A 57,340-nucleotide genomic window follows, 5' to 3' on the forward strand; every position below is an offset into this window, starting at 1 on the left:
CAACGCGGCTTTCAGCTCACCGTTGCGAGGTCCCGTATATTACGTTTTCCTCATTCAGAGTCAAGCAATTATTTTTACTTTTCTCTGTTGGCGTTCATCTCTGAACCCCGCTGTCCCGGCGGCCTGTAAGCCGTTGTTCCGTGTCAGTGGAGGCGCATTATAGGGAGTTCTCAGACGTTGACAACCCCTCTTTGAAAAAAAACGTTCAACCGTCTCTTTTTTGCTCAAAACCGTGCTACAGCGCCAGTTTTTCGAGCGTTTCGAAGCCGTAACGCTGTAAAACGGGTAAAAGTTGTTCAGTTTCTTTTGTTATCGCCATACAGAAAGCGATGTTCGCTTCCGCTGATTTCGCATCCGGCGCCTCGTGTTCCAGCAGCCAGGCCGTCCGACGCGCAATCGCCGCACCGGAATCCACCAGCCGGGTTCCTTCAGGCAGGACCTTTAATAGCTCTTCCTGTAACAACGGGAAATGGGTACATCCAAGAACAACCGTATCCGGGGGTTCCTGCATCCGCAGCCATGGACGCAGAATGCGGCGCAGCTCTTCAAGCGAGACCGTCTCGCCGTGCAGCTTCGCTTCCGCCATTTCCACCAGCTCCGCGGAGCCGAGCATGGCGATCTGGCATTCATTAGCAAAGCGCTCAATAAGCTCGCGCGTATAAGGACGTTTTACCGTACCGCGCGTCGCCAGCAAACCCACGATGCCGTTCGCCGTCAGGCGCGCAGCAGGTTTAATTGCCGGCACAACGCCCACAACCGGGAACGGGAATTTTTCGCGCAGGGCAGGAAGAGAGACCGTGCTTGCCGTATTGCAGGCAATCACCGCCAGCGCCAGGGGGTAGCGCTTTTGTACCGCGGTAACGATTTCAACCACGCGCTCAACGATAAAGTCTTCACTCTTTTCCCCATACGGGAACGCGACGTTATCGAAGGCGTAGATGTAATGGAGATCCGGCAGGAGCTGCCGAATCTCATCATAGACTGAAAGCCCACCGACGCCGGAATCAAACACCAGCACGGTGGGACGCGGATCAGAAGGTGTAGCTGCCAGACAAGGTGTATTCCCGTCCTGCAGTTTCGTAGCCATAAACTGTCTCGTAATCTTTATCGAACAGGTTGGCTATTTTACCACGAACTGTGAGATGAGAGGTGACAGGATATGAAACCGCGACATCCCACAGGCTGACGCCGCCCATTTTTACGCGTTCTGTTGCATAAGTATTGGGATCAACGGCGACGTCATAGCGGGTGCCCAGATAACGGTACGCCAGATTCCAGTCGAGGTCCCACACCTGCCAGTCAAGCTGATACTTAACCTGCTGCTTTGAGCGACGCGCCAGGACTTCGTTGGTTTTCGCATTGCGCGGGTCAACGTAGTCATAGGAAATTTGGTGCCCTACCGGTCCGGTATCGAACTGCGCCGTCGCCTCGATCCCTTTGATGCGAGCCTCATCCACGTTGTAATAACGGTAGGTCCGCGGGTCGCTGTTAATCAGGTTATCAATATCATTACGATAGCCCGTCACGCGCCAGTTTACCGGCCCCGTCAGGCCTTCAAAACCACCTTCCCACTGCTTACTCTCTTCTGGCTTCAGGTCCGGATTGCCGTAATCCTTACTGTGGATCTGGCTCATGGTCGGCGCTTTATACGCTGTGCCGTAAGAACCGATGATGCGATACCCGTCGATGAATTCCCACGCGGCACTGGTCTGCCAGGTGGCATGATTGCCAAAGTTAGAGTTATCGTCATTACGCGCCGCCGCTTCCAGCGTCACGCTGTTGAACTGCTGCATCGCTGAAAGGAACACGCCGGTGTTACGCTGTTCGTAACCTTTTTCCAGATAGCCCGTTCCCGCCTGGGTTTTCTGCTTCTGCCAGTCCAGACCCGCGCCGATATTGCCGTGTCCCACTTCAACCGTATTCAGCCACTGGGTGGTGTACTGCTTCACGTCATCCATGGTTGCGGAGTCAGCGTAGCGGCCTTTTTTCGGATCATAGTTCTGGTCTTTGCTGCGGCCATAGCCTGCCACCAGCTGTGACTGGAAGATACCCTGGTTGTAACGCAACCCGGTGTCCCAGTTCTGGCTATAGACCTGACGCGTGTCCGGACGCCCGTCAATGCCGGTCGCGCCATAGTGATCGTAACCGTCGTACGCGGAGCGGTTATCGTAGCCAAAGCCACGGAAGAACCCGCTGACGCTGTCGGTAAACTGCTGTTCCACCGAGCCAAACAGAGATTTACTCATAAAACCATCGCGGTCTGGCTGGCGCGGGGCATCTTTTGCGGCAATATCAAAACCACGGGTATAGGTGTAATCCCCGGCCATGGTGATTTTCGTTTTATCGAACACCTGCTGGAAGGCACCGTTATAGTTTTGATACCCCTTTGAACCAACGCCCGCCGAAATTTCCGCGCCCGGCTTATCGCGCCCGGTGATGATGTTAATCACGCCGCCAATCGCGTCGGAGCCGTACAGCGCCGAACGCGGGCCGCGAATATACTCAATACGCTGAATCAGCGAGGTCGGGATCTGACTTAAGTCGGGAACGTTGCTGATCCCGGCATTGTTCAGGGGGATGCCATCAATCAGCACCAGAACATGACGGGATTCCGTACCGCGAATAAACGTAGAAGAGGTCGACCCCATCCCACCGCTTTGTGCGATGTCCACGCCCGGCAGGCGTGACATGATTTCCACAACGCTCGTTGCCTGCCAGCGTTCAATATCCTCACGCGTCACGACGGATGTCGGAGCCAGAACAGTTTTTGCCGGTTGTTCGAAACGGTTTGCTGTCACCACCAACGAGTCAGCGCTTTCCTGCGCCCAGCCCGAAAATGCCGTGACGGAAAACGCCGTCAACAGCGATACTTTTTTAATCATTGTTAAAGCATCCAAAATATAAGAAGGATGCCGCAGGCCTCATCGATAGCACGCGATGATGAAACCAAATGCGACGTGGTTCCGGCAGGTCTTCGGGCTGGGTGGCGTTTATGGATGAAGACTTCCCGTTTTCACAGTGTCTGTAACTCTCATCCCGCCAGTCTTTACCGCTGCGCGTCAGCTCCAGATTTGCACTGGATTCCCTTTTCACTCTCAGGAGACCGGAAACAGAATGCTACAATTAGACACGTATAGATGTCCAGATAGCTATTAGCCATTAAATCTGGACATCCCCTGCACAATCCCTACAATCCCCGCGTAATTCTTTCTCACTCAGGATGCATCATGACCCCAGAACACCTCCCGACAGAACAGTACGACGCACAGCTGGCAGAAAAAGTTGTCCGCCTGCAAAGTATGATGACGCCATTCAACGCGCCCGTTCCTGAGGTGTTTCGTTCTCCGGTCAGCCACTACCGTATGCGCGCCGAGTTTCGCATCTGGCACGATGGCGATGACCTGTACCACATCATTTTCGATCAGCAGACGAAATCCCGCATTCGCGTAGACAGTTTTCCGGCGGCAAGTGAACTGATAAACCAGCTGATGACGCTGATGATTGACGGCGTGCGCAACAATCCAGTGCTGCGCAACAAGCTGTTCCAGATAGACTACCTGACCACCCAAAGCAATCAGGCCATTGTCTCTCTGCTCTATCATAAAGCGCTGACCGACGAGTGGCGCGAGCAGGCCGAAGCCCTGCGCGATGCGCTGCGCGCGCAGAACATCAACGTGCACCTGATTGGCCGCGCGACCAAAACCAAAATCATGCTGGACCAGGATTACGTCGATGAGCGTCTGCCGGTAGCGGGTAAAGAGATGGTTTACCGTCAGGTGGAGAACAGCTTCACCCAGCCGAACGCCGCCATGAACGTGCAGATGCTGGAGTGGGCGCTGAACGCGACGGAAGGGTCGACGGGCGATCTGCTGGAACTGTACTGCGGTAACGGTAACTTCTCGCTGGCGCTGGCGCGTAACTTCGATCGCGTGCTGGCGACGGAAATTGCCAAACCGTCGGTGGCGGCCGCGCAGTACAACATCGCCGCTAACCACATCGATAACGTACAAATCATTCGTATGGCGGCAGAAGAGTTCACCCAGGCGATGAATGGCGTACGTGAGTTTAACCGCCTGCAAGGCATTGATTTGAAGAGCTACCAGTGCGAGACGATTTTTGTCGATCCGCCACGCAGCGGGCTGGATAGCGAAACCGAGAAGATGGTGCAGGCGTACCCGCGTATTTTGTACATCTCCTGTAACCCGGAGACGCTGTGCAAGAATCTGGAAACATTGAGCCAGACGCACAAGGTTGAACGTCTGGCGCTGTTCGATCAGTTCCCGTATACGCACCATATGGAGTGCGGCGTACTGCTTACTGCAAAGTAATGTGAATCTTGTAGGGCAGGTAAGCGAAGCGCCACCTGCCAAAAAAGCCGGATGGCGCTTCGCTTATCCGGCCTACAATGACAAAACCCTTTATTCTGGCAACTGGCTCTTGCGGCTACGCATACGAGAGCCAATCCAGAACACCAGCGCCACGGACAGTACCGCAGGCAGGAAGTTAGAGCCAATATCCGGGTATTCCGCACGCACCACGGTGCTGTACAGCAGCACACCCAGGATAAAACTGGCTGCGGCCAGCCCCGGTAACCCGACAGGCATGGTGCGGTTCAGATAACGTTGATGCAGGCAGTACACCGTCAGCACCAGCGCGATAATCGGGAAAATCGAGAACGGTACAATTGAGCTGAAAACCGCCGCAAACGTACCATTAATGGATAAGCCAGCGATCAATGCCAGCAACAGCGTTCCTTTATCCTGACCTGACTGTTTCATTACTCACCTTCACTCATCGTTTTGATGTGCCAACTTCTCTTGTTCACGGCGATACCAGTAGTACGCACCTTTAGAAATCATCCGCAGCTGCAATACCAGTCGCTCTTCGAGTTGCTTACGTTGTTCAATGCTGACGTCCAGCGCTTCGGCACCCGCGCTGAACACAATCGTCACCATCGCCTCAGCCTGTGCTTCGGTAAACGCACGCGGCATATGGTTTTCGAGTTCCAGATAGTCGGCAAGTTCCGCGATGAAATGCTGAATTTCACGCGCGACGGCGGCACGAAACGCGGCTGATGTCCCGGAACGCTCACGCAACAGCAGGCGAAACGCGTTAGGGTTATTGCCGATAAATTCCATAAACGTCGATACGGAGGTGCGGATCACGCTGCCGCCTTTGGCGATACGTTGACGCGCCTGACGCATAAGCTGGCGCAGCATTAAACCGCTCTCGTCGACCATGGTCAGGCCCAGTTCATCCACATCACGGAAATGACGATAGAAGGACGTTGGCGCAATCCCGGCCTCGCGCGCCACTTCACGCAGGCTCAAACTGGCAAAACTCCGCTCAGCACTCAGTTGACTGAATGCGGCTTCCACCAGCGAACGCCGGGTTTTCTCTTTTTGTTGTGCTCTTACGCCCATCACGATAGTTGAATCCTTCCAAAGGCCCGTTGGCACTATACCAGAGAATAAAATTAATCTGTTTACCTGGCTTTGTGAATGATTGTTTACGCGCGGTTTGTGCCCCACTGCCCGAAAAAAGCACAACGATAATTGGGTTACCCAGGCAATGATGTTATGATTCTGTTGCTTTTATGTATAAGAACAGGTAAGCCTTGCCATGCCACATTCCTACGATTACGACGCAATAGTTATTGGTTCCGGCCCCGGCGGCGAAGGTGCTGCTATGGGTCTGGTAAAACAGGGAGCCAGAGTAGCGGTAATTGAGCGCTACCATAATGTTGGCGGCGGTTGCACCCACTGGGGCACCATCCCTTCGAAAGCCCTCCGCCACGCCGTTAGCCGCATTATCGAATTTAACCAGAATCCTCTTTACAGCGACCACTCCCGACTTCTTCGTTCCTCCTTTGCCGATATCCTGAATCACGCAGACACGGTCATTAACCAGCAGACGCGCATGCGTCAGGGTTTTTATGAGCGCAACCACTGTGAAATTCTGCAAGGCAACGCCCATTTTGTGGATGAACACACCCTGGCGCTGGAGTGCCACGATGGTTCGGTTGAGACGCTCACCGCTGAAAAATTTGTGATCGCCTGCGGTTCCCGTCCGTACCATCCGGCAGACGTGGACTTCTCGCACCCGCGCATTTACGACAGCGACTCCATCCTCAGCCTGCATCACGAGCCACGCCATGTGATCATCTATGGTGCGGGGGTGATTGGCTGTGAATATGCCTCGATCTTCCGCGGAATGGAGGTCAAAGTTGACCTGATTAACACCCGTGACCGCCTGCTGGCGTTCCTCGATCAGGAGATGTCGGACTCTCTCTCCTACCACTTCTGGAACAGCGGCGTGGTGATTCGCCACAACGAAGAGTACGAGAAGATTGAGGGCTGCGACGACGGTGTGATCATGCACCTGAAGTCAGGTAAGAAGCTGAAGGCGGACTGCCTGCTGTACGCCAACGGCCGTACCGGCAACACGGATTCGTTGCAGCTGGAGAATATCGGGCTCGAAACCGACAGCCGCGGTCAGCTGAAGGTCAACAGCATGTATCAGACCGCGCTGCCGCACGTATACGCGGTGGGCGACGTGATTGGTTACCCAAGCCTGGCCTCCGCTGCGTACGATCAGGGCCGCATCGCCGCACAGGCCCTGGTGAAAGGTGAAGCGACGGCGCATCTGATCGAAGATATCCCGACGGGTATCTACACCATTCCGGAAATCAGTTCTGTCGGGAAAACCGAGCAGCAGCTGACGGCCATGAAGGTGCCTTACGAGGTGGGTCGTGCCCAGTTTAAACATCTGGCGCGGGCGCAAATCGTGGGGATGAGCGTGGGTACGCTGAAGATCCTGTTCCATCGCGAGACGAAAGAGATCCTCGGTATTCACTGCTTCGGTGAACGCGCGGCGGAAATCATTCACATCGGCCAGGCGATCATGGAGCAAAAAGGTGGTGGCAACACCATTGAGTACTTCGTTAACACCACCTTTAACTACCCGACCATGGCGGAAGCCTATCGGGTAGCCGCGCTGAACGGCTTAAACCGCCTGTTTTAACGCGCTGTCGAAATGGCCATCCATCGCACCGCGGATGGCCTCTGCCAGCTGCTCATAGCGGCTGCGCAGCGGTGACCCCGGACGATAAACCAGACCAATGGTGCGACGCGGCTCCGGCTTGATGCACGGCAGATAGACCACGCCATCGCGTTTACGCTCGTGCGGCACCGCCAGCGCCGGCAGCAGCGTAATACCGCTTCCCGCCGCCACCATATTACGCAGCGTTTCCAGACTGGTTGCGCGGAAATGGGTATCTTCGTCAGCGCCCGCTTCGAAGCAGAAGCCCATCGCCTGATCGCGCAGGCAGTGACCGTCTTCCAGCATCAGCAGCTTTTCCCCCGCCAGATCGGCCATCGGCACGCGATCGCGGTTCGCCCATGGGTGATCTTCATAGATCGCCAGCATCATCGGTTCGTCGAACAGCGGGACTTCAATAAACGCTTCACTCTCTTTGACCAGCGCCAGAATCGCACAGTCGAGCTTGCCGCTGTCCAGCTGCGCCAGCAGCTGATGGGTTTGCGCTTCGTGCAGGTACATTTCGAGTTTCGGGAACGTCTGGTGCAGCATTGGAATGATTTGCGGCAACAGGTACGGGCCAACGGTTGGGATCAGGCCAATATGCAGCGGGCCGGACATCGCCTCCCCCTGCTGGCTTGCCATTTCCTTGAGCACTTTGACCTCGCGCAGCACGGTGCGCGCCTGATCCACCAGCAGCAGACCTGCCTGGGTGAACAGTACCTTACGACTGGTGCGCTCCAGCAGCATTACGCCCAGCTCATCTTCCAGCTTGCGGATCTGTCCGCTCAGGGTAGGCTGGCTGACATGGCAGGAATCTGCCGCGCGGCGAAAATGGCGGTGCTCGGCTAACGCTACCAGGTATTCAAGATCACGAATATTCATTATTCATCCTCCGTCGCCACGATAGTTCATGGCGATAGATAGCATAGCAATGAACGATTATCCCTATCAAGCATTCTGTTGAATAATACGCCACATAGACGAGGCGGCCGTGTTTGACCCTTGACGTCCCCGCACCGTCAGCGAGTTTCTCTCAAAACTCGAAAAACTAAAGCCAACGTGAACTTTTGCGGACCCCGTGGTCCGCTTTTTTTTTGCAAAAAAAAGCCCAACTCAGGGTTGGGCTGGGGTTTTGTAGGTCGGGTCAGGCGAAGCCGCCACCCGACGTTTCAGGCATCAAATCAGGCGGTTTTTCGCATCCGCAATCGCCTGCGCCACCTGCTTCGGCGATACGCCGCCTTTCGCTGCACGCTTATCCAGGCAGGATTGCAGGGCCAGAATCGGATAGACGTCATCCCCGATAACCGCGCTGAATTTTTGCAGGTCGGCCAGCGCCAGCGCTTCAAGGGCTTTACCCTGACGAATCGCTTCCACTACCGCTTCGCCCACAATATGGTGCGCCTCGCGGAACGGTACGCCTTTCGCCACCAGGTAGTCCGCCAGCTCGGTGGAGTTAGCATAGCCCTGCTGCGCCGCTTCCTGACAGCGCGGACGTTTCACCTGAATGCCGTCCAGCACCAGCGCGCCCATGTGCAGACAGTCCAGCCAGGAGTCGAGCGCGTCGAACAGCCCTTCTTTGTCTTCCTGCATATCTTTGTTATACGCCAGCGGCAGCCCTTTCAGGGTCATCATCATGCCGGTAAGCGCGCCCTGCACGCGACCGCACTTGCCGCGGATAAGCTCCAGCGCGTCCGGGTTTTTCTTCTGCGGCATCAGGGATGAGCCTGAGGTCACGCGGTCGGACAGCTCCACGAAGCCCGCTTCGCCAGAGTTAAAGAAGATCAGGTCTTCGGCAAAGCGCGACAGGTGCACCATCCCGATAGAGGCATTCGACAGCAGCTCCAGCACGTGGTCACGATCAGAGACGCTGTCCAGGCTGTTGCGGGTGGCGGAAGCAAAGCCCAGCCAGCCTGCCAGCTGCTCGCGGTCGATTTCATATGCGGTACCGGCCAGCGCGCCGCTGCCCAGCGGGCTCACGTCCAGACGCGTTAGGGTATCCTGCAACCGGCTTTCATCACGCGCCAGCATCTCAACGTAGGCCAGACACCAGTGCGCGAACGTCACCGGCTGCGCGCGTTGCAGGTGGGTATAACCCGGCATCACCGCGTCCTGGTTGTTCTGCGCGGTTTCCACCAGCGCGCCCTGCAACTGACGATTTGCCGCCAGCAGTTCGCCTATGGTCTCTTTGCACCACAGCTTCAGGTCGGTCGCAACCTGGTCATTACGGCTACGGCCGGTATGCAGTTTTTTACCCAGCTGGCCGACTTTGTCGATGAGTTTACCTTCCACCCAGCTGTGAATATCTTCGGCATCGCTCTGGAGGATTTGCTGCGGATCCAGACGCACCTCTTCCAGCAGGTTGTTCAGCGCCTCTTCCAGCTGCTGCTGTTCGTCTGCGGTCAGCACGCCAACGGTCACCAGCGCTTTGGACCAGGCCACAGAGCCGACGATATCCTGTTCGGCCAGGCGGTAGTCGAAGCGCAAAGAGTCGTTGAACTGTTTGAACCGCTGATCCGCTGCCTGTGTAAAACGCCCACCCCAAAGTGCCATAACGAATTTCCTTAATGATGATATTTTTGCCCGGTGGCGCTGCGCTTACCGGGCCTACAAAATTCACGTAGGCCGGATAAGCGAAGCGCCATCCGGCACAGAATCTTAAGCCAGAATACGCGTACCAATCGGCGTGCCGTTAAACAGCGCCGGAAGCTGCTCCGCGTGGCGCCAGGAGGCGATATCCACCGGGCGACCCAGCGTGCGCGCCGCATCCAGCGCCGCATTCACCTTAACGATCATGCCGTCGGTTATAATGCCCTGATCGATCAGCTGCTCGGCTTTTGCGGCGGTCATTTCCGCTATGCGCTGGCCTTTGCCGTCCAGAATGCCGCTCACGTCGGAGAGCAGGATCAGGTCAGCGCCCAGCGTGGCCGCCAGGGCGGTTGCCGCCTGGTCCGCGTTGACGTTCATCAGCTCGCCCGCTTCGGTCACGCCGATAGAGCTCACTACCGGCAGAAAACCGCCTTCCAGCAGGGTGCTAATCAGCTTAGGCGAACCTGGCTGCGCCAGTCCAACATGGCCGAGCTCTTCGTCAAGCTGGGTCACTTTTACGCTGTCACCGTCGCCCAGGTAGAGGCCAACGGAGGCGATATGGTGTTTCTTCGCCCATGCCAGCAGCGTTTTGTTCGCCGTGCCCGCCAGTGCGCCGGTAATGATGTCAATCTGGTCAGCAGGGGTGACGCGCAGGCCATTTTTCTTTTTCACCGGCAGATTCAGCCCTTTCATCAGCTCATCCACCACGCAGCCGCCGCCGTGCACAATCACCAGCGGACGCTGGTGCGATTCGCGATAGTTCACCAGCGCGGTAAACAGGCGCTCCAGCGCTTCTTCGCTGTCCAGCAGTACACCACCGAGTTTGATAATTAATGGGTTCATCATCACACCTTAAATAAGAGCCTGCGTTTCAGGGAAGCCGAAACGAATATTTGCACACTGCATTGCCTGTGCGGCAGCGCCTTTGAGTAAGTTATCTTCTGCGGCGACCACAATCAGATGCTCGCCCTGTACGGCAAAGCCGATATCGCAGAACGGCAGGCCAACCACGTTTTTCAATGCCGGCACGCCTTTGTCGTACAGACGCACCAGCGGTTTATCCGCGTATGCCTGCGTGAAGGCCTCGCTCACCTGCGCCTGGGTCACGCCCGGCTTCAGGCGGCAGGTAATGGTTTCGAGGATCCCGCGCGGGAAGCTGCCGAGGTGCGGGGTAAAAATCACCTCCGCGCCCAGATGCGTGGTGATTTCAGGGTGATGACGGTGATTGAACACGCCATACGGCTGAAGGCTCACTTCGCAGAAGCTGTTGGAGATAGCGGCCTTGCGCCCTGCTCCGCTCACGCCGCTGGTGGCGTTGATCACCGGCCACTGGTGCAGATCCAGCAGACCGGCGTCGATCAATGGCTTCAGGGAGAGCTGCGCCGCCGTCGGGTAGCAGCCCGGCACGGCAATCAGGTTCGCTTCTTTCAGTTTATCGGCGCTCCACTCCGCCAGGCCGTAGACCGCTTTTTCAAGCAGAACCGGATGCTGATGAGTGAAGCCGTAATATTTTTCATAGAACGCGCCGTCGTTAACGCGGAACGCGCCGGAGAGGTCAAAGACCACGCAGCCGGCCGCTAAAAATTGCGGTGCCAGGTCGTGGCTGACTTCATGCGCCGTGGCTAAAAACACCACGTCAACGCCATCGGTGAACTCGCTGATGTCGGACATCGGCTGCAACGGCAGATCGACAATGCCTTTAAGCTGCGGATGCAAATCAGAAATTAACTTTCCGGCATCATTGCTTTGCGCTGACACGGTCAAAGCGGTTATGGTCATATGAGGGTGGCGATTTACGTAGCTTACAAGCTCTGCGCCCGCATAACCGCTAGCGCCTACAATCAGCGTATTCAACATCGGGTTCCTTTATGCTCAACGTTAATGTATTTTTATTCACATTTATTGCATGAATATTGATACTATCACGACCTAAGGTGTGTCAACAATGAAAATGAACTTACCGCCATTTATCGAGATTTACCGCGCCCTGATTGCCACACCCTCCATCAGCGCGACGGAAGAAGCGCTGGATCAGAGCAATGAGTCTTTAATCAATCTGCTGGCGGGTTGGTTTAGCGATCTTGGGTTTAACGTTGAGGTTCAGCCCGTCCCCGGAACACGCCACAAATTTAACCTGCTCGCCAGTACCGGAACCGGTGCGGGTGGCCTGCTGCTGGCCGGACATACCGACACCGTGCCGTTTGACGATGGCCGCTGGACGCGCGATCCGTTCACCCTGACCGAACACGACAACAAGCTCTACGGTCTCGGCACGGCGGACATGAAAGGCTTCTTCGCCTTTATCCTCGACGCGCTGCGTGACGTGGACGTGACAACCCTGAAAAAGCCGCTCTACATTCTGGCGACCGCCGATGAAGAGACCAGCATGGCGGGTGCACGTTATTTCTCTGAAAACACAGCGATTCGCCCGGACTGCGCGATCATCGGCGAGCCCACCTCTCTGCAACCGATTCGTGCGCACAAAGGGCATATTTCTACCGCGGTGCGCGTGCTGGGCCAGTCCGGCCACTCCAGCGATCCGGCGCGCGGCGTGAACGCCATTGAGCTGATGCACGACGCCATTGGCCGCATCATGACCCTGCGCGACGATTTGAAAGAGCGTTATCACTACGAGGCGTTTACCGTGCCTTATCCAACGCTGAACCTCGGTAGCCTGCACGGCGGCGATGCGTCCAACCGTATCTGCGCCTGCTGCGAACTGCATATGGATATTCGTCCTCTGCCGGGCATGACGCTGAGCGATCTGGATGGCCTGCTGAACGAAGCGCTGGCTCCGGTCAGCGAGCGCTGGCCGGGACGCCTGACGGTCTCTGAACTGCATCCGCCGATTCCTGGCTACGAATGCCCGCCAGACCATCAGCTGGTTCAGGTCGTGGAAAAACTGCTTGGCGAGAAAACCGACGTGGTGAACTACTGCACCGAAGCGCCGTTTATTCAGACCCTGTGCCCGACGCTGGTTCTTGGTCCTGGCTCCATTAACCAGGCCCATCAGCCGGATGAATATCTGGAAACCCGCTTCATCAAGCCCACCCGCGAACTGATTACCCAGGTTGTGCATCATTTCTGCTGGCATTAATGACGCTTCCCCTCTCCCTGGAGAGGGGAAAATCCCGCGATCTCTGTCACATTCCCATAAGCATCTCTTATCTGACGCGAAGCGAATTAAATTTCGTAAATTGCCCGCATTTATTCGTTTGCTGAACCGTTTTCGCAGCAATTGACGACGGGGGTTTTACGTGGCTTTATAAAGGGAGATGACAAAATAATGTCCAGAAGATTTTCGCCTGGGCATAAACAAAAATGATGGGGTGACTGGGTTTTTATGAACGAACAATATTCCGCGTTGCGTAGTAATGTCAGCATGCTCGGCAAAGTGCTTGGAGATACCATCAAAGACGCATTAGGGGAGAACATCCTCGACCGCGTTGAAACCATCCGCAAGCTATCCAAATCTTCCCGTGCCGGTAACGAGGCCAATCGTCAGGAGCTGCTCACCACCTTGCAGAACCTTTCTAACGATGAGCTGCTGCCCGTTGCCCGCGCCTTTAGCCAGTTCCTGAACCTGGCAAACACCGCTGAGCAATATCACAGCATTTCGCCAAAAGGCGAAGCGGCCAGCAACCCGGAAGTCATTGCCCGCACCCTTCGTAAACTCAAAGACCAGCCCGACCTCAACGAAGCGACCATCAAAAACGCGGTGGAATCCCTTTCGCTGGAGCTGGTGCTGACCGCTCACCCAACCGAAATCACCCGTCGTACGCTGATCCACAAAATGGTGGAAGTGAACAACTGCCTGAAGCAGCTGGATAACAAAGACATTGCCGACTACGAACGTAACCAGCTGATGCGCCGTCTGCGCCAGCTGATTGCCCAGTCCTGGCACACCGATGAAATTCGTAAGCATCGCCCAAGCCCGGTCGACGAAGCCAAATGGGGCTTTGCGGTGGTGGAAAACAGCCTGTGGGAAGGGGTGCCTAACTACCTGCGCGAGCTGAACGAACAGCTGGAAGAAAACCTGGGCTATCGCCTGCCGGTAGACTTTGTGCCGGTTCGCTTTACCTCCTGGATGGGCGGCGACCGCGACGGCAACCCGAACGTGACGGCGGAAATCACCCGTCACGTCCTGCTGCTGAGCCGCTGGAAAGCGACCGACCTGTTCCTTAAGGATATTCAGGTGCTGATCTCCGAGCTGTCGATGGTAGAAGCAACGCCGGAACTGCGTGCGCTGGCCGGCGAAGAAGGTGCCAGCGAGCCGTACCGTTTCCTGATGAAAAAACTGCGCGGTCAGCTGCTTGCAACTCAGGCCTGGCTGGAAGCGCGCCTGAAAGGCCAGCGCCTGCCAAAGCCAGAAGGTCTGCTGAGCCAGAACGAACAGCTCTGGGAACCGCTGTATGCCTGTTATAAATCGCTCCAGGCCTGCGGAATGGGCATCATTGCGAATGGCGAACTGCTCGATACCCTGCGCCGCGTGAAATGTTTCGGCGTACCGCTGGTGCGTATCGACGTCCGTCAGGAAAGTACCCGCCATACCGAAGCGCTGGGCGAACTGACCCGCTATCTCGGCATCGGCGACTATGAAAGCTGGTCAGAAGCCGACAAGCAGGCGTTCCTGATCCGCGAGCTGAACTCCAAGCGCCCTCTGCTGCCGCGCAACTGGGAGCCAAGCAATGATACCCGTGAAGTGCTCAACACCTGTAAAGCGATCGTGGATGCGCCGAAAGGATCGGTGGCCGCCTATGTGATCTCCATGGCGAAAACCCCGTCCGACGTGCTGGGCGTTCACCTTCTGCTGAAAGAAGCGGGCATCGACTACGCTCTGCCTGTCGCGCCGCTGTTTGAGACCCTCGACGACCTGAACAACGCCAACGACGTGATGACCCAGCTGCTTAACATCGACTGGTATCGCGGCTTTATTCAGGGCAAACAGATGGTGATGATTGGCTATTCCGACTCCGCGAAAGATGCGGGCGTGATGGCGGCGTCCTGGGCGCAGTATCAGGCTCAGGATGCGCTGATCAAAACCTGCGAGAAAGCCGGTATTGAGCTGACCCTGTTCCACGGACGCGGCGGCTCCATTGGCCGCGGTGGCGCACCTGCTCACGCGGCGCTGCTCTCTCAACCGCCGGGAAGCCTGAAAGGCGGCCTGCGCGTGACCGAGCAGGGCGAGATGATCCGCTTCAAATACGGTCTGCCGGAAGTGACCATCAGCAGCCTGTCGCTCTATACCAGTGCGATCCTGGAAGCGAACCTGCTGCCGCCGCCGGAGCCAAAAGAGTCCTGGTGCCGCATCATGGACGAGCTGTCAGACATCTCCTGCGACCTCTACCGCGGCTACGTGCGTGAAAACAAAGACTTCGTGCCTTACTTCCGTTCAGCAACGCCTGAGCAGGAGCTGGGTAAACTGCCGCTGGGTTCGCGTCCGGCCAAGCGTCGCCCGACCGGCGGCGTCGAGTCCCTGCGCGCCATTCCGTGGATCTTCGCCTGGACGCAAAACCGCTTAATGCTGCCCGCCTGGCTGGGTGCCGGTGCGGCGCTGCAAAAAGTGGTGGAAGACGGTAAGCAGAGCGAGCTGGAAACCATGTGCCGCAACTGGCCGTTCTTCTCCACTCGCCTGGGCATGCTGGAGATGGTCTTCTCGAAAGCCGACCTGTGGCTGGCGGAATACTACGATCAGCGTCTGGTGAAACCAGAACTGTGGACGCTGGGTAAAGAGCTGCGCGAGCTGCTGGAAGGCGACATCAAGGTGGTGCTGGATATCGCCAACGATTCCCATCTGATGGAAGACCTGCCGTGGATCGCCGAATCAATCCAGTTGCGTAACATCTACACCGACCCGCTGAACGTTTTACAGGCTGAACTGCTGCACCGTTCCCGCCTGGCGGAAGAGGAAGGTAAAGAGCCGGATCCGCGCGTTGAACAGGCGCTGATGGTGACGATTGCCGGCGTTGCGGCGGGTATGCGTAACACCGGTTAATGCTTAATGCCCGGCAGCGCTAAGCCAGCCGGGCACATCTCGATCTTCCCTCTTCCCTACCGCCCGTAAGGCAATCACGCTTCCCTTAGACATAGCGCAACAAATGTCCGGCACGCCGGGAGTAGAGTCACGCTCAGAGCCGTTCGAACAGGACAGGATTTACCTCAAACACTAAGGGAGTAATGTTATGGACCGTATTATTCAATCCCCGGGAAAATACATCCAGGGTGCTGATGTGCTCACCCGTCTCGGCGACTATCTGAAGCCGCTGGCAGCCCGCTGGCTGGTGGTGGGCGATAAGTTTGTGCTGGGTTTTGCTGAAGAAACCCTGCGCCAGAGCTTCAGACAAGCCGATCTCCACGCCGAAATTGCGCCGTTTGGCGGCGAATGTTCGCAAAATGAAATCGATCGTCTGAAAAAACTGGCAGACAGCGCCGACTGTCTGGCAGTGCTGGGTATCGGCGGCGGTAAAACGCTGGATACTGCCAAAGCGCTTGCGCACTTTATGAACGTTCCGGTTGCCGTTGCCCCGACCATCGCCTCCACCGATGCGCCGTGCAGCGCCCTGTCCGTGATTTACACCGACAGCGGTGAGTTCGAGCGTTATCTGATGCTGCCGCACAACCCGAACATGGTGATTGTCGACACCAAAGTGGTGGCGGGTGCACCGGCTCGCCTGCTCGCCGCCGGGATTGGCGATGCGCTGGCAACCTGGTTTGAAGCGCGTGCCTGCTCGCGCAGCGGCGCCACGACCATGGCGGGCGGCAAGTGCACGCAGGCGGCGCTAGCGCTGGCAGAGCTGTGCTACAACACGCTGGTTGAAGAGGGTGAGAAGGCGATGCTGGCGGCAGAGCAGCACGTGGTGACGCCCGCGCTGGAACGCATTATCGAAGCCAACACCTATCTCAGCGGCGTGGGTTTTGAAAGCGGCGGTCTGGCGGCGGCGCATGCCATTCACAACGGCATGACGGCGGTACCGGATGCACATCATTTTTACCACGGTGAAAAGGTCGCGTTCGGCACGCTGACGCAGCTGGTTCTGGAGAACGCGCCGGTTGAAGAAATAGAGACCGTCGCCGCGCTTTGCCACAGCGTTGGGCTGCCGATCACCCTGGCGCAGCTAAACATCAAAGAGGATATCCCGGCCAAAATGCGGCTGATCGCGGAAGCGTCCTGTGCCGAAGGGGAAACCATCCACAACATGCCTGGCGGCGTAACGGCGGATCAGGTGTATGCGGCGCTGCTGGTTGCGGACCAGTACGGACAGCGATTCTTGCAGGAGTGGGAGTAATAAAAAAGCCGGGTGGCGCTGCGCTTACCCGGCCTACATGGCACTTTAATTTGTAGGCCGGGTAAGGCGTAGCCGCCACCCGGCACAAGGGTTACTTCACGTCAAAGCGGTCCAAATCCATCACTCGCGCCCATGCGGCAACGAAATCACGAACGAACTTCTCGTGCGCATCGCTGCTGGCGTAAACCTCGGCCAGCGCGCGCAGGACAGCGTTTGAACCGAAGACCAGGTCAGCGCGGGTGGCGGTGTATTTCACCTCGCCGCTGGCGCGATCGCTCCCGGCAAACAGTTCGTTTGAGTCGTCGGTCGCTTTCCACTGGGTGTTCATATCCAGCAGGTTCACGAAGAAATCGTTGCTCAGCACGCCCTCGCGGTTAGTGAACACGCCATTCTTACTGCCGTCGAAGTTTGCACCCAGTACGCGCAGGCCGCCGATCAGCACCGTCAGCTCCGGCGCGGTCAGGGTCAGCTGCTGGGCTTTGTCGATCAGCAGCGACTCGGTGGTAGATACATCCACCTGTGCGCGATAGTTACGGAAACCGTCGGCAATCGGCTCGAGCAGGTTAAACATCTCGATATCCGTCTGGTCCTGACGCGCGTCCACGCGGCCCGGGGTGAACGGTACATTGACGTAAACGCCTGCCGCTTTCGCTGCCTGCTCAACGCCCACCACACCCGCCAGCACGATGATATCCGCAAGTGACGCTTTGTTGGTGGTGCGCTGGATCGCTTCCAGCGCCGGCAGCGCGCGAACCGCTGCGGCGTTAACGTCCCAGTCGCGCTGAGGCGCCAGCGCCAGACGTGCACCGTTGGCGCCGCCACGCTTGTCGCCGCCGCGGAAGGTGGATGCCGACGCCCAGGCCACGGAAACCAGCTCGCTCACGGAGAGTCCCGAGGCCGCGATTTCCGCTTTCAGGCTTTCGATATCTTCCTGAGTCGGATGGAACACCGGCTGAGGCAGTGGATCCTGCCAAATCAGATCTTCCTTCGGCACTTCCGGACCAATGTACCGCGCTTTTGGCCCCATATCGCGGTGGGTCAGCTTGAACCACGCGCGCGCAAAGGCTTCATTGAAGGCCTGCGGATCGTTCAGGAAGCGACGGGAAATTTTCTCGAATTCTGGGTCGAAACGCAGCGTCAGGTCGGTGACCAGCATGGTTGGCTTGCGTTTTTTCGACGGGTCGAACGGATCAGGCATGATCTCTGGCGCATCCACGGCTTCAAACTGAATCGCGCCCGCCGGGCTGCGGGTCTGCACCCATTCGTACTTGAACAGGTTCTCGAAGAAGTAGTTGCTCCACTGGGTCGGGGTTTGCGACCAGATGACCTCCAGCCCGGAGGTAATGGCGTCAGCGCCAATTCCGGTGCCGTGGGTGCTGGTCCAGCCTAAGCCCTGCGCTTCAATCGGCGACGCTTCCGGGTCGGTGCCCACGTGCGTGGCTTCCCCTGCGCCGTGCGTTTTACCGAGCGTATGACCGCCAGCAATCAGCGCGACGGTCTCTTCGTCGTTCATGCCCATGTTGCCAAAGGTGGCGCGGATTGCCGCCGCCGCGGACAACGGTTCACCGCTGGCGTTTGGCCCTTCCGGGTTAACGTAGATCAGGCCCATTTCAGTGGCCGCCAGCGGGCGCTTCGCCAGCGCTTCCGGGTCACGGTGGGTCAGCCAGGCTTTTTCATCGCCCCAGTTCACGTCCAGATCCGGTTCCCAGACGTCTTCACGCCCGGCACCAAAACCAAAGGTGCGGAAGCCGGAGTTCTCCAGCGCCACGTTACCCGCGAGGATAAACAGGTCGGCCCAGGAGATTTTTTGTCCGTATTTTTGCTTGATTGGCCACAGCAGGCGGCGCGCCTTGTCCAGGCTGACGTTATCCGGCCAGGAGTTCAGGGGCGCGAAGCGCTGTTGACCGCGACCTGCGCCGCCGCGACCGTCCACGGAGCGATAGGTGCCCGCGCCGTGCCAGGCCATACGGATAAACAGGCCCGCATAGCTGCCCCAGTCGGCAGGCCACCACGGCTGAGAATCGGTTAACAGGGCCTTGAGGTCGCCCTTAAGGGCAGAATAGTCGAGCTTGCTGAATTCTTTGCGGTAGTCGAAGTCTTCACCCAGTGGGTTTGAACGGCTGGAGTGTTGATTAAGTAGATCGATGCGGAGTTGTTTAGGCCACCACTCTTTGCTGCTGGTACCTGCACCCGCGCTATGATCGACGCCGCCCTGATGGAACGGACATTTGCCGGCGGATGCCGCGTTATTGGTCTCGTCTGACATGCTCATCGCTATGCTCCCTTTACAGTGTTACCGTTACGATATACACCACTAGCGATAAGAGATAGTTGAATTAATCCACAGATTCGATAGTTAATACCTTTTAACTATCGGTTCGATTAAAAATCCCTCATCTTTGTGAGGGATTTTGCTTTACAGGGCAGGACGAACGCCCAGCGTGTGGCAAATGGCGTAACTCATTTCCGCGCGGTTCAGCGTGTAGAAGTGGAAATCCTTCACCCCTTCGCGGCTCAAGATCTTCACCATGTCCATGGCGATATTGGCGCCCACTAGCTTGCGGGTTTCCGGATCGTCGTCCAGCCCTTCGTACATTTTGGACATCCACAGCGGAATGCGCACGTTGGTCATATCGGCGAACTTCTTCGCCTGTTTGAAGTTCGAGACCGGCAAAATGCCCGGAATGATTTCAACATCAATACCCGCCGAGACGCAGCGGTCGCGAAAGCGCAGGTAGCTTTCCACGTCAAAGAAGAACTGAGTAATCGCGCGGTTGGCACCGGCCTCCACCTTACGCTTCAGGTTAAGCAGGTCTGCCTGGGCGCTTTTCGCTTCCGGGTGTACTTCAGGATACGCCGCAACGGAAATATCGAAGTCGGCCACCTCTTTCAGCAGCCCGACCAGATCGGCGGCAAACATCTCTGGCTTACCGCTGCCCGGCGGAAGGTCGCCGCGCAGGGCCACAATGTGGCGAATGCCGTTATTCCAGTAGTCCTGAGCGATGGCGCGCAGCTCGTCGCGGGTGGCGTCGATACAGGTCAGGTGCGGCGCCGCTTCCAGGCCGGTTCGGTCTTTAATGCCCTTAATGATGCTGTGCGTGCGGTCACGCTCGCCGGAGTTGGCACCGTAGGTTACGGAAACAAACTTCGGTTTAAGACTGCTCAGGCGATCGATAGAGCTCCACAGGGTTTGCTCCATTTCACTGGTGCGCGGCGGGAAAAATTCAAAAGAGACGTTAATCTGGCCGTTAACTTCTGCCAGGCTCTGATTCAGGGCTTCCCGCTGGTTGGCGTGAAAAAAGCTCATACCTTACCTCTACCTTTCGCGTGTCGTTGTTTATTGTGTTGTGAACTTCTATACGTTTAGACGTCCAGATGTAAAAATGACGGAAAAGCGGAGTGCCGTCAACTGAAATAATCAACAATAACGGTGAGGATTGCTCAGGGAAGATGAGGGGCGTTCATGATGGGGGTGAGTGCGGTCTGCCGCCCTCACCCTAACCCTCTCCACGGGGAGAGGGAACAAGAGAAATTACAGCAGCTTAGCCAGACGGTTGATGTCAGACTGGATTGCCCCGGCGGTGACATCGCGTCCCGCGCCCGGGCCACGGATCACCAACGGATTATCGCGGTACCAGCGGCTTTCAATGGCGAAGACGTTATCGCACGGCAGCAGAGCGGCCAGCGGATGCTCAGGACGCACCGCCTCCACGCCCACGCGCGCTTTACCGTTCGCCTCGAAGCGTGCCACGTAGCGCAGCACCAGGCCCATCTCGTTTGCCGCTTCCAGACGCTGCACCATCTGCTCGTTCAGCTCATCGCCGTTCTCGAAGAAGTGATCAACGGATCCTTCCTCGCAGCCCGCAGGCACCAGCGACTCAACGCGCACCTGACCCGGCTCAATGTCGTAGCCCGCTTCACGCGCCAGGATCACCAGCTTGCGCATCACGTCTTTGCCGGCAAGGTCAACGCGCGGATCCGGCTCGGTTAAACCCTGCTGCCACGCCTGATCCACCAGGTCGGTGAACGGAACGGTGCCATCAAACTGCAAAAACAGCCAGGAGAGCGTGCCGGAGAAGATGCCGCTCAGCGCCAGAATGCTGTCGCCGCTTTCAATCAGATCACGCACGGTATGGTTAACCGGCAGACCTGCGCCAACGGTGGCGTTGTAAAGCCAGTGACGACCCGTTTTTTCAAACGCGTCGTGGATCTGGCGATATTTATCGGTACTGCTCGCTCCCGCCAGCTTGTTGGCGCTGATGACGTGGAAGCCGTGGCTGGCGAAATCCAGATACTGATCGGCCAGCTGTTCGCTGGCGGTAACGTCCAGCACCACCAGATCGTCATACGGGTGCGCGCGCATCCACAGGAACAGCGACTCTTCATCCTGCTCAACGGCTTCATCGTTAAAGAAGGCCAGCGCCCGGCTGGCGTCCAGCCCTTCGTAGTTCAGCAGGCTGCGGCGGCTGTCCACCACCCCCGCAAGAATAAATTCAAACCCGGTACGCGCCGAAAGCGTCACCTGCTCACGGGCGAACAGCTCCAGCCAGCGGGAACCGATATTCCCTTTCCCGAACAGCACCAGGCCGATGCGTTTCTCCGCGCGGAACAAAGAGGTGTGCAGACCCTGAATCAGGCTCTCAGTTGGCCCTTTACGCAGCACGGCAACCAGGCTGATGCCCTCTTCCGACTGCCAGGTAAATTCAACCGGCTGGCCTTTCAGCTGCTGCCAGAAGCGGTGGCAGTGCAGCGGGTTACGGGTGACGCCCGCGCCTACCATCGCCACCAGCGCCAGCCCCTGACGCAGGCGAAGCTCGCCCGGCAGGCCCGCTTCATCAAGAATTTTTAATGCGCTGTCCACCACTTCGGCGGTATAGCAGAACTGCAACAGCTGACGGTCATTATGCACGCCAACGGCCAGCGGACGCACCTGCGCACGTTTCAGGATGGTATCGATATCTTTATGCGCCAGCCTGAAGTCCTGGCCCGCAGGCACCTGGAACTCAATCAGGCAGATGTCATCATGACTGGTGACAATACGCGCCCCCGTGCCGGATGCCAGCACGCGCTCGATGCGGGTGGAACCCTGATCCGGCGTGTAGCTACAGCGTAGTTGCAGGTCAATGTCGCTGCCGGAAACCGGCTGTAGCGTGCGCGCATGCAGCACAGGGGCCGCCAGACGCGCCAGCTCGCTCGCTTCGTCGAGACGCAGCAGCGGCAGCAGGCAGGCATCTTTTACTTTGCGCGGATCCGCGCTGTACACACCCGCGACATCGCTCCAGATGGTGACGCGGGATACGCCCGCCAGGGCACCGATCTGCGTTGCCGAGTAGTCAGAGCCGTTACGGCCCAGCAGTACGGTTTCGCCCGCGTTGCTGCGGCTGATAAAGCCGGTGACGACGATACGTTTCCCGGGATGTTGCACCAGCAGCTGTTGCAGCAGCGGATAGGACAGCCCTTCGTCCACCTGCGGCTGTGCGGCGCGTTCCGCACGCAGGAAATCACGCGCGTCGAGCCAGGCGGCGTCCACGCCGAGATGTTGCAGCACGGCGGCCATCAGGCGCGCGGACCACACTTCACCGTGACCCACCACTTCGGCATACACCGCATCGGTGATCCCGCTGTCCAGCAGGGCCGCCAGACGCTCAAGGTCGTGCGTGAAGGCGCTAATCAGCCCGTCCGCCACGTCCGCAGGCAGCAGGCCGGCAATCAGCTCGCTCTGGTAACGACGTAAAGACTGTTGCACCTGATGCGCAGAGAGGCGATCGGTCTGACTCAGTTTCAGCCAGCTGATCAACTGGTTGGTGGTGCTGCCCGCCGCTGAGACAACCATCATGTCCCCCGGCTGTGAATACTCGGTCATGATCCCTGCGACACGCAGGTAACATTTCACATCAGCAAGACTACTACCACCAAACTTGTGCAGCTGACGACCCTTCGCCCCTGCCTGCGCTATCACACTCATGATTACCCCTTGGCTGCGACCCGGAAGCCATTTTCCAGGTCGGCAATTAAATCTTCAGAATCTTCAATACCGGTCGAGATACGCAGCAGCGTCTCGGAAATCCCGGCGGCGGCACGTGCTTCCGGTGCCATACCTGCGTGCGTCATGGTTGCGGCGTGGGAGATCAAGCTCTCAACTCCCCCTAAGGATTCCGCCAGCGTAAACAATGACAGCCCGCTCAGGAAGCGACGCAGCGTTTGCTCGTCACCATCCAGTTCAAAACTTAACATCGCGCCAAATCCCTTCTGCTGGCGCGCGGCAATCTCGTGCCCCTGGTTTTCCGGCAGCGACGGGTGATAAAGCTTCTTCACCAGCGGCTGGGTTTGCAGGAAATCCACGATCGCCTGGGCATTGCGCTGCGCCACGTCCATACGCGGCGACAGCGTGCGGATGCCGCGCAACAGCAGGTAGCTGTCGAACGCGCCCGCGGTGACGCCGATGTTATTGGCCCACCATGCCAGTTCCGTGACAACGTCGGGATCTTTTGCAATCACCACGCCCGCCACCACGTCAGAATGGCCGTTCAGATATTTAGTGCATGAATGCAACACCAGATCGGCACCCAGTGCCAGTGGGTTCTGAAGGGCCGGACTGAGGAACGTATTATCCACTACACTTATCGCTCCCGCATCCCTTGCGAGCTGACAAATTTTCGCAATGTCGACAACGCGCAACAATGGATTGCTTGGACTTTCCACCAGAACGAGCTTCGGCTGCTCGGCAAGCGCCTGTTTCAGCGCCTGTTCGTCGTTTTGATCGACAAACAGCACGCGGTAGCAGCCACGCTTTGCCAGGCTATCAAACAGACGATAGCTGCCGCCGTAACAGTCGTGCGGTGCTACAAGCAGATCGCCAGGCTTCAGGAACACCGTGGTCACCAGGTGAATAGCAGACATGCCGGTATTGGTTAATACCGCCCCCGCGCCGCCTTCCAGTTCCGCCAGCGCGCGCTGAGTGACGTCACGCGTAGGATTGCCGCGACGCGAGTAATCATGCGCGCGGGGTTCATTAAATCCGGTGAAATTGTAGGTACTGGAGAGATGAATCGGCGGGACAACGCAGCCGTACTGCTCGTCATCATTCAATCCGCTACGCACTGCGATGGTGGCCTGTTTACGCGTCATGGTGAGGGCTTCCTGGCGAATGAGGTGAAAAGTCAGCCACCAGAGTAAACATTGAAAGTATGGACGTCAATACATCTGGACATCTAAACTTCTTTGCGTATAGATTGAGCAATGCGCAAATAGCCGTTAAAATTATATGCTTTAGGACACGCTACAGCGGCAATATCCGTGCCTCGGTATCGTCTCTACGGTAAACTACGCAAGATTACGGTTCAAAACCCGTCAGTTACCGGTTTTGCGCCTTTAGATTAATGACTGAGAGGATTAAAGGTATCTCATGGCTGAATGGAGCGGCGAATATATCAGCCCATACGCTGAGCACGGTAAGAAGAGTGAGCAAGTCAAGAAAATCACGGTTTCCATTCCTCTGAAGGTGTTGAAGATCCTCACCGATGAACGCACGCGTCGTCAGGTGAACAACCTGCGTCACGCCACCAACAGCGAACTGCTGTGCGAAGCGTTCCTGCATGCGTTTACCGGTCAACCGTTGCCAAACGATGAAGATCTGCGCAAAGAGCGCAGTGACGAAATCCCGGAAGAGGCGAAGGTGATCATGCGTGAGCTGGGCATCGACCCGGAGACGTGGGAATACTGAGAAGCGGATACAAAAAAGGCACCTTGCGGTGCCTTTTTTTCGGGAAACTTATTTAGCGCCCGGGATGCTGAAACGCTTGTTGAAGCGGTCAACACGGCCACCGGTTGCAACATCACGCTGCTTACCAGTGTAGAACGGGTGGCATTTGCCGCACACGTCCAGGTTCAGATCGTGACCCACGGTGGAGCGGATCTGGATAGAGTTACCGCAAGAACAGTTTGCAGTAATCATTTCGTATTTCGGGTGAATATCTTTTTTCATGGGAGAACCTCAGTTAAGGCCGCGTCGCTCTTCCAGCCCTAACGCCAGACACCACGCGATGTTGAATGTAAGTTCTTTGGCGTAAAATACACCAAAGGCGGCGAATCATACAGAATTTGACCAACGTATGCAAACTGATCCGCACGCCGCTTTCACTAATGTGTATACTAACGCGCCACTTTTCAAGTCAGGAAGATTCGATGCCCGTCGCTCACGTTGCCCTGCCCGTTCCGCTTCCCCGCACCTTTGACTACCTGCTGCCCGACAGCATGAGCGCCAAAGCGGGCTGTCGCGTGACCGTGCCGTTTGGCAAACAGCAGCGCGTCGGGATCGTAGTGTCCATCAGCGATAAAAGCGAACTGCCCCTTAACGAACTGAAATCGGTCGTTGAGGTGCTGGACGATGAACCGGTTTACTCTTCCAGTACCTGGCGGCTGCTGCTGTGGGCGGCGGATTACTATCACCATCCGGTTGGCGACGTCCTGTTCCACGCCCTGCCCATCATGCTGCGTCAGGGCAAGCGCGCCAGCCATGCGCCCATGTGGTACTGGTTTGCCACCGAGCAGGGGCAGGCGGTCGACATTAATAGCCTCAAGCGCTCGCAGAAACAGCAGCAGGCGCTGGCCGCGCTGCGTCAGGGAAAAATCTGGCGCCATCAGGTCGACGAGCTTGAGGTGAGCGAAACCGCGTTACAGGCATTAAGGAAGAAAGGGCTGAGCGAGCTGGCCAGCGAAGCACCTGCCCTTCACGACTGGCGCGACGGCTTTTCCGTGTCGGGCGATCGCCTGCGTCTGAATACCGAGCAGGCCACCGCCGTGGGCGCGATTCACAGCGCCGCCGATCGTTTCTCTGCCTGGCTGCTGGCGGGCGTCACCGGCTCCGGTAAAACCGAAGTTTATCTGAGCGTGCTGGAAAACGTGCTCGCGCAGGGGAAACAGGCGCTGGTGATGGTGCCGGAAATCGGCCTGACGCCGCAAACCATCGCCCGCTTCCGTGAACGCTTTAACGCGCCCGTTGAGGTGCTGCACTCCGGCCTGAACGACAGCGAGCGCCTCAGCGCCTGGCTGAAGGCGAAAAATGGCGAAGCGGCGATTGTAATCGGTACCCGTTCCTCGCTGTTTACGCCGTTTAAAAACCTCGGCCTTATCGTGATCGATGAAGAGCACGACAGCTCCTATAAACAGCAGGAAGGCTGGCGCTATCACGCCCGCGACTTAGCCGTGTACCGCGCCCACAGCGAGCAAATCCCCATTATTCTCGGGTCCGCTACGCCTGCGCTCGAAACGCTGCACAACGTGCGCCAGCGTAAATACCATATGCTGCGCCTGACGCGCCGCGCGGGGAATGCCCGCCCGGCCATCCAGCACGTGCTGGATCTGAAAGGCCAGCAGGTGCAGGCCGGCTTAGCGCCCGCCTTGATTTCCCGCATGCGCCAGCATTTGCAGGCGGGCAACCAGGTGATCCTGTTTCTGAACCGCCGCGGCTTCGCGCCTGCGCTGCTGTGCCACGACTGCGGCTGGATTGCAGAGTGCCCGCGCTGCGATCACTACTACACCTTCCACCAGGCCCAGCGCCACCTGCGCTGCCACCACTGCGACAGCCAGCGTCCGGTGCCGCGCCAGTGCCCGTCGTGCGGATCAACGCACATCGTGCCGGTCGGTCTGGGCACGGAACAGCTTGAACAGGCGCTCGCGCCCTTCTTCCCGGACGTGCCCATCTCCCGTATCGACCGGGACACCACCAGCCGTAAAGGGGCGCTGGAGCAGCAGCTGGCGGAAGTGCATCGCGGCGGGGCGCGCATCCTGATTGGCACCCAGATGCTGGCGAAAGGGCACCACTTCCCGGACGTGACGCTGGTTGCCCTGCTGGACGTCGACGGCGCGCTGTTCTCGGCAGATTTCCGCTCCGCCGAGCGTTTCGCCCAGCTTTATACTCAGGTTGCCGGGCGCGCCGGCCGCGCGGGTAAACAGGGCGAGGTCGTACTGCAAACGCACCACCCTGAACATCCGCTGCTGCAAACCCTGCTGCATAAAGGCTATGACGCCTTCGCGGACCAGGCGCTGGCTGAACGCCAGACGATGCAGCTTCCCCCGTGGACCAGCCACGTCATCATCCGTGCGGAAGATCATAACAACCAGCAGGCGCCGCTGTTCCTGCAACAGCTGAGAAATCTCCTGCAAGCCAGCCCGCTGGTGGATAATCAGCTGTGGATTTTAGGCCCGGTCCCCGCGCTCGCCCCGAAACGCGGGGGCCGTTTCCGCTGGCAACTCTTGCTTCAGCACCCTTCGCGTGTCCGTTTACAGCAGATCGTCAGCGGCACGCTGGCGCTGATCAACACCCTGCCTGAAGCGCGAAAAGTGAAGTGGGTTCTGGACGTCGATCCGATTGAAGGCTGAATGCGGATCGAAAAATTTAACTCGCCTCACACTTTTTATGAAAATTCTGTAACCGATTCCATTAACTATCTGTAAAAATGGTGCTGTACGCAGTTCGGTGTTCAGGCGAGGAGAAGACGTTGAAGTCCAGGAAAGAGGTTGCCTCGGCGACCATGAAAGACGTTGCCGAGAAAGCACAAGTCTCAACAGCAACCGTGTCCCGCGCATTGATGAACCCTGACAAAGTCTCCCAGGCAACCCGAAACCGGGTTGAAAAGGCGGCGCTTGAGGTGGGTTATTTCCCGCAAGCCATGGGGCGCAACGTTAAACGCAATGAATCCCGCACCATCCTGGTGATCGTGCCGGACATCTGCGATCCCTTCTTCAGCGAAATCATTCGCGGCATTGAGGTTACCGCCGCCGCCCAGGGCTATCTGGTGCTGATTGGTGATTGTGCCCACCAGAACCAGCAGGAAAAAACGTTCATCGACCTGATCATCACTAAGCAGATTGACGGCATGCTGCTGCTTGGCTCGCGCCTGCCGTTTGATGCCAGCATCGAAGAACAGCGCAATCTACCGCCGATGGTCATGGCGAACGAGTTTGCGCCGGAGCTGGAGCTGCCGACCGTACATATCGACAACCTCACCGCCGCGTTCAACGCTGTGAACTATCTTCAGGAGCTGGGGCATAAGCGTATCGGGTGTATTGCCGGGCCAGAAGAGATGCCGCTGTGTCATTACCGGTTGCAGGGCTACGTTCAGGCGCTGCGCCGTACCGGGGCTATCGTCGATCCGCACTACATTGCGCGCGGTGATTTCACCTTTGAAGCGGGCGGGCAGGCGCTGGAAAAATTGCTGGCCTTGCCAGAACCGCCTACCGCGGTGTTCTGCCACAGCGACGTGATGGCGCTGGGCGCATTATCTTACGCCAAACGTCACGGTCTGCGCGTGCCGCAGGACCTGTCGATTATCGGCTTTGATAATATTTCGCTTTCGGAATTTTGCGATCCGCCGCTTTCGACCGTTGCACAACCGCGGTATGAGATTGGCCGGGAAGCGATGCTGCTTTTGCTGGATCAGCTGCATGGTCAAACAGTTAGCAGCGGGTCACGGCTACTGGATTGTGAGCTGATTGTGCGCGGCTCTACCCAGGCATTAACTTAAAGTAAATACCTTTCTACACCCTTATCTGGTCAAAGCCCCGTCGCTTAAGTAACATGGCGGGCTGACGAACGAATAAATACAGCGAAACGATAGTGGCACAACGAGATTATGTACGTCGCGGCCAGCCGGCACCTTCGCGACGCAAAAAGAGTAGTTCAAAAAGCAAGCAACGTAGCCTGTCTGCTGTCTCTCCAGCCATGGTCGCCATTGCTGCGGCCGTGCTGGTGGCCTTTATTGGCGGCCTCTACTTCATTACGCATCATAAAAAAGAAGAGTCTGAAGCCCTTCAGGGCAACAAGGTCGTCGGTAACGGCCTGCCTCCGAAGCCTGAAGAGCGCTGGCGCTACATTAAAGAGCTGGAAAGCCGCCAGCCAGGCGTACGTGCGCCTACCGAACCTTCTGCCGGGGGTGAAGTGAAGAATGCCGATCAGCTGACGGACGAACAGCGTCAGTTGCTCGCTCAGATGCAGGCAGACATGCGCCAGCAGCCTACGCAGCTGAACGAAGTGCCGTGGAACGAACAAACCCCGGCGCAGCGTCAGCAAACGTTGCAGCGCCAGCGTCAGGCTCAGCAGCAAACGCAGCAGCAACAGTGGACGCAAACGCAGCCGGTACAGCAGCCGCGCACCCAACCGCAGCAACAGACGCGTACCGTACAAACGCAGCCTGTCCAGCAGCAGCCGAAAGCGCAGCCGCAGAAGCAAACGGCACAGCCGTATCAGGATCTTTTGCAGACGCCTGCGCATACCACTGCGCAACAGCCAAAAACGCAGCAGGCTGCGCCGGTCACCAAAGAGACCGAGGCGCCGAAGCAGACGGCGGAGAAAAAAGATGAACGCCGCTGGATGGTTCAGTGCGGCTCGTTTAAAGGCGCCGAGCAGGCCGAAACGGTGCGTGCTCAGCTGGCATTTGAAGGATTTGACTCACGCATTACCACCAATAACGGCTGGAATCGCGTGGTGATCGGCCCGGTCAAAGGCAAAGAAAACGCAGACGGCACCATTTCCCGTTTGAAAGTGGCTGGCCACACAAACTGCATTCGACTCGCCTCCGGGGGTTGAAACCCCCGAAATCCCCCCCATCTATCATTTAATTCAGCCCTGAGCACAGGCTCAGGGCTTATGTTTCCCGAATCTGTAACCAGGGGGTCTGCTCGTGACAACAATAGTAAGTGTACGCCGTAACGGCCAGGTGGTAATTGCCGGTGATGGCCAGGCCACGCTGGGTAATACCGTCATGAAAGGCAACGTGAAGAAAGTCCGTCGTCTTTATAACGACAAAGTGATCGCCGGTTTCGCGGGCGGCACGGCGGATGCCTTCACGCTGTTTGAACTGTTTGAACGCAAACTGGAAATGCATCAGGGTCATCTGGTGAAAGCCGCCGTTGAGCTGGCAAAAGACTGGCGTACCGACCGCATGCTGCGCAAGCTCGAAGCGCTGCTGGCCGTGGCCGACGAAAACGCCTCGCTGATCATCACCGGTAACGGTGACGTGGTTCAGCCTGAAAACGACCTGATTGCCATCGGCTCTGGCGGCCCGTACGCCCAGGCCGCAGCCCGTGCGCTGTTGGAAAATACCGACATGAACGCGCGCGATATCGCGGTGAAAGCGTTGGATATTGCAGGTGATATCTGCATCTATACCAACCACAATCACACCATCGAAGAATTGACCTCCAAAGCGTAAGGATCGCCCATGTCTGAAATGACCCCACGCGAAATTGTCAGCGAACTGAACAAACACATCATCGGCCAGGACAACGCCAAGCGCTCCGTGGCTATCGCACTGCGTAACCGCTGGCGTCGCATGCAGCTCGACGAAGAGCTGCGCCACGAAGTGACGCCGAAAAACATCCTGATGATCGGCCCGACCGGGGTGGGTAAAACCGAAATCGCCCGTCGTCTGGCCAAGCTGGCTAACGCGCCGTTCATCAAAGTGGAAGCCACCAAGTTCACCGAAGTGGGCTATGTGGGTAAAGAAGTGGACTCCATCATCCGCGATTTGACCGATTCGGCAATTAAGATGGTGCGCGTCCAGGCGATCGAGAAAAACCGCTATCGCGCCGAAGAGATGGCCGAAGAGCGCATTCTCGACGTGCTGATCCCACCGGCAAAAAATAACTGGGGACAGGCTGAACAGCAGGCTGAACCTTCTGCTGCGCGTCAGGCATTCCGCAAAAAGCTGCGCGAAGGTGAACTGGACGATAAAGAGATTGAGATCGATCTCGCTGCCGCGCCGATGGGCGTAGAAATCATGGCGCCTCCGGGCATGGAAGAGATGACCAGCCAGTTGCAGTCCATGTTCCAGAACCTGGGCGGCCAGAAGCAGAAAGCGCGTAAGCTGAAAATCAAAGACGCGATGAAGCTGCTGATTGAAGAAGAAGCCGCGAAGCTGGTTAACCCGGAAGAGCTGAAACAGGACGCTATCGACGCCGTTGAGCAGCACGGTATCGTCTTTATCGACGAAATCGACAAAATCTGTAAGCGCGGCAACGCGTCCGGCCCGGATGTTTCCCGCGAAGGCGTTCAGCGCGACCTGCTGCCGCTGGTAGAAGGTTGCACCGTTTCCACCAAGCACGGCATGGTGAAGACTGACCACATTCTGTTTATCGCCTCCGGCGCGTTCCAGATTGCCAGTCCGTCTGACCTGATCCCGGAACTCCAGGGTCGTCTGCCTATCCGCGTTGAGTTGCAGGCGCTGACCACCGAAGATTTCGAACGTATCCTGACCGAGCCAAACGCTTCTGTGACCGTACAGTACAAAGCGCTGATGGCGACCGAAGGCGTGAACATTGAATTTACCGATGACGGTATCAAGCGCATCGCCCAGGCCGCGTGGCAGGTCAACGAGACCACCGAGAACATCGGTGCGCGTCGTCTGCACACCGTGCTGGAACGCCTGATGGAAGACATCTCTTATGATGCGAGCGACCTTAACGGTCAAAGCATTACCATTGACGCAGACTATGTGAGCAAACACCTGGATGCGTTAGTGGCAGATGAAGATCTGAGCCGTTTTATTCTATAATCGCGTTCAATGCATTTTCATCACTGTTGATGGGGGCTATTGCCCCCATTTTTTATTGGCTAAATAACTATGACTGATATCAGCCGTACGCAGGCGTGGCTCGAAAGTCTGCGCCCTAAAACGCTTCCTCTGGCTTTTGCCGCTATTATTGTCGGCACCGCGCTTGCCTGGTGGCAGGGGCATTTCGATCCGCTGGTGGCAGGTCTGGCGCTCATTACCGCCGGGCTGCTGCAAATCCTCTCTAACCTCGCGAACGATTACGGCGATGCGGTAAAAGGCAGCGACAAGCCTGACCGTATCGGGCCGCTGCGCGGGATGCAAAAAGGGGTGATCACCCAGGCACAGATGAAGCGGGCGTTGATTATCACCGTGGTGTTAATTTGCCTGTCCGGGCTGGCGCTGGTGACGGTCGCCTCGAAAACCACCAGCGACTTCATTGGCTTCCTGGTGCTGGGCCTGCTCGCCATTATCGCGGCCATTACCTATACCGTCGGCACGCGCCCTTACGGGTATATTGGCCTGGGCGATATCTCCGTGCTGGTTTTCTTCGGCTGGCTAAGCGTGATGGGAAGCTGGTACTTGCAGGCACATACGGTGATCCCTGCCCTGTTCCTGCCCGCGACCGCCTGTGGCCTGCTGGCGACAGCGGTGCTAAATATCAATAACCTGCGCGACATCGACAGCGACCGCGAGAACGGTAAAAACACCCTTGCGGTGCGTCTGGGGCCGGTGTATGCACGCCGCTATCACGCCTGCCTGCTCATCGGCGCGCTGGTCTGCCTGGCGCTGTTCAACCTGATTTCTCTGCACAGCCTGTGGGGCTGGCTGTTTGTGCTCGCCGCACCGCTGTTGATTAAGCAGGCCCGTTACGTGATGCGTGAACTTAGCCCGGCCGCCATGCCGCCGATGCTGGAACGCACGGTAAAAGGCGCATTGCTAACTAACCTGCTGTTCGTCATCGGGATTGTCTTAAGCCAGACGCTGAGTTAGCTGACAAATATCAATTAACAATTGATGATTTTGCCAACAACGCATTTCGCACGATATACTGAACTCATTCGCAGCAACAGAGCGTTAAACCTATGAAATACGATACCTCCGAGCTTTGCGACATCTACCAGGAAGATGTCAACGTCGTTGAACCCCTGTTTTCCAACTTTGGCGGACGGTCGTCATTTGGCGGGCAAATCATCACGGTGAAATGTTTCGAGGACAACGGGTTGCTGTACGATCTGCTCGAAGAGAACGGCCGTGGCCGCGTCCTGCTGGTGGACGGTGGCGGTTCAGTACGCCGCGCACTGATCGATGCAGACCTTGCCCGCCTTGCCGTGCAAAACGAGTGGGAAGGGATTGTGGTCTACGGCTCCGTGCGCCAGGTGGACGATCTGGAAGACCTGGATATCGGTATTCAGGCCATTGCCGCCATTCCGGTTGGCGCAGCGGGTGAAGGCATCGGCGAAAGCGACGTGCGCGTCAATTTCGGCGGCGTAACCTTCTTCTCCGGCGACCATCTTTATGCCGATAATACCGGGATTATCCTTTCCGAAGATGCGCTGGACATTGAGTAGTTAATCGGTAAGCGAGCTCTATAAAAAAGCCGGGTGGCGGCTTCGCCTTACCCGGCCTACTTAATTCATTCCCAAAGGAAATCAGACTTCTTCCATACGTCCCAGCAGCGCCTGCAAGCGATCCTGCCAGCCGTTCTGCTGTTCGCGCAGCTGGTTGTTTTCGCGCTCCAGTTCTTCGCGGCTGTGCTGAGCGTTCTGAACTTCCTGAGACAGGGAGTTGTTCTTCTCTTTCAGCTCTTCAATTTCCATTTGCAGCAGCGTGATGGTGTCAATCGCCTGCTGTACTTTCGATTCCAGTTTCTCAAACACTTCTAAAGACATGATCCTACCTCTCCTGAATTGCAAGGCGACGCTTTAAGATAAACGCGCACAACATATGTTCCGATTGTATGGAGCGCCGTCGCCCCTGTCCAGCGGCATGCCACGCAGATCGCGGTTTGCAACACTTTTCGGCCTCGTCCTGGTGCGTTCGCCGCATATACCCCTAAGTTGTTAACCCATAAGTTAAAGAAATGATTCAGCCCCTAATCATTATCTGATGCAAAAACGCGCTTTATGGCGCGAAAACGCTCATTTTATTGACACAGACCACACATTTCGATTTCGATATTTCTCGTTTGTGCTCGTTAACGATAAATTAACACTGTGTCTACAGGACACCGTGACTGTCACGGGCGGTCACGCAAACAATAAACATTACTCTTTTGCAGGATTCCGATTATGAGTCAGACATCAACCTTAAAAGGCCAGTGCATTGCCGAGTTTCTGGGTACCGGGTTGTTGATATTCTTCGGAGTAGGCTGTGTCGCTGCACTGAAAGTGGCGGGTGCCAGTTTTGGTCAGTGGGAAATCAGTATTATCTGGGGTCTGGGCGTGGCGATGGCCATCTACCTGACCGCAGGCGTTTCCGGCGCACATCTTAACCCGGCGGTGACCATCGCATTGTGGCTGTTCGCGTGCTTTGACGGACGCAAAGTTGTCCCTTTCATCATTTCACAATTTGCCGGCGCCTTTTGCGCAGCGGCGTTAGTTTACGGGCTTTATTACAATCTTTTCAGCGACTTCGAGCAGACGCACCACATGGTGCGTGGTAGTGTCGAAAGTCTGGATCTGGCGGGCATTTTCTCAACGTATCCGAATCCGCATATTAATTTTGTGCAGGCGTTCGCAGTTGAAATGGTGATTACCGCTATTCTGATGGGCGTCATTATGGCGCTGGGCGACGACGGAAACGGCATTCCGCGCGGCCCGCTGGCGCCGCTGCTGATTGGCCTGCTGATTGCGGTTATCGGCGCGTCGATGGGGCCGCTGACCGGCTTTGCGATGAACCCGGCGCGCGACCTGGGCCCAAAAACCTTCGCCTTCTTTGCCGGATGGGGCGACGTCGCCTTCACTGGCGGCAAGGACATTCCTTACTTCCTGGTTCCGCTGTTCGGGCCAATCGTAGGGGCGGCGCTGGGCGCATTTGGCTATCGCAAATTAATTGGTCGCCACTTACCGTGCGACACCTGTGTGGAAGAGGAAAAAGAGACGACTTCCACCGCACAACAAAAAGCTTCGCTGTAATCTGACTACGGGACACATACCATGACCGAAAAAAAATATATCGTTGCGCTCGACCAGGGCACTACCAGCTCCCGCGCTGTCGTAATGGATCACGACGCGAACATTGTCAGCGTGTCTCAACGCGAATTTGAGCAAATTTATCCGCGTCCAGGCTGGGTAGAACACGACCCAATGGAGATCTGGGCGTCACAAAGCTCCACGCTGGTGGAAGTGCTGGCAAAAGCCGACATCAGTTCTGACGAGATCGCCGCTATCGGTATCACCAACCAGCGTGAAACCACCGTTGTCTGGGAGCGCGAAACCGGTAAGCCAATCTACAACGCCATTGTCTGGCAGTGCCGCCGCACGTCAGAGATCTGCGAAAAGCTGAAGCGCGACGGGATGGAAGAGTACATCCGCAGCGCAACCGGTCTGGTCATTGACCCCTATTTCTCCGGCACCAAAGTGAAGTGGATCCTCGACCATGTGGAAGGTTCACGCGAGCGCGCACGACGCGGCGAGTTGCTGTTCGGTACCGTCGATACCTGGCTTATCTGGAAGATGACACAGGGACGCGTTCACGTCACCGACTACACCAACGCCTCGCGCACCATGCTGTTCAACATCAACACCCTGGAGTGGGATGACAAGATGCTGGACGCGCTGGACATTCCGCGCGCCATGCTGCCACAGGTGCGTAAATCTTCAGAAGTGTACGGCCAGACCAACATCGGCGGTAAAGGCGGCACGCGTATTCCTATCGCCGGTATCGCCGGTGACCAGCAGGCGGCGCTGTTCGGCCAGCTGTGCGTTAAGGAAGGGATGGCGAAGAACACGTACGGTACCGGCTGCTTTATGCTGATGAACACCGGCGAGAAAGCGGTCAAATCAGAAAACGGTCTGCTGACCACCATCGCCTGCGGCCCACGCGGTGAGGTGAACTATGCCCTGGAAGGGGCGGTATTCATGGCGGGCGCGTCCATTCAGTGGCTGCGCGACGAGATGAAGCTGATCAGCGATGCGTTTGACTCCGAATACTTCGCGACTAAGGTAAAAGACACCAACGGCGTATACGTGGTGCCCGCGTTTACCGGTCTGGGCGCACCGTACTGGGATCCGTACGCCCGCGGCGCGATTTTCGGCCTGACGCGGGGTGTGAACTCAAACCACATCATCCGTGCGACCCTGGAATCCATCGCCTACCAGACGCGCGACGTGCTGGAAGCGATGCAGGCCGACTCCGGCATTCGTCTGCACGCCCTGCGCGTGGACGGCGGCGCGGTGGCCAACAACTTCCTGATGCAGTTCCAGTCCGACATTCTGGGCACCCGCGTTGAGCGTCCTGAGGTGCGAGAAGTGACGGCGCTTGGCGCAGCGTATCTGGCAGGCCTGGCGGTTGGCTTCTGGCAAAACCTCGATGAGCTTCAGGAAAAAGCGGTAATCGAACGCGAATTCCGTCCTGGGATCGAAACCACCGAGCGCAACTACCGCTACAGCGGATGGAAGAAAGCGGTGAAACGTGCCCTGGCATGGGAAGAGCACGAAGAGTAAGCCTATATTCCCTCTCCTCTGGGGAGAGGGTTAAGGTGAGGGGCATCGACCGCACCGGTCCCCTCGCCCCTCCCCACTCTGTGATAAACTTCGTGCAATTCCTTTTGATTGTACGAGTACCTCATGAAACGTGAACTTGCTATCGAGTTTTCCCGCGTCACCGAAGCTGCCGCCCTTGCAGGCTATAAGTGGCTGGGTCGTGGCGACAAAAATACCGCAGACGGCGCAGCCGTCCATGCCATGCGCATTGTGCTTAATCAGGTCAATATCGACGGCACTATCGTCATTGGCGAAGGCGAAATCGACGAAGCCCCGATGCTCTACATCGGTGAAAAGGTCGGGACCGGCAAAGGCGATGCGGTAGATATTGCGGTCGACCCGATTGAAGGCACGCGCATGACGGCGATGGGCCAGGCCAATGCGCTGGCGGTGCTGGCCGTGGGCGATAAAGGCTGCTTCCTCAACGCGCCGGACATGTACATGGAAAAGCTGATTGTCGGCCCTGGCGCAAAAGACGCAATCGACCTCAGCCTGCCGCTGGATGCCAACCTGCGCAATATCGCGGCAGCGCTGGGTAAACCGCTCAACGAACTCACCGTGACCATTCTGGCGAAACCGCGCCACGACGCCACCATCTCTTATCTGCAAGCACTCGGCGTGCGCGTGTTTGCCATCCCTGATGGCGACGTTGCCGCCTCTATTCTGACCTGCATGCCGGACAGCGAAGTCGACGTGCTTTACGGCATCGGCGGCGCGCCGGAAGGCGTGGTCTCTGCGGCAGTGATCCGCGCGCTGGACGGTGATATGCAGGCGCGCCTGCTGCCACGCCATGAGGTTAAAGGCGACAGCGACGAGAACCGCCGCATCGGTGAAGACGAGCTGGCGCGCTGTGCCGCGATGGGCATCGAAGCCAATAAAGTGCTCGCCCTGAGCGATATGGCCCGCAGCGACAATGTGGTCTTCTCAGCGACTGGCATCACCAAAGGCGATCTGCTGGACGGCATCACCCGCAAGGGCAACATGGCCACCACCGAAACCCTGCTGATCCGCGGTAAATCCCGCACCATTCGCCGCATTCAGTCCATTCATTATCTCGATCGCAAAGACCCGGACGTGCAGACGCACATTCTGTAAAACCGTTTGATCGATAGAGCTTTCCGGCCCGAATGGGCTGGAAATGTTTCCCACAAGTACGGAAGATAGAAGAGAGACACAGCACAGGAGAAGATCATGGCGGACTGGGTAACAGGTAAAGTCACAAAGGTACAGTTCTGGACCGATGCGCTATTTAGCCTCACGCTGCACGCGCCCGTTCATCCGTTTACCGCCGGGCAGTTTGCCAAGCTCGGGCTGGATATCGACGGTGAACGCGTACAGCGCGCCTACTCTTACGTTAACGCGCCTGATAACCCGGATCTCGAGTTCTACCTGGTCACCGTTCCGGACGGCAAGCTCAGCCCGCGCCTTGCTGCGCTGAAACCGGGCGATGAGGTGCAGATTGTCAGCGACGCGGCAGGCTTCTTTGTGCTGGATGAAATTCCGGATTGTGAAACGCTCTGGATGCTGGCGACCGGTACGGCCATCGGCCCTTATCTCTCCATCCTGGAGTACGGCAAAGACCTGGAGCGCTTTAAGAACATCGTGCTGGTCCACGCCGCGCGTTACGCCGCAGACCTGAGCTATTTGCCGCAGATGCAGGCGCTGGAACAGCGTTACGGCGGGAAATTAAAGATTCAGACGGTGGTCAGCCGCGAAACCGCAGCCGGCTCGTTAACAGGCCGCGTTCCGGCGCTGATTGAAAGCGGCGCGCTGGAAGAGGCAGTGGGTTTACCGATGAATACCGAAACCAGCCACGTGATGCTGTGCGGTAATCCGCAGATGGTGCGCGATACGCAGCAGCTGCTGAAGGATACCCGGCAGATGACGAAGCACCTTCGCCGCCGGCCGGGCCACATGACCGCTGAACACTACTGGTGATCAGCGGTACTTCACCTCAAGGGTATCTTTTCCGTATTTGTTCTCGCTCTGGGTGCCGATAAACGCGCCCAGTTCGACAACCATCATCACAAAGATAACCGTCGGCAGCAGTCTGCCCACCACCCACGGGAGGATGGAGGGCAGCATCGCCCAGTTCCCCGCCACCAGCATCCACGCCAGAATAATCAGGAAAGCCCATGCGCCGGAGCGGCCACGATCGTGCAGACGCTTCACCACCACGGCGGCGGTTGGCCACAGCAAACAGACCAGCGCAAACGCCGCGGTCTGCGTGCTCAGCCAGGCGTTGTAGGCAACGAAAAACAGAAGCAACATGGCGATAACCCACGCTGCCATCCAGATCCAGAAGTCACGGCGTCCAATACGCCCTTTGAATGAAAACAGCCACTGCTGTATGGTCATGTAAGGTTCCTTATTATTGTTTAGCCCGCATTTTACCCTGGAGTTGTGACCTTTTGACAAGCCAACCAGATATCGTTTTAATCATGGGCAATGACGGCCAGGGGCAATATTGATGAAAAGTTCGGCACACTCTCTTTATTTGTGTTTAGCGATGCTGAGCGCCAGTTTCCCCCTGTTCGCTGCGGAAACGGCCTCCCCGGTCACCGCGCCCTATCTTCTGGCGGGCGCCCCCTCTTTCGATCAATCTATCAGCCAGTTCCGCGAGGCCTTCAACGAAGAAAACCCCTCGCTTGCGCTGGGGGAGTTTCGTGCGATTGACGGTGCCCGCGATACGCCGACCCTGACCCGCGCCGCCAGCAAAATTAACGAGAATCTGTATGCTTCCACTGCCCTTGAGCGCGGAACGTTAAAAATCAAAAGTATGCAGATCACCTGGCTGCCGATTCAGGGGCCAGAGCAGAAAGCGGCGAAAGCGAAAGCGCTGGAGTACATGAGCGCCATCCTGCGCGCCTTTACCCCCACCTTCACCAAGGCGCAAAGCCAGCAAAAGCTGCAAAAACTGCTTACCGCCGGGAAAAACAAACGCTATTACGCCGATACGGAAGGCGCCGTTCGCTACGTCGTCGCAGACAACGGCGAAAAGGGGCTGACCTTCGCGGTTGAACCGATTAAGCTGGCGTTATCAGACGCACTCGAGGGGGCAAATTAATGACAAAAAGCAAAGCCTTTCGAGGGAAAATCTCTATACTGATTCACAGACCATGCTGCCCTTAAGGGTGGCCATATTCCTTAATTCGCTTATTGAGCGTGGAGAATTGAAATGCGACATCCTTTAGTGATGGGTAACTGGAAACTGAACGGCAGCCGCCACATGGTAAACGAACTGGTTGCTAACCTGCGTAAAGAGCTGGCTGGCGTGACCGGCTGCGCGGTTGCTATCGCTCCGCCGGATATGTACCTGGATCTGGCTAAACGTGCCGCTGACGGCAGCCACATCGTGCTGGGCGCGCAGAACGTTGACGTTAACCTGTCTGGCGCATTCACCGGTGAAACCTCCGCTGAAATGCTGAAAGACATCGGCGCGAAATACATCATCATCGGCCACTCCGAACGTCGCACCTACCACAAAGAATCTGACGAATTCATCGCGAAGAAATTCGCCGTGCTGAAAGAGCAGGGTCTGATCCCGGTGCTGTGCATCGGTGAAACCGAAGCAGAAAACGAAGCGGGCAAAACTGAAGAAGTGTGCGCGCGTCAGATCGACGCCGTGCTGAAAACGCAGGGCGCGGCAGCGTTCGAAGGCGCGGTTATCGCTTACGAGCCAGTCTGGGCGATCGGTACCGGCAAATCTGCAACTCCTGCGCAGGCTCAGGCGGTGCACAAGTTCATCCGTGACCACATTGCGAAAGCAGACGCGAAAGTGGCTGAGCAAGTGATCATCCAGTACGGCGGTTCCGTTAACGCATCCAACGCTGCTGAGCTGTTCACCCAGCCAGACATCGACGGCGCGCTGGTTGGCGGCGCATCCCTGAAGGCTGACGCTTTCGCGGTGATCGTTAAAGCAGCAGAAGCGGCTAAGCAGGCGTAATTGCCTTTGTGGCGGGTGGCGCTTCGCTAACCCGCCCTACGGTTCTGTAGGCCCGGTAAGCGTCAGCGCCACCGGGCTTTTTTACAGCCGTCCCAGCAGGCTAAACCACAGATAATCCAGCGGCAGCAGCACCAGATAGGTTGCCACCGCCAGCGCCAGGCAGAGCACCATCCCCGCCTTCGCAGGCACTTTCCCTAAGCCCATCGCCACCACAATCGGCGACGCCTGATACGGCAGCAGCGGCGTGGAATACCCCAGCACCTGAATCATGATCACCGACAGTAGCGGGAAGCCGGTCGCGTCCGAGAAGCTCTGCGCCAGCGTGGTGTACAGCGCCGGAACGCCGTTGGCGGTCATAATGAAGTTGAGCGCCGTGGTGATCCCCGTCAGCGCCAGGAAGCTGGTAAACGGTTTGTCTGCATCCAGCGGCATGATATGCAGCAACGCCTCACCCACTGCCGCTCCAATACCGGTTTGCGTCACCGTAATCGCCAGCCCGAGAATACCCGCGACGTAGATACAGGTACGCATATTCACCCCGGCGGAGAACTCCTCGCCGGTGATAAAACCAATGCGCGGCAGCATAACGATGACCGAGGCTGCCAGCCCCGTCCACGCCGGTCCCACGCCGTGCCAGCTCTCCGTCACCCACATCACCAGCACCGCCGCCAGCAGCCAGGCAAGCCGTTTTTCGTCACGCCCCATCGGTTCCGATGGCGCCAGATCCTTCGCCGGTTTCGGGCTACCGGGGAACAGCCAGCAGATCAGGCCAATCAGAATCAGGCCTTTGAGAATGCCCAGCACCGGCGTGTGCAGCAGCAAATAAGGGACATAATTGAGGTGGATACCGTATGAGCCTTCCGCCGCGCCGCTCATCACCAGGTTGGGAACGTTGGCGGGCAGGATGGTGGCCGAAAGCTGAAAGGTGCCAAAGCCTACGGCAAGCGCCAGGCCAAACCACGCCCGCGAGCCATCAGGAATGCCGGCCCGCTTCGCCATTGCGGCAACAATTGGCATCAGCAGTGCAATACGCCCCATGTTCGAGGGCATGACGAACGCCAGGGCATAGCTCAGGAGCACAACGCTTGCCACCATCAGCATCCAGGAGTCGGTAAGCTTTGCCGACAGCGCCCGGGCCGCCCTGTCCGCCAGGCCGGTTTTCCGGATCGCCACGCCGAGCACAAAACCGCTGAACACCAGCCAGAAAGCCGACGAGGCAAAGCCGCCGAAGATCGCCTCCGGCGGGGCGATTCTGGCGGTCATCGCCGCCGTGAAGAACAGCAGCGCGGTAATAAATTCTGGCAACAGCGACGTCGCCCACAGCACGATGGTGACGCCGACGATCAGCGAGGGAAGCAGCAGAGGATGCGTTAACCAGAGCGACATGCCTGTCTCCTGTAGAATTTTTCAGCAAGTCTACGGCGACAGGCAGGGCGAGTAAACGCTATTTATGGTGGGGTCACTTCAGGATATCGCATTGATGATCCTGTAATTCCTCAGCCGACGCGCGGTTAAAGGTCAGCAGATTACGCTCCGTCGCCAGCAGTACAAACGAGCCGTCCGACTGCTGCGCCATCGCCAGCGCGAAGCGTCCCATATGGTCGCGGGCTTCCGGCAGCTCTTCCGCCAGCATCATAAACGGGCTGCGCTGCACCAGTTCGTTCTCCGTTACCCGACGGGCAAGGTACTCATGCCCTTCCAGCCCGCCTGGAAAAGGTAGCCACTGGGTGCTGATTTGCCCCTGCGCCGCGTTCAGCTTCTCGCGCACGTCCGGGCGCAGGCAGGAGATGTGGATATGGAAATGGTTTTGCGTGCGCCCGGTCGGGGAGTTGATGGTCAGCGAAATGGCGCTGTCAGGTACGTCGGCGCCCCGCTTCATGCTCATAAAGTTACGCGACTGCCACGCCAGCCAGAAGAAATTCGGCGTCTGAGGTTCAGTCAGCAGCGGGCTTTCGGTGCCGTTAATACGGTACGTGGGCATCAGGAGGTATTGCAGCGGCCCGTTGCGGTCTTTAAACACCACGTAGCCAGCGTCCGGCTTCACCTGCGCACACGGCGCCGGGTTACGGTTTTGCAGCTGGTTGGGCACACACTGGTCGAGCACGATATGGCGCAACGCATTCGGATTACCCGCTTTCATCCAGTACACGCCGCCTGCGGCAAGGGCGATAACGATCAGAATCAGTAAGATAATTTTTTTCACAACGCGTTCCCTGTTTTCAGTAAAGGCAAAAGAGTAACGCAAAATGATGACCAAATAAAAAACCCGGCGGATTTCTCACACCGGGTTACCGTGTCGTGCTTTATGAAACGCCTAGCGCTTGCTGATTTGGTCGAAGGTGCCGCCGCTGGAGAAGTGCTCTTTCTGCGCTTTGGTCCAGCCGCCAAAAACATCGTCGATCGTAAACAGCTTCAGTTTCGGGAAGGCGTTCTCGTATTGCTTCGCGATGGCCTCATCGCGCGGGCGATAGAAGTTTTTCGCCGCAATTTCCTGACCTTCCGGCGAGTAAAGGTACTTCAGGTAGGCTTCCGCCACCGCTTTGGTCCCTTTCTTATCAACAACCTTATCGACTACGGAGACGGTCGGTTCAGCGAGGATGGATTCGCTCGGGGTCACGATTTCAAACTTGTCTTTACCCAGCTCGTGGGTTGCCAGCAGGGCTTCGTTTTCCCAGGCGATCAGCACGTCGCCGATGCCGCGCTCAACGAAGGTATTGGTTGCGCCGCGCGCGCCGGAGTCCAGCACCTCGACGTTTTTGAACAGCGCTTTCACGAATTCCTGTGCTTTCGCCTGGTCACCGTTGTTGTGGTGCAGCGCGTAGCCCCAGGCCGCCAGGTAGTTCCAGCGTGCGCCGCCGGAGCTTTTCGGGTTCGGCGTGATGACCGATACGCCCGGTTTCACCAGGTCGTTCCAGTCCTTAATCTGTTTCGGGTTGCCTTTACGCACCAGGAAGACGATGGTCGAGGTGTAGGGTGCAGAGTTGTCCGGCAGGCGTTTGATCCAGTTTTTGTCGATACGGCCGCGCTCCGCAATGGCGTCCACGTCGTAAGCCAGCGCCAGGGTAACCACGTCAGCTTCAATGCCGTTGATCACCGATGTCGCCTGCTTACCGGAACCGCCGTGAGACTGGCGAACCACCACGTTATCGCCGGTTTCCTGCTTCCAGTGCGCCGCAAAAGCTTTGTTGTACTGGTCGTACAGCTCACGCGTCGGGTCGTACGACACGTTCAGTAACTGAATGTCCTTTGCCAGAACGCTGGTCGATGCCAGCAATAATGTTAACCCCACGCCCCATTTCTTCATCGCCCAGCTCTCTTATGCAGTGTTTTGATGAATGCAGCGTGCCAGAAAGCTAACCGATGATTAAAGAATAAAAAAAGATTGGCTATAACGTAGAGGAATAAAAAATGGAGGGGCATAAAAAAGCCGGGTGGCGGCTTCGCCTTACCCGGCCTACATTCGTCGCTACGCAGGCCCGGTAAGCGCAGCGCCACCAGGCATAACAAACACAACGAATCAGTACAGTTTTTTCGCGCAGTCCAGCCAGTCACCTTTGAACGGACGCTTCATATTTTCAATGGCGTCAATGATGTCATGGTGAACCAGTTTCTCGTTCTGAATACCGACGCAGCGGCCGCCGTGGCCCTGAAGCAGCAGCTCAATCGCGTACGCACCCATGCGGGACGCCAGGATACGGTCGTATGGGCCCGGGGAACCGCCGCGCTGAATGTGACCCAGTACGGTCGCGCGGGTTTCGCGTTTGGTTTCGGTTTCGATGTACTTCGCCAGTTCGTCAACGTCACAGATGTGCTCGGTGATGGCAACGATCGCGTGTTTCTTACCTTTCGCGATACCGGCTTTGATCTCAGCGACCAGATCTTCACGGCTGAATTCCACTTCCGGAACCACCACGAACTCACAGCCACCGGCAATTGCCGCCGCCAGGGTCAGGTCACCGCAGTAACGGCCCATCACTTCAACGATGGAAATACGCTGGTGAGAGGAAGAGGTGTCACGCAGGCGGTCAATCGCTTCCACAACGGTACCCAGCGCGGTGAAGTAACCGATGGTGTAGTCGGTGCCTTTAATGTCGTTGTCGATGGTGCCAGGCAGGCCGATGCACGGGAAGCCCATTTCCGTCAGACGTTTTGCACCCATGTACGAGCCGTCGCCGCCGATAACCACCAGCGCGTCCAGGCCGCGTTTTTTCATGTTTTCGATAGCCACTTCGCGGATGTGTTCGTCACGGAATTCCGGGAAGCGCGCAGAACCGAGGAAAGTACCGCCACGGTTGATCATGTCAGACACGCTGTAGCGGTCCAGCTGAACCATGCGGTCTTCATACAGGCCCAGGTAACCGTCATAGATACCAAAAACTTCCAGACCTTCCGTCAGCGCTGCACGGACAACCCCACGGATTGCCGCGTTCATGCCCGGCGCATCACCGCCGCTTGTCAACACACCGATTTTCTTAATCATGACTACCTCTGAACTTAGGAATGCAAAATTGAAATCTGCTGCCGGAAGAAACTGTTCAACCGTCGAATACTGCAAATAGTATATCAATCCCTTCCAGCTGAATTGATTCAGGTCAGGCCATATGGTGGTAATTTATCCACAAAATGCTGGTCTGGCTCTCTTTTTTACAACGAATTACGAAAGCTCAAAACGCCCTGGGTACGACAGAGCACGGATCCTGGTGAATAATGACGTCTGACCCAGGGAAACGCTGCAAAATCGCCTGCTCCACCTGTTCAGCGACCATATGCGCCTGAACCAGTGGCAGGTTGTCTTCCATTTCCAAATGAATCTGAATAAAGCGGGTCGGCCCTGACTGCCGCGTACGAAGATCGTGAGCGCCACTGACGCCAGGCCAGTTGGTCACGATGGCATAAATTTCATTACGTTCTGCGTCCGGAAGCGCACGGTCAAGAAGCGACTGTACCGCGTCATACCCCATCCGCAACGCGCTGTATAAAATATAGATCCCTATCCCTAACGCAAACAACGCATCGGCCCGATGCCAGCCATACCAGGCCAGACCAAGCGCAATAAGAATAGCCCCATTCATCATAACATCAGACTGATAATGAAGCATATCGGCCCGTACAGCCTGGCTTTGAGTTTTGCGTACGACCCAGCGCTGGAACGTTACAAGAACAAGTGTGCTTATAAGTGCAACTACCGTTACGACCACGCCAACGCCCGGATCGTTCATAGGGGAAGGCGAAATAAGGTGCTGAATGCCGGTCAAAAACAGGAAAAGCGCGGAGCCCGAAATAAACATGCTTTGCGCCAGCGCGGCCAGCGATTCCGCCTTGCCGTGCCCAAACGTATGCTCTTCATCCGCCGGTTGCAGCGAGTAGCGCACCACCAGCAGGTTGGTCAGCGAGGCGGCAATATCCACCAGCGAATCCACCAGCGCCGCCAGAATACTGACCGAACCGGTGTACCACCACGCGAAGATTTTAATGATCAGCAAACACGACGCCGTCACCGTCGCGGCTATTGCGGCCCGGCTTACCAGCCGTCCATAGGATTGATTCATAAACACTCCTGTCATGCCATGGCGCTAGTATAACGGATGGTGGTGGAGTGAAAGGATGAATAAAGCGTTAACAAACCTGAACGACGGGCAAAAAAAACCCCCACATCATGTGGGGGAAGACAGGGATGGTGTCTATGGCAAGGAAAACAGGGTTTACTGGTTACTACGGGTACTGCTATTGCTACTGAAAAGCGTCATATCTGAGCTTCGCTGCATCCGTGCAACCTCACGCAACTGGTTCATACGTTGCTGATGTTTGGTGTTCAAAACCGCTTGCTGCTCGGGCGTTAGCAGGTGGAACATCTGGTTGCGAACCTTCGCCATCTCTACCTGGCGGGCAACCTGTTCCTGCGCCATTTTTTCGGCCTGAGCGCGTACAGCGCTTTCGTCAAAATTTTCTGCGGTGACAAGGCGATGCATTGTCTCCATTTCGCTAACATTAACAGGGGGCTGGTCGTGTCGTGCCCTCTGCATCAGATCTCGCATCTGTTGACGCTGATGTTCGGTTAAACTTATGCCGTCAAACATATGGTTTTGGCTGCTGTGCTGCGTTGCGCCCTCAACCGAGGAGCCGTTATCGCTGATGTTAGCTACAGCAGCCTGGCTAAACGCACTGAAGGCCAGCGTTGAGGCCATGACGGCAGCGGTAACTTTGCGCATCACTTGCTCCCAAAATCTTTCGTGTCGCGATTCAACGAGAGACAGTCTACGATTCAGGCTGCAAACATGCGTCAGGGGGTGTAAAACAACGTAAAGTCATGGATTAGATAGCCTTGATGTCGTAATTTCTGCCTCGGAGGTATTTAAACAATGAATAAAATCCTGTTAGTTGATGATGACCGAGAGCTCACATCTCTTTTAAAGGAGTTGCTCGACATGGAAGGTTTCAACGTCCTGGTTGCCCATGATGGGGAACAGGCGCTGAGTCTCCTTGACGACAGCATCGATTTACTTTTGCTCGACGTCATGATGCCGAAGAAAAACGGCATTGATACGTTGAAAGAGCTTCGCCAGACACACCAGACCCCCGTTATTATGCTGACCGCACGCGGCAGCGAGCTTGACCGCGTTCTCGGCCTTGAGCTGGGTGCGGATGACTACTTACCTAAGCCGTTCAACGACCGTGAACTGGTGGCCCGTATTCGTGCGATCCTGCGCCGTTCTCACTGGAGCGAGCAGCAGCAGAATACCGACAACAGTTCACCTACGCTGGAAGTGGACTCCCTGAGCCTGAATCCGGGCCGCCAGGAAGCGAGCTTCGACGGTGAAACGCTGGAGCTAACCGGCACCGAGTTCACCCTGCTGTATCTGCTGGCGCAGCATCTCGGCCAGGTGGTGTCACGTGAACACTTAAGCCAGGAAGTGCTGGGCAAACGCCTTACCCCGTTTGACCGCGCCATCGATATGCATATCTCGAACCTGCGCCGTAAGCTGCCGGAGCGTAAAGACGGTCACCCATGGTTTAAAACCCTGCGTGGTCGCGGTTATCTGATGGTTTCCGCTTCATGATAGGCAGCTTAACCGCCCGCATCTTCGCCATCTTCTGGCTGACGCTGGCACTGGTTTTAATGCTCGTTTTGATGTTGCCAAAACTCGACTCACGCCAGATGACGGAGCTTCTCGACAGCGAGCAACGTCAGGGCGTGATGATCGAGCAGCACGTGGAAGCGGAGCTGGCAAACGATCCGCCGAACGATTTAATGTGGTGGCGCAGGCTGTTTCGCGCTATCGACAAGTGGGCGCCCCCCGGACAACGGTTGCTGCTGGTTACCAGCGAAGGTCGCGTGATTGGGGCCGATCGCAATGAGATGCAGATCATCCGCAACTTTATTGGCCAGGCGGATAACGCCGATCACCCACAGAAAAAGAAATATGGTCGGGTAGAGATGGTCGGCCCTTTCTCGGTACGGGATGGGGAAGATAACTACCAGCTCTACCTGATTCGCCCTGCGAGCAGTTCCCAGTCCGACTTCATCAACCTGCTGTTTGACCGTCCGCTTTTGCTGCTGATCGTCACAATGCTGGTCAGTTCCCCGCTGCTGTTATGGCTGGCGTGGAGCCTGGCGAAACCGGCGCGTAAGCTGAAAAACGCGGCGGACGAAGTGGCACAAGGCAACCTCAGGCAGCATCCGGAGCTGGAATCCGGGCCGCAGGAGTTCCTGGCCGCCGGCACCAGTTTTAACCAGATGGTCAGCGCGCTTGATCGGATGATGACTGCCCAGCAACGCCTGCTGTCAGACATCTCACACGAACTGCGTACGCCGCTCACGCGCTTACAGCTGGGCACCGCCCTGCTGCGCCGCCGCAGCGGGGAAAGCAAAGAGCTGGAGCGTATTGAAACGGAAGCGCATCGTCTGGACAGCATGATCAACGATCTGCTGGTGATGTCGCGTAACCAGCAGAAAAACGCGCTGGTGAGCGAAACGGTGAAAGCCAATCACCTGTGGCACGAGGTGCTGGACAACGCGGCGTTCGAAGCAGAGCAGATGGGGAAATCGTTTACCGTCAACTTCCCGCCGGGCCCGTGGCCGCTCTACGGTAACCCCAACACGCTGGAAAGCGCGCTGGAGAATATCGTGCGTAACGCCCTGCGCTATTCGCACACGAAGATTGAAGTGGCGTTTTCGGTGGATAAAGACGGGATTACCGTCATTGTCGATGACGATGGTCCAGGCGTCAGCCCGGAAGATCGCGAGCAGATTTTCCGTCCGTTCTACCGCACCGACGAGGCGCGCGACCGCGAGTCCGGCGGTACGGGGCTGGGTCTGGCGATTGTTGAAACCGCCATGCAGCAGCACCGTGGCTGGGTGAAAGCCGATGACAGCCCGCTGGGCGGGCTGCGGTTAACGCTGTGGCTACCGCTGTATAAGCGTTCGTAACGGTATGTGCCGGGTGGCGGCTTCGCTTACCCGGCCTACTTTTTACGGAGCCTATTTCCCCCACAATCTCCGCGAACTACTCTCGATCTTCCCGCTTATACGCCGCTTCTGCATCGTTCTTGTCCAGCTGGTAGACAACCCCGCCGCCGACAGCAGGCGATGATACTGTTCATCGTCGAAAGGCATATGCCAGGCAATCGCGCAGGCCTCGTACACCGACACCTCACTCAGGCGCGACGCGAGCTCAAGCGGCGCATCCGCAGAAACCTGTCCCGCCTGCACAACGCGATACAGCCAGCCGGTTTTGCCCGCGTTTTGCAGCTGGGCCGACATATCCTGAATACCGAAATGGTAGTTGAGCTTAAAGCACGGCGAGCGCGGCTGGGTGACCTGAATCAGGGCATCGCCCCAGCGGTAAATATCGCCAATAAAGACGTTCTTTTCCGTCAGCCCTTCCGTTGAGAGATTTTCGCCAAACGCGGGCGCGACGAAGAGGTCCGCCTGTTCAGGAAATTCGGTTTTCCAGTGCTGATAGTGCTCGCGAGGATAGTGGCACAGCGCGCGATCGGGCCCGCCGTGGATTTTCTTTTCGGCCTGCTGGTCGCCCACCAGCCCGAGCTCGGTCAGCGACAGCTCACCGTCGACCTGCACTTTGGCGATGGCGCTCGGGCGGCTGCCGTCGTACTCCCTTACCTTGCCTGTAAACACGTTCACCGGGTAATGCATCGCTGCCTCCATTACGCAGATACAAAAAAAGCGAGTCATCAGACTCGCTTCTCACAGGCGTCAATGCAACCTTATTTTTTAGCGGCGAAACGCGCTGCGGCTTCGTCCCAGTTCACGACATCCCAGAACGCTTTGATGTAGTCAGGGCGACGGTTCTGGAACTTCAGGTAGTAAGCGTGTTCCCACACGTCCAGGCCCAGAATTGGGAAGCCGGATGCGCCAGAGATGGCTTCACCCATCAGCGGGGAGTCCTGGTTTGCAGTGGAAACGACCGCCAGTTTGTCACCTTTCAGAACCAGCCACGCCCAGCCAGAGCCGAAGCGGGTTGCAGCGGCTTTTTCGAATTCCGCTTTGAAGTTGTCAACGGAGCCGAAGTCGCGCTCGATTGCCGCTTTCAGGTCGCCCTGAAGGGTGGTGCCGGTTTTCAGACCTTTCCAGAACAGGCTGTGGTTAGCGTGACCGCCCGCGTTGTTACGCAGTACGGTTTTCTTGTCTGCTGGCAGCTGGTCCAGCTTGGTGATCAGCTCTTCAACTGGCAGATTAGCGAACTCTGGCAGGCTTTCCAGCGCAGCATTCGCATTGTTCACGTAGGTCTGGTGGTGTTTAGTGTGATGGATTTCCATCGTCTGCTTGTCGAAATGCGGTTCCAGTGCGTCGTAGGCATACGGCAGGGATGGCAGTGTATAACTCATAATCCTCTCCATTATTGTCGGGCGGCACAGCTGTTAATGCCGCGTAAGCAGTTGGTTCATTATAGTTAATTAAATGATATTGAAAATGATTATCAATGCCGTAGTTTTTATAGGGTTATTACAATTTCGATGAATCACAAAATTGTGAGTCTGCTCACGCGCTTAACGTGCTGATTGCCACCCTCCACAAAAGTGCGGCAACCTTTTGAAGGTTCCCAAACCGCCTAATTTTTACACTCATCAAGTCGGCGGGAAGCCACCGACAATAAAAACGATGAGGATAAAAAAATGAATCATGCGATTACGATGGGTATTTTCTGGCATTTGATAGGCGCGGCCAGTGCTGCCTGTTTCTATGCCCCGTTTAAGAAGGTGAAAGGCTGGTCATGGGAAACCATGTGGTCCGTTGGCGGTACGGTCTCCTGGCTGATTTTGCCGTGGGCCATCAGCGCCGTGCTGCTGCCCGATTTCTGGGGCTACTTCTCCTCCTTCAACGCCTCTACGTTACTGCCGGTGTTTCTGTTCGGCGCGATGTGGGGCATCGGTAATATCAACTACGGCCTCACCATGCGCTACCTCGGCATGTCGATGGGCATCGGCATCGCGATTGGTATTACGCTGATAGTGGGCACCCTGATGACGCCCATCCTTAACGGTCATTTCGACGTGCTGATCAACACCCAGGGCGGCCGGATGACGCTGCTGGGCGTGCTGGTGGCGGTGATCGGCGTGGGGATCGTCACCCGCGCAGGCCAGCTAAAAGAACGCAAGATGGGCATCAGGGCCGAAGAGTTCAACCTGAAGAAAGGGCTGCTGCTGGCGGTGATGTGCGGCGTCTTCTCGGCGGGCATGTCGTTTGCCATGAACGCCGCCAAACCGATGCACGAGGCCGCTGCGGCGCTGGGCGTCGACCCGCTGTATGTCGCTCTGCCAAGCTATGTGGTGATCATGGGCGGCGGCGCGCTGGTAAACCTCGGTTTCTGCTTCATTCGTCTGGCAAAAGTGAAAAACCTGTCGGTAAAAGCCGACTTCTCGCTGGCAAAACCCCTGATCCTTACCAACGTTCTGCTCTCCGCGCTCGGCGGCCTGATGTGGTATCTGCAATTCTTCTTCTACGCCTGGGGCCACGCCAGCATTCCGGCGCAGTATGACTATATGAGCTGGATGCTGCACATGAGCTTCTACGTACTGTGCGGCGGGCTGGTTGGGCTGGTGCTGAAGGAGTGGAACAACGCCGGGCGTCGTCCGGTTGGCGTGCTGAGCCTGGGCTGCGTGGTGATTATTATCGCCGCCAACATTGTCGGCCTCGGCATGGCGAACTGATTACGCCGCCTTTCGACTGCGATGACGCCACTGAACCGGCGTCATCCCCACCTCGCGGTTAAACACCACCGAAAAGTAATTACTGTCCTCAAATCCGCAGCGCATCGCCACTTCGCTGACCATCAGCTCCGTATGCTGTAACAGATACTGGGCGTGGCAGATGCGCAGCTGGCGCAGGTAATGGTTTATCGTCATACCCGTCTGGGTGCGGAACTGCTGGCGCAGCGCGCGCTCGCTGCACTGCTCCTGCTCGCAGAATTTTTCCAGCACGAAACTCTTGTTCAGACTGCCCGCAAGCAGTGCGATCAGCTTATCCAGCAGCGCTTCCTGCGTGGTGGCGGAGGGATTATCCGTGGCGTAACGATGGCGCTTCAGGGTCATCACCAGCTGGGCGAAAAGCAGCTCCGACATCTGGTTCGCCACCGGGTCGCTCTTCTGGCTCTCCTGCTCCAGCTGGGAAATTGTCTGGCGCACCTGAGCCATGCCGCTGCTGCTTAAGCGCCAGTGCGGTTCGCCTCCGGCATTCAGAAAGCCCGGAATGTTGCCCGCCCAGTCGACATTCAGTTTAAGCCTGTCAGGGCAGTAGATGACGTTCTGCAACACCAGATCGTTAACCGAGGCGTAGGCGTGTTTGTCTTCGGCGCGTATGTAAAACAGATCCCCGCGCGTGATGCGGTAGGGCCGGTCGTTGAGGACGTGTAAGCCATTGCCGCGCCACACCATCACCAGCTCGCAGAACTCGTGGGTGTGCTCGGCAAAAACATTTTGCGGGTAGCGGTCCGCCACCGCGACAGCCTGACTCGCGGAGGCAAAAAAATCATCTTTGCGAAGAATTAACTGAGCAGCCACACCACAACCTCTAGGGCGAATAACCGGACATTATTAGCCTTTTTGCGGCAAAAAAACGGTGACTGCCCTCGCGTTACTGAAGCAACGCGTCTTTCCCCTGACGAATATCGCGCGGCGACCAGCTAAATTCCCGGCGAAACAGCGTTGAAAAGTGGTTACTGTCGCCGAAACCGCAGCGATAAGCGATATCCGTGACGCTTTCATCGGTATGGCGTAAAAGATGGCGCGCTTTGATCAGGCGCAGACGGTTAAGGTAACGCTGCGGCGTGAGCCCGGTATGCTGCTTGAGCTGACGATGCAGCGTGCGCAGCGAGAGCGAAAAGTCGTCCGCCAGCGTTTCCCAGCAGACATCTTCAGCGAAATGATCTTCCAGCCAGGCCATGAGCTGGTTCAGCCGCGCGTCGTTATTTTCCATCCCTTCCACCAGGCTGCTGCGGCGCAGCAGCACCAGCAGCTGCATAAACAGCAGCTCGCGGGTTGCAATCGCGTGCGTCTCCTCTGCGTCTTCGCTCTGCTCCATCTGGCTCACCAGCTGACGCACCTGCTGCAACGTGGACTGATTCACCCGCCAGTGCGACGGGTAGTGGCCATCCTTCTCTTGCGGCAACAGCTGATTCAGCCCGGAGAGAAACTGGAACGCGTCCGGAGAACGATAGAGCACGTTGGTCAGGCACAGGTTGTCGGTATGTTCATACAGGTGCCTGTCGTGGTCGCGCACGAAGCACACCGTACCGCCGCTGATGGTATACGGCTGACCGTTGAACACGTGGATGCCCGTTCCGTGCTCAACAATCACAATTTCATGAAAATCATGATGATGCTCAGGAAATGCAGCCTGAGGAAGCCGTGGCTCAATCGCGACCGGAGAAGCTCCCGAAGGAAAAAAATCGACGCTGTGCAGTACGGTCATAACGGCCCCCACCAATGAGAAAAGTTCTCAAAATAGTAATTAAGGCCTTCCACGCTCACCTTAAATTTTTGACAGTAAACCGCGCAAAAGCTGCCGGTTTTTCAAGAAACAGGCGGAAAGATCGGGAAATGCGGTCAGCGTCACACTGCCTGCAAACCCCGTCATTACTGGAAACTGTGAACTCCCTCACGTTCACCTTTGCTTTCTTGCCAGCGCGAGATTTGGGCTGTCAGTGGCGAGAAGGTGGCTATTTCTTCCCTTTCTTACACTCATCGCTAATGACTTAAGAAAGGACCCGACCATGACTTTTCGCCATTGTGTGGCTGTCGATTTAGGCGCATCCAGCGGCCGTGTAATGCTCGCCACCTGGGACTGTGACCAGCACACCCTTACGCTTCGCGAAATGCACCGTTTCGCCAATTGTCTGCAAAAACAGGACGGTTTTGTGACCTGGGATATCGATGCGCTGGAAGCGGAGATCCGCACCGGACTTCATAACGTCTGCGAAGACAGTATCCGCATCGACAGTATCGGCATTGATACCTGGGGCGTGGATTACGTGCTGCTGGACAATCACGGCGAACGCGTCGGCCTGCCCGTCTCCTACCGCGACAGCCGCACCGATGGGCTGATGGCGCACGCCATCGCGCAGCTTGGCAAGGAGAACATCTATGGTCGCAGCGGCATCCAGTTCCTGCCGTTTAACACGCTGTATCAGCTGCGTGCGCTGGTTGAGCAACAGCCAAAGCTGGTTGAAAAGGTGGCGCATGCGCTGCTGATCCCGGACTACTTAAGCTATCGTCTGACCGGCAACATGAACTGGGAATACACCAACGCCACCACCACGCAGCTGGTCAATATCAATACCGATAACTGGGATGAACACCTGCTGGCATGGACGGGCGCCTCGCCGTCCTGGTTCGGCGCGCCAACCCATCCGGGCAACGTGATCGGCCAGTGGATTTGCCCGCAGGGGAATGAAATTCCCGTTGTCGCCGTCGCCAGTCACGACACCGCAAGCGCGGTCATTGCCTCGCCGCTCGCCAGCAAAGACGCGGCCTATCTCTCCTCCGGCACCTGGTCGCTGATGGGTTTTGAGAGCAAAACGCCCTACACCAGCGACGCCGCGCTGGCCGCCAATATCACCAACGAAGGCGGTGCCGAAGGACGCTACCGCGTGCTGAAGAACATCATGGGCCTGTGGCTGCTCCAGCGGATGCTGAAAGAGCAGAACGTCACCGACCTGCCCGCGCTTATCGCGGAAACCGAAAAGCTGAAGGCCTGCACTTTCCTGATTAACCCGAACGACGACCGCTTTATTAATCCGGTGCACATGAGCGCTGAGATCCAGGCCGCCTGTTTTGACGCGGGGCAGCCGGTACCTTCCCGCCCCGCCGAGCTGGCGCGCTGTATTTTTGACAGCCTCGCCCTGCTCTATGCCGACATCCTGAGCGAGCTGGCTGACCTTCGCGGTAAACCGTTCACCCAGCTACACATCGTGGGCGGCGGTTGCCAGAACCAGCTGCTGAACCAGCTCTGCGCCGATGCCTGCGGCATTACCGTGGTGGCAGGCCCCGTAGAGGCTTCCACGCTCGGCAACATCGGCATTCAGCTAATGACGCTGGACGAACTATCAAACGTTGACGATTTCCGTTCGGTGGTGACGGCGAATAACAGCCTGACCACCTTCACCCCCAATCCCTGCCATGACATTGCCCGCTACCGGGCGCAGTTTCAGCAAAAACGACTGACTAAGGAGCTTTGCGCATGACCACTCAACTTGAACAAGCCTGGGACCTGGCTAAACAGCGTTTCGCCGCCGTCGGCGTGGATGTCGAAGAGGCGCTGCGCCAGCTCGACCGTCTGCCCGTCTCCATGCACTGCTGGCAGGGTGATGACGTTGCCGGCTTCGAGAACCCGGGCGGTTCCCTGACGGGTGGCATTCAGGCAACGGGTAACTACCCGGGCAAAGCGCGCAACGCCACCGAACTGCGTGCGGATCTGGAACTGGCGCTGAGCCTGATCCCCGGGCCAAAACGCCTGAACCTGCACGCGATTTATCTCGAATCCGACGCGCCGGTCGCGCGTAACGAAATCAAACCGGAACACTTTAAGAACTGGGTGGAGTGGGCAAAGGCCAACCGGCTGGGACTGGATTTTAACCCGTCCTGCTTCTCGCACCCGCTGAGCGCGGACGGGTTTACCCTTGCACACGCCAACGACGAAATCCGGCAGTTCTGGATCGACCACGTGAAGGCCAGCCGCCGCGTCTCCGCGTATTTCGGCGAGCAGCTCGGCACGCCGTCGGTGATGAATATCTGGATCCCGGACGGCATGAAGGACATCACCGTTGACCGTCTGGCGCCGCGCCAGCGCCTGCTGGCCGCGCTGGATGAAGCCATCAGCGAAAAGCTGGACCCGTCGCACCATATCGACGCGGTGGAGAGCAAGCTGTTCGGCATTGGCGCAGAGAGCTACACCGTGGGCTCAAACGAGTTCTACATGGGCTACGCCACCAGCCGCCAGACCGCGCTGTGCCTGGATGCTGGCCACTTCCATCCGACCGAGGTGATCTCCGACAAAATCTCCGCCGCCATGCTCTACGTGCCGCGCCTGCTGCTGCACGTCAGCCGTCCGGTGCGCTGGGACAGCGACCATGTGGTCCTGCTGGACGACGAAACCCAGGCGATTGCCAGCGAAATCATCCGCCACGATCTGTTTGACCGCGTGCACATCGGGCTCGACTTCTTCGACGCCTCCATCAACCGCATCGCGGCATGGGTTATCGGCACCCGCAACATGAAAAAAGCCCTGCTCCGCGCCCTGCTGGAGCCAACCGCCGCGCTGAAACAGCTGGAAGAGAGCGGCGATTACACCGCGCGCCTGGCGCTGCTGGAAGAGCAGAAATCCCTGCCGTGGCAGGCGGTGTGGGAGATGTACTGCCAGCGTCACGACGCCCCGGCGGGCAGCCAGTGGCTGGACAACGTGCGGGCGTATGAGAAGGACGTTCTCGCCGCTCGTCAGTAAAAAATATCGCCCGGCAGCGCATTGCATGCCGGGCCTACAGGTAAAAGCAGGCCGGGTAAGCGTAACGCCACCCGGCATTTTCAAAGGAAACACTGTATGCAGACCATCACCACCTCCTGGTTCGTCCAGGGCATGATCAAAGCCACCTCCGACGCCTGGCTGAAGGGCTGGGACGAGCGCAACGGCGGCAACCTCACGCTGCGCCTGGACGACGCGGATATCGAGCCCTTTGCCGCCGATTTCCACCAGAAGCCGCGCTATATCGCCCTGAGCCAGCCGATGCCGCTGCTCGCCAACACGCCGTTTATCGTTACCGGTTCCGGCAAGTTCTTCCGCAACGTTCAGCTGGACCCGGAAGCCAACCTCGGCGTGGTGAAGGTGGACAGCGACGGCGCGGGCTACCACATTCTGTGGGGGCTAACGGACGACGCGGTGCCGACCTCGGAGCTGCCGGCGCACTTCCTCTCCCATTGCGAGCGCATCAAGGCGACCAACGGCAAAGACCGCGTGATCATGCACTGCCACGCCACTAACCTGATCGCCCTGACCTACGTGCTGGAAAATAATTCTGATTTCTTTACCCGCAAGCTGTGGGAAGGCAGTACCGAGTGTCTGGTGGTGTTCCCGGACGGCGTCGGCATTCTGCCGTGGATGGTGCCGGGTACCGATGAAATCGGCCAGGCGACCGCGACGGATATGCAAAAGCACGCCCTGGTGCTGTGGCCGTTCCACGGTGTCTTCGGCAGCGGCCCGACGCTGGATGAAACCTTCGGCCTGATCGACACCGCCGAGAAATCCGCGGAGGTGCTGGTGAAGGTCTACTCCATGGGCGGCATGAAGCAGACCATCACCCGGGAAGAGCTGATCGCCCTGGGCAAACGCTTTGGCGTCACCCCGATGCAGTCCGCATTAGATCTGTACAACTAACAACATCGCGCCCCGCTTACCGAGACGGGGCGAAAACCACCTGCAATCCCTACAACTAACTCAAGTCAGTGGAGTAAAAGCAATGAAAATAAAAGCAAGCTTGATCCTCACCGTTGCCGCTCTGGCGTTGTCCGGTTCCGCTTTAGCAGAAGTGAAAATCGCCCTGGTGGCGAAGTCCTTAGGAAATGGATTCTTCGAAGCAGCGAACGTCGGCGCGCAGGAGGCGGCCAAAGAGTTAGGCGATGTAAAAGTGATTTATACCGGCCCGACCACCACCACGGCGGAAGCGCAGATCGAGGTGCTGAACGGGCTGATCGCTCAGGGCGTGGATGCGATCGCGATCT

Annotated in this window: 52 protein-coding genes, 1 pseudogene and 1 riboswitch (1 of these 54 cut by a window edge); of the genes and pseudogenes, 27 read left to right on the plus strand and 26 right to left on the minus strand. The window is 57.3% G+C overall.

The window, feature by feature from the left end; all coding sequences use genetic code 11:
• Nucleotides 1–235: 235 nt before the first annotated feature.
• Together murI and btuB are read right to left on the minus strand one after the other, a co-directional pair.
• Nucleotides 236–1,087, minus strand: coding sequence for a glutamate racemase (gene murI / locus N5C09_RS18745; protein WP_032608099.1), 852 nt, complete (start codon nt 1,085–1,087; stop codon nt 236–238).
• Nucleotides 1,032–2,882, minus strand: a complete 1,851-nt coding sequence (gene btuB / locus N5C09_RS18750; protein ID WP_236329819.1) for a TonB-dependent vitamin B12 receptor BtuB — start codon at nt 2,880–2,882, stop codon at nt 1,032–1,034. The genes murI and btuB overlap by 56 nt, the downstream gene beginning before the upstream one ends.
• Before the next feature lie 65 nt (nt 2,883–2,947).
• Nucleotides 2,948–3,123: riboswitch (cobalamin riboswitch) on the minus strand.
• Between the two features lie 104 nt (nt 3,124–3,227).
• Between btuB and trmA the strand changes: the two genes are divergently transcribed.
• A complete protein-coding gene (trmA, locus tag N5C09_RS18755; RefSeq protein ID WP_063865469.1) occupies nt 3,228–4,328 on the plus strand; it encodes a tRNA (uridine(54)-C5)-methyltransferase TrmA in 1,101 nt (366 codons plus the stop codon).
• Nucleotides 4,329–4,418: 90 nt separating this feature from the next.
• Here the strand turns inward: trmA and N5C09_RS18760 are convergent, their stop codons facing one another.
• Together N5C09_RS18760 and fabR are read right to left on the minus strand one after the other, a co-directional pair.
• Nucleotides 4,419–4,778 (minus strand): YijD family membrane protein, encoded by a 360-nt coding sequence (locus N5C09_RS18760; protein WP_006808647.1) that lies wholly within the window; start codon nt 4,776–4,778, stop codon nt 4,419–4,421.
• A 9-nt stretch (nt 4,779–4,787) separates the two neighbouring features.
• Nucleotides 4,788–5,426 (minus strand): HTH-type transcriptional repressor FabR, encoded by a 639-nt coding sequence (gene fabR / locus N5C09_RS18765; RefSeq protein ID WP_003862059.1) that lies wholly within the window; start codon nt 5,424–5,426, stop codon nt 4,788–4,790.
• A gap of 196 nt (nt 5,427–5,622) precedes the next feature.
• Here fabR and sthA point away from each other — a divergent pair, with 196 nt between their 5' ends.
• A complete protein-coding gene (sthA, locus tag N5C09_RS18770; protein ID WP_003862057.1) occupies nt 5,623–7,023 on the plus strand; it encodes a Si-specific NAD(P)(+) transhydrogenase in 1,401 nt (466 codons plus the stop codon).
• Here sthA and oxyR read toward each other — a convergent pair.
• From oxyR to argC, 4 genes are all read right to left on the minus strand, one after another.
• A complete protein-coding gene (gene oxyR / locus N5C09_RS18775) occupies nt 7,006–7,923 on the minus strand; it encodes a DNA-binding transcriptional regulator OxyR (RefSeq protein WP_003862055.1) in 918 nt (305 codons plus the stop codon). The genes sthA and oxyR overlap by 18 nt on opposite strands.
• Nucleotides 7,924–8,217: 294 nt before the next feature.
• Entirely contained in the window at nt 8,218–9,591 is a 1,374-nt protein-coding gene (argH, locus tag N5C09_RS18780; protein WP_279749651.1) for an argininosuccinate lyase, read from the minus strand.
• Nucleotides 9,592–9,696: 105 nt separating this feature from the next.
• On the minus strand, nt 9,697–10,473 hold the full coding sequence (argB, locus tag N5C09_RS18785) for an acetylglutamate kinase (protein WP_279749652.1): 777 nt from the start codon (nt 10,471–10,473) through the stop codon (nt 9,697–9,699).
• Between the two features lie 6 nt (nt 10,474–10,479).
• A complete protein-coding gene (gene argC, locus N5C09_RS18790; RefSeq protein ID WP_279749653.1) occupies nt 10,480–11,484 on the minus strand; it encodes an N-acetyl-gamma-glutamyl-phosphate reductase in 1,005 nt (334 codons plus the stop codon).
• An 88-nt stretch (nt 11,485–11,572) separates the two neighbouring features.
• Between argC and argE the strand changes: the two genes are divergently transcribed.
• The 4 genes and pseudogenes from argE (at nt 11,573) to N5C09_RS18810 (ending at nt 16,913) form a co-directional block, all read left to right on the plus strand.
• Nucleotides 11,573–12,724, plus strand: a complete 1,152-nt coding sequence (gene argE / locus N5C09_RS18795) for an acetylornithine deacetylase (protein WP_058610676.1) — start codon at nt 11,573–11,575, stop codon at nt 12,722–12,724.
• A gap of 246 nt (nt 12,725–12,970) precedes the next feature.
• Complete coding sequence (ppc, locus tag N5C09_RS18800; RefSeq protein WP_279749654.1) at nt 12,971–15,622, plus strand: phosphoenolpyruvate carboxylase; 2,652 nt, start codon at nt 12,971–12,973, stop codon at nt 15,620–15,622.
• Nucleotides 15,623–15,689: 67 nt separating this feature from the next.
• Nucleotides 15,690–15,797 (plus strand): annotated as a pseudogene (locus tag N5C09_RS18805) (fructose-bisphosphate aldolase); the annotation flags it as partial.
• A gap of 12 nt (nt 15,798–15,809) precedes the next feature.
• A complete protein-coding gene (locus N5C09_RS18810) occupies nt 15,810–16,913 on the plus strand; it encodes a glycerol dehydrogenase (RefSeq protein WP_063449728.1) in 1,104 nt (367 codons plus the stop codon).
• A 91-nt stretch (nt 16,914–17,004) separates the two neighbouring features.
• Here N5C09_RS18810 and katG read toward each other — a convergent pair whose 3' ends face one another.
• The 4 genes from katG to metB form a co-directional block, all read right to left on the minus strand.
• Nucleotides 17,005–19,185 carry a catalase/peroxidase HPI gene (katG, locus tag N5C09_RS18815; protein WP_063865464.1) on the minus strand — a complete coding sequence of 727 codons (2,181 nt, stop codon included), beginning with the start codon at nt 19,183–19,185 and terminating at the stop codon, nt 17,005–17,007.
• 144 nt (nt 19,186–19,329) lie between these two features.
• Nucleotides 19,330–20,220, minus strand: coding sequence for a methylenetetrahydrofolate reductase (gene metF / locus N5C09_RS18820; RefSeq protein ID WP_063449726.1), 891 nt, complete (start codon nt 20,218–20,220; stop codon nt 19,330–19,332).
• A gap of 225 nt (nt 20,221–20,445) precedes the next feature.
• Nucleotides 20,446–22,878 (minus strand): bifunctional aspartate kinase/homoserine dehydrogenase II, encoded by a 2,433-nt coding sequence (locus tag N5C09_RS18825; RefSeq protein WP_102750816.1) that lies wholly within the window; start codon nt 22,876–22,878, stop codon nt 20,446–20,448.
• 2 nt (nt 22,879–22,880) lie between these two features.
• Nucleotides 22,881–24,041, minus strand: a complete 1,161-nt coding sequence (gene metB / locus N5C09_RS18830; RefSeq protein WP_063449724.1) for a cystathionine gamma-synthase — start codon at nt 24,039–24,041, stop codon at nt 22,881–22,883.
• Between the two features lie 277 nt (nt 24,042–24,318).
• Between metB and metJ the strand changes: the two genes are divergently transcribed.
• On the plus strand, nt 24,319–24,636 hold the full coding sequence (gene metJ / locus N5C09_RS18835) for a met regulon transcriptional regulator MetJ (protein ID WP_015966498.1): 318 nt from the start codon (nt 24,319–24,321) through the stop codon (nt 24,634–24,636).
• Between the two features lie 48 nt (nt 24,637–24,684).
• Here metJ and rpmE read toward each other — a convergent pair whose 3' ends face one another.
• Nucleotides 24,685–24,897, minus strand: a complete 213-nt coding sequence (gene rpmE, locus N5C09_RS18840) for a 50S ribosomal protein L31 (protein ID WP_003862040.1) — start codon at nt 24,895–24,897, stop codon at nt 24,685–24,687.
• Nucleotides 24,898–25,097: 200 nt separating this feature from the next.
• Between rpmE and priA the strand changes: the two genes are divergently transcribed.
• From priA to rraA, 7 genes are all read left to right on the plus strand, one after another.
• Complete coding sequence (gene priA / locus N5C09_RS18845) at nt 25,098–27,293, plus strand: primosomal protein N' (protein WP_279749656.1); 2,196 nt, start codon at nt 25,098–25,100, stop codon at nt 27,291–27,293.
• Between the two features lie 119 nt (nt 27,294–27,412).
• Nucleotides 27,413–28,438 (plus strand): DNA-binding transcriptional regulator CytR, encoded by a 1,026-nt coding sequence (gene cytR / locus N5C09_RS18850; protein WP_107534218.1) that lies wholly within the window; start codon nt 27,413–27,415, stop codon nt 28,436–28,438.
• A 92-nt stretch (nt 28,439–28,530) separates the two neighbouring features.
• Nucleotides 28,531–29,499 (plus strand): cell division protein FtsN, encoded by a 969-nt coding sequence (gene ftsN, locus N5C09_RS18855; protein WP_017383099.1) that lies wholly within the window; start codon nt 28,531–28,533, stop codon nt 29,497–29,499.
• A gap of 94 nt (nt 29,500–29,593) precedes the next feature.
• Complete coding sequence (hslV, locus tag N5C09_RS18860; protein WP_022649795.1) at nt 29,594–30,124, plus strand: ATP-dependent protease subunit HslV; 531 nt, start codon at nt 29,594–29,596, stop codon at nt 30,122–30,124.
• Between the two features lie 9 nt (nt 30,125–30,133).
• Nucleotides 30,134–31,465 (plus strand): HslU--HslV peptidase ATPase subunit, encoded by a 1,332-nt coding sequence (gene hslU, locus N5C09_RS18865; RefSeq protein WP_063449721.1) that lies wholly within the window; start codon nt 30,134–30,136, stop codon nt 31,463–31,465.
• A gap of 63 nt (nt 31,466–31,528) precedes the next feature.
• Nucleotides 31,529–32,455 carry a 1,4-dihydroxy-2-naphthoate polyprenyltransferase gene (gene menA / locus N5C09_RS18870; protein WP_279749686.1) on the plus strand — a complete coding sequence of 309 codons (927 nt, stop codon included), beginning with the start codon at nt 31,529–31,531 and terminating at the stop codon, nt 32,453–32,455.
• A gap of 92 nt (nt 32,456–32,547) precedes the next feature.
• On the plus strand, nt 32,548–33,033 hold the full coding sequence (rraA, locus tag N5C09_RS18875; RefSeq protein WP_003862032.1) for a ribonuclease E activity regulator RraA: 486 nt from the start codon (nt 32,548–32,550) through the stop codon (nt 33,031–33,033).
• A gap of 81 nt (nt 33,034–33,114) precedes the next feature.
• Here rraA and zapB read toward each other — a convergent pair whose 3' ends face one another.
• A complete protein-coding gene (gene zapB / locus N5C09_RS18880) occupies nt 33,115–33,354 on the minus strand; it encodes a septal ring assembly protein ZapB (protein WP_022649799.1) in 240 nt (79 codons plus the stop codon).
• Nucleotides 33,355–33,753: 399 nt separating this feature from the next.
• On the opposite strand from zapB, the gene N5C09_RS18885 reads away from it, so the two are divergent.
• The 4 genes from N5C09_RS18885 (at nt 33,754) to fpr (ending at nt 38,106) form a co-directional block, all read left to right on the plus strand.
• Nucleotides 33,754–34,599, plus strand: a complete 846-nt coding sequence (locus tag N5C09_RS18885) for an MIP/aquaporin family protein (RefSeq protein ID WP_063865458.1) — start codon at nt 33,754–33,756, stop codon at nt 34,597–34,599.
• Between the two features lie 21 nt (nt 34,600–34,620).
• The gene (gene glpK, locus N5C09_RS18890) at nt 34,621–36,129 is read left to right on the plus strand and encodes a glycerol kinase GlpK (protein WP_279749657.1); all 1,509 of its coding nucleotides are present in this window, start codon (nt 34,621–34,623) and stop codon (nt 36,127–36,129) included.
• Nucleotides 36,130–36,252: 123 nt separating this feature from the next.
• Entirely contained in the window at nt 36,253–37,263 is a 1,011-nt protein-coding gene (gene glpX / locus N5C09_RS18895; protein ID WP_279749658.1) for a class II fructose-bisphosphatase, read from the plus strand.
• Between the two features lie 96 nt (nt 37,264–37,359).
• On the plus strand, nt 37,360–38,106 hold the full coding sequence (gene fpr, locus N5C09_RS18900; RefSeq protein WP_063134059.1) for a ferredoxin--NADP(+) reductase: 747 nt from the start codon (nt 37,360–37,362) through the stop codon (nt 38,104–38,106).
• Here fpr and N5C09_RS18905 read toward each other — a convergent pair whose 3' ends face one another.
• The gene (locus N5C09_RS18905; protein WP_063865457.1) at nt 38,107–38,526 is read right to left on the minus strand and encodes a DUF805 domain-containing protein; all 420 of its coding nucleotides are present in this window, start codon (nt 38,524–38,526) and stop codon (nt 38,107–38,109) included.
• 112 nt (nt 38,527–38,638) lie between these two features.
• Between N5C09_RS18905 and N5C09_RS18910 the strand changes: the two genes are divergently transcribed.
• Nucleotides 38,639–39,235, plus strand: coding sequence for a DUF1454 family protein (locus N5C09_RS18910; protein WP_279749659.1), 597 nt, complete (start codon nt 38,639–38,641; stop codon nt 39,233–39,235).
• Nucleotides 39,236–39,346: 111 nt separating this feature from the next.
• The gene (gene tpiA / locus N5C09_RS18915) at nt 39,347–40,114 is read left to right on the plus strand and encodes a triose-phosphate isomerase (RefSeq protein WP_006808674.1); all 768 of its coding nucleotides are present in this window, start codon (nt 39,347–39,349) and stop codon (nt 40,112–40,114) included.
• An 81-nt stretch (nt 40,115–40,195) separates the two neighbouring features.
• Here tpiA and N5C09_RS18920 read toward each other — a convergent pair whose 3' ends face one another.
• The 6 genes from N5C09_RS18920 to cpxP form a co-directional block, all read right to left on the minus strand.
• Nucleotides 40,196–41,500 (minus strand): SLC13 family permease, encoded by a 1,305-nt coding sequence (locus N5C09_RS18920; protein WP_279749660.1) that lies wholly within the window; start codon nt 41,498–41,500, stop codon nt 40,196–40,198.
• Nucleotides 41,501–41,573: 73 nt separating this feature from the next.
• Nucleotides 41,574–42,317, minus strand: a complete 744-nt coding sequence (locus tag N5C09_RS18925) for a CDP-diacylglycerol diphosphatase (protein WP_063449712.1) — start codon at nt 42,315–42,317, stop codon at nt 41,574–41,576.
• 111 nt (nt 42,318–42,428) lie between these two features.
• On the minus strand, nt 42,429–43,418 hold the full coding sequence (locus N5C09_RS18930; RefSeq protein ID WP_063865454.1) for a sulfate ABC transporter substrate-binding protein: 990 nt from the start codon (nt 43,416–43,418) through the stop codon (nt 42,429–42,431).
• A gap of 213 nt (nt 43,419–43,631) precedes the next feature.
• Nucleotides 43,632–44,594, minus strand: coding sequence for a 6-phosphofructokinase (pfkA, locus tag N5C09_RS18935; protein ID WP_003862009.1), 963 nt, complete (start codon nt 44,592–44,594; stop codon nt 43,632–43,634).
• Between the two features lie 184 nt (nt 44,595–44,778).
• The gene (fieF, locus tag N5C09_RS18940) at nt 44,779–45,663 is read right to left on the minus strand and encodes a CDF family cation-efflux transporter FieF (RefSeq protein ID WP_107534226.1); all 885 of its coding nucleotides are present in this window, start codon (nt 45,661–45,663) and stop codon (nt 44,779–44,781) included.
• A 153-nt stretch (nt 45,664–45,816) separates the two neighbouring features.
• Nucleotides 45,817–46,323, minus strand: a complete 507-nt coding sequence (cpxP, locus tag N5C09_RS18945) for a cell-envelope stress modulator CpxP (RefSeq protein WP_112792702.1) — start codon at nt 46,321–46,323, stop codon at nt 45,817–45,819.
• Between the two features lie 150 nt (nt 46,324–46,473).
• Here cpxP and cpxR point away from each other — a divergent pair, with 150 nt between their 5' ends.
• Nucleotides 46,474–47,172, plus strand: coding sequence for an envelope stress response regulator transcription factor CpxR (gene cpxR, locus N5C09_RS18950; protein WP_003862004.1), 699 nt, complete (start codon nt 46,474–46,476; stop codon nt 47,170–47,172).
• Nucleotides 47,169–48,542, plus strand: a complete 1,374-nt coding sequence (cpxA, locus tag N5C09_RS18955; protein WP_015569937.1) for an envelope stress sensor histidine kinase CpxA — start codon at nt 47,169–47,171, stop codon at nt 48,540–48,542. The genes cpxR and cpxA overlap by 4 nt, the downstream gene beginning before the upstream one ends.
• A gap of 51 nt (nt 48,543–48,593) precedes the next feature.
• Here the strand turns inward: cpxA and yiiM are convergent, their stop codons facing one another.
• Nucleotides 48,594–49,268, minus strand: a complete 675-nt coding sequence (gene yiiM, locus N5C09_RS18960) for a 6-hydroxyaminopurine reductase (protein ID WP_063865451.1) — start codon at nt 49,266–49,268, stop codon at nt 48,594–48,596.
• A gap of 71 nt (nt 49,269–49,339) precedes the next feature.
• Complete coding sequence (sodA, locus tag N5C09_RS18965) at nt 49,340–49,960, minus strand: superoxide dismutase [Mn] (RefSeq protein ID WP_003861999.1); 621 nt, start codon at nt 49,958–49,960, stop codon at nt 49,340–49,342.
• Nucleotides 49,961–50,248: 288 nt separating this feature from the next.
• Between sodA and rhaT the strand changes: the two genes are divergently transcribed.
• On the plus strand, nt 50,249–51,283 hold the full coding sequence (gene rhaT / locus N5C09_RS18970; protein WP_279749661.1) for an L-rhamnose/proton symporter RhaT: 1,035 nt from the start codon (nt 50,249–50,251) through the stop codon (nt 51,281–51,283).
• Here the strand turns inward: rhaT and rhaR are convergent, their stop codons facing one another.
• The 3 genes from rhaR to N5C09_RS21355 form a co-directional block, all read right to left on the minus strand.
• Nucleotides 51,284–52,132: an HTH-type transcriptional activator RhaR gene (rhaR, locus tag N5C09_RS18975; RefSeq protein ID WP_279749662.1), complete on the minus strand. Its 849-nt coding sequence runs from the start codon at nt 52,130–52,132 to the stop codon at nt 51,284–51,286.
• 73 nt (nt 52,133–52,205) lie between these two features.
• Complete coding sequence (gene rhaS, locus N5C09_RS18980; RefSeq protein ID WP_063449704.1) at nt 52,206–53,042, minus strand: HTH-type transcriptional activator RhaS; 837 nt, start codon at nt 53,040–53,042, stop codon at nt 52,206–52,208.
• A 60-nt stretch (nt 53,043–53,102) separates the two neighbouring features.
• Nucleotides 53,103–53,207, minus strand: coding sequence for an ABC transporter ATP-binding protein (locus tag N5C09_RS21355; protein WP_100171280.1), 105 nt, complete (start codon nt 53,205–53,207; stop codon nt 53,103–53,105).
• Nucleotides 53,208–53,343: 136 nt separating this feature from the next.
• Here N5C09_RS21355 and rhaB point away from each other — a divergent pair, with 136 nt between their 5' ends.
• From rhaB to rhaS (N5C09_RS19000), 4 genes are all read left to right on the plus strand, one after another.
• The gene (rhaB, locus tag N5C09_RS18985; protein WP_279749663.1) at nt 53,344–54,813 is read left to right on the plus strand and encodes a rhamnulokinase; all 1,470 of its coding nucleotides are present in this window, start codon (nt 53,344–53,346) and stop codon (nt 54,811–54,813) included.
• On the plus strand, nt 54,810–56,069 hold the full coding sequence (gene rhaA / locus N5C09_RS18990) for an L-rhamnose isomerase (RefSeq protein WP_102750828.1): 1,260 nt from the start codon (nt 54,810–54,812) through the stop codon (nt 56,067–56,069). Before rhaB ends, rhaA begins: the two co-directional genes overlap by 4 nt.
• A 96-nt stretch (nt 56,070–56,165) precedes the next feature.
• Nucleotides 56,166–56,996, plus strand: coding sequence for a rhamnulose-1-phosphate aldolase (rhaD, locus tag N5C09_RS18995; RefSeq protein ID WP_063865445.1), 831 nt, complete (start codon nt 56,166–56,168; stop codon nt 56,994–56,996).
• Between the two features lie 82 nt (nt 56,997–57,078).
• Nucleotides 57,079–57,340, plus strand: partial view of a rhamnose ABC transporter substrate-binding protein gene (gene rhaS / locus N5C09_RS19000; protein ID WP_047364479.1) — the 5' portion only. Its footprint extends 725 nt past the window's final position; the window shows 262 of its 987 coding nt (coding positions 1–262); it begins with the start codon at nt 57,079–57,081; its stop codon lies beyond the right edge, outside the window.

Origin of the sequence: Enterobacter sp. GD03975 (assembly GCF_029838645.1) — a bacterium.
GTDB classification, from domain to species: Bacteria; Pseudomonadota; Gammaproteobacteria; order Enterobacterales; family Enterobacteriaceae; genus Enterobacter; species Enterobacter quasihormaechei.

What these genes read in the sequence shown, in the direction of transcription:
- murI (WP_032608099.1), bottom strand. Translation starts at nt 1,087, where the DNA reads ATGGCTACGAAACTGCAGGACGGGAATACACCTTGTCTGGCAGCTACA.
- btuB (WP_236329819.1), bottom strand. Translation starts at nt 2,882, where the DNA reads ATGATTAAAAAAGTATCGCTGTTGACGGCGTTTTCCGTCACGGCATTT.
- trmA (WP_063865469.1), top strand. Translation starts at nt 3,228, where the DNA reads ATGACCCCAGAACACCTCCCGACAGAACAGTACGACGCACAGCTGGCA.
- N5C09_RS18760 (WP_006808647.1), bottom strand. Translation starts at nt 4,778, where the DNA reads ATGAAACAGTCAGGTCAGGATAAAGGAACGCTGTTGCTGGCATTGATC.
- sthA (WP_003862057.1), top strand. Translation starts at nt 5,623, where the DNA reads ATGCCACATTCCTACGATTACGACGCAATAGTTATTGGTTCCGGCCCC.
- oxyR (WP_003862055.1), bottom strand. Translation starts at nt 7,923, where the DNA reads ATGAATATTCGTGATCTTGAATACCTGGTAGCGTTAGCCGAGCACCGC.
- argH (WP_279749651.1), bottom strand. Translation starts at nt 9,591, where the DNA reads ATGGCACTTTGGGGTGGGCGTTTTACACAGGCAGCGGATCAGCGGTTC.
- argB (WP_279749652.1), bottom strand. Translation starts at nt 10,473, where the DNA reads ATGATGAACCCATTAATTATCAAACTCGGTGGTGTACTGCTGGACAGC.
- argC (WP_279749653.1), bottom strand. Translation starts at nt 11,484, where the DNA reads ATGTTGAATACGCTGATTGTAGGCGCTAGCGGTTATGCGGGCGCAGAG.
- argE (WP_058610676.1), top strand. Translation starts at nt 11,573, where the DNA reads ATGAAAATGAACTTACCGCCATTTATCGAGATTTACCGCGCCCTGATT.
- ppc (WP_279749654.1), top strand. Translation starts at nt 12,971, where the DNA reads ATGAACGAACAATATTCCGCGTTGCGTAGTAATGTCAGCATGCTCGGC.
- N5C09_RS18810 (WP_063449728.1), top strand. Translation starts at nt 15,810, where the DNA reads ATGGACCGTATTATTCAATCCCCGGGAAAATACATCCAGGGTGCTGAT.
- katG (WP_063865464.1), bottom strand. Translation starts at nt 19,185, where the DNA reads ATGAGCATGTCAGACGAGACCAATAACGCGGCATCCGCCGGCAAATGT.
- metF (WP_063449726.1), bottom strand. Translation starts at nt 20,220, where the DNA reads ATGAGCTTTTTTCACGCCAACCAGCGGGAAGCCCTGAATCAGAGCCTG.
- N5C09_RS18825 (WP_102750816.1), bottom strand. Translation starts at nt 22,878, where the DNA reads ATGAGTGTGATAGCGCAGGCAGGGGCGAAGGGTCGTCAGCTGCACAAG.
- metB (WP_063449724.1), bottom strand. Translation starts at nt 24,041, where the DNA reads ATGACGCGTAAACAGGCCACCATCGCAGTGCGTAGCGGATTGAATGAT.
- metJ (WP_015966498.1), top strand. Translation starts at nt 24,319, where the DNA reads ATGGCTGAATGGAGCGGCGAATATATCAGCCCATACGCTGAGCACGGT.
- rpmE (WP_003862040.1), bottom strand. Translation starts at nt 24,897, where the DNA reads ATGAAAAAAGATATTCACCCGAAATACGAAATGATTACTGCAAACTGT.
- priA (WP_279749656.1), top strand. Translation starts at nt 25,098, where the DNA reads ATGCCCGTCGCTCACGTTGCCCTGCCCGTTCCGCTTCCCCGCACCTTT.
- hslU (WP_063449721.1), top strand. Translation starts at nt 30,134, where the DNA reads ATGTCTGAAATGACCCCACGCGAAATTGTCAGCGAACTGAACAAACAC.
- rraA (WP_003862032.1), top strand. Translation starts at nt 32,548, where the DNA reads ATGAAATACGATACCTCCGAGCTTTGCGACATCTACCAGGAAGATGTC.
- zapB (WP_022649799.1), bottom strand. Translation starts at nt 33,354, where the DNA reads ATGTCTTTAGAAGTGTTTGAGAAACTGGAATCGAAAGTACAGCAGGCG.
- N5C09_RS18885 (WP_063865458.1), top strand. Translation starts at nt 33,754, where the DNA reads ATGAGTCAGACATCAACCTTAAAAGGCCAGTGCATTGCCGAGTTTCTG.
- glpK (WP_279749657.1), top strand. Translation starts at nt 34,621, where the DNA reads ATGACCGAAAAAAAATATATCGTTGCGCTCGACCAGGGCACTACCAGC.
- glpX (WP_279749658.1), top strand. Translation starts at nt 36,253, where the DNA reads ATGAAACGTGAACTTGCTATCGAGTTTTCCCGCGTCACCGAAGCTGCC.
- fpr (WP_063134059.1), top strand. Translation starts at nt 37,360, where the DNA reads ATGGCGGACTGGGTAACAGGTAAAGTCACAAAGGTACAGTTCTGGACC.
- N5C09_RS18905 (WP_063865457.1), bottom strand. Translation starts at nt 38,526, where the DNA reads ATGACCATACAGCAGTGGCTGTTTTCATTCAAAGGGCGTATTGGACGC.
- N5C09_RS18910 (WP_279749659.1), top strand. Translation starts at nt 38,639, where the DNA reads ATGAAAAGTTCGGCACACTCTCTTTATTTGTGTTTAGCGATGCTGAGC.
- tpiA (WP_006808674.1), top strand. Translation starts at nt 39,347, where the DNA reads ATGCGACATCCTTTAGTGATGGGTAACTGGAAACTGAACGGCAGCCGC.
- N5C09_RS18920 (WP_279749660.1), bottom strand. Translation starts at nt 41,500, where the DNA reads ATGTCGCTCTGGTTAACGCATCCTCTGCTGCTTCCCTCGCTGATCGTC.
- N5C09_RS18930 (WP_063865454.1), bottom strand. Translation starts at nt 43,418, where the DNA reads ATGAAGAAATGGGGCGTGGGGTTAACATTATTGCTGGCATCGACCAGC.
- pfkA (WP_003862009.1), bottom strand. Translation starts at nt 44,594, where the DNA reads ATGATTAAGAAAATCGGTGTGTTGACAAGCGGCGGTGATGCGCCGGGC.
- fieF (WP_107534226.1), bottom strand. Translation starts at nt 45,663, where the DNA reads ATGAATCAATCCTATGGACGGCTGGTAAGCCGGGCCGCAATAGCCGCG.
- cpxP (WP_112792702.1), bottom strand. Translation starts at nt 46,323, where the DNA reads ATGCGCAAAGTTACCGCTGCCGTCATGGCCTCAACGCTGGCCTTCAGT.
- cpxR (WP_003862004.1), top strand. Translation starts at nt 46,474, where the DNA reads ATGAATAAAATCCTGTTAGTTGATGATGACCGAGAGCTCACATCTCTT.
- cpxA (WP_015569937.1), top strand. Translation starts at nt 47,169, where the DNA reads ATGATAGGCAGCTTAACCGCCCGCATCTTCGCCATCTTCTGGCTGACG.
- yiiM (WP_063865451.1), bottom strand. Translation starts at nt 49,268, where the DNA reads ATGCATTACCCGGTGAACGTGTTTACAGGCAAGGTAAGGGAGTACGAC.
- sodA (WP_003861999.1), bottom strand. Translation starts at nt 49,960, where the DNA reads ATGAGTTATACACTGCCATCCCTGCCGTATGCCTACGACGCACTGGAA.
- rhaT (WP_279749661.1), top strand. Translation starts at nt 50,249, where the DNA reads ATGAATCATGCGATTACGATGGGTATTTTCTGGCATTTGATAGGCGCG.
- rhaS (WP_063449704.1), bottom strand. Translation starts at nt 53,042, where the DNA reads ATGACCGTACTGCACAGCGTCGATTTTTTTCCTTCGGGAGCTTCTCCG.
- N5C09_RS21355 (WP_100171280.1), bottom strand. Translation starts at nt 53,207, where the DNA reads ATGACGGGGTTTGCAGGCAGTGTGACGCTGACCGCATTTCCCGATCTT.
- rhaB (WP_279749663.1), top strand. Translation starts at nt 53,344, where the DNA reads ATGACTTTTCGCCATTGTGTGGCTGTCGATTTAGGCGCATCCAGCGGC.
- rhaA (WP_102750828.1), top strand. Translation starts at nt 54,810, where the DNA reads ATGACCACTCAACTTGAACAAGCCTGGGACCTGGCTAAACAGCGTTTC.
- rhaD (WP_063865445.1), top strand. Translation starts at nt 56,166, where the DNA reads ATGCAGACCATCACCACCTCCTGGTTCGTCCAGGGCATGATCAAAGCC.